Genomic DNA, 55,471 nt, shown 5'->3' on the forward strand with positions numbered 1-55,471 from the left:
GGAAAACCCCATAGCCCCTGATCGGGCGGGTTGCGCCGGCAGACCAGCAGCATGCGCCCATCGCGCACCACGATGGACAGAACAGCGCCAGCAATTGTCATGTTATCAGACATATGGGGAATATATCGGATCGCGGCCCGGCATCCATGCCTGTATCGGACCACTCCGTTCCCGATTGCGTGAACTGGGGCGGGTCGATACGAAAAAGCCTATCGTTTCAGCACGATATGCGCCCGGCAGCGCGGGGTGCCGTATGTGCCGACCATGGTGTCCCCTTCGGGGCGGGCTTCAAACACCATGGGAAAGGGGGCGCCCGATGGCTGCTTGACCAGGGCTTCGGCATGGTAATGCGTTGCAGCCTTCGTCGGTATGCCAACCAGCGCGAGGGACCCGTCGGCGGGGGTGAATGTCAGCTGTTTCGCCCCGATCTGCAGGGTGGAGGTATTGGCGGTTTCCGTGCTGCAGTTGCCCCTGTCGGTGACAAGCTGGCCCGTCCACAGGCCCTGCGGGTCATGCTGTGCATCGGCGCGTGCAGGGGCGGGGGAAAGGCAGGCAAGGCAGGCGCCCGCCAGCAGCAGGATTGAACGTGCAGTCATGAAACAGCCATTATGATCCGGTTTGTCCAGCCGACAGGCAAAGACAGGCCTGCCTGAACACGTATATATTGTGCTATCTGCGCGGGAAAGACTATCCCACCCTTGCAATATGTTGCCAGCTCATGCTGGAAGCCTAGTTTATCGATAATGCCGCGACCGAAAGACACAAGATGAACGAGACCGCGAAGACCGCCGCCCCAGAGGCAGGACTTGATGAAACCCTGCATGATGATCGTATCCTGATCCTGGATTTTGGCAGCCAGGTGACCCAGCTGATTGCCCGGCGCGTGCGTGAAAGCGGGGTGTACTGCGAAATCTGGCCGTATTCCAGTAGCGCCGAGCGGATTCGTGCCTTTGCGCCCAAGGGCATCATCCTGTCCGGTAGCCCGGCCAGCGTGCTGGACAAGGACGCGCCCACAATTCCGGATGTGGTGTTCAGCCTGAACGTGCCGGTGCTGGGGATCTGCTATGGTCAGCAGGCGATGTGCCGCCAGCTTGGGGGGACGGTGGAAACATCCGAACACCGTGAATTCGGGCGTGCGCATATCGATATCATAAAGGACTGCGCCCTGTTCCGTGGTACATGGGCGCGGGGCGGTCGTGAACAGGTGTGGATGAGCCATGGCGACCGCGTGACCAAGCTGCCGCCTGGATTCCAGGCCGTGGCCGTGAGCGAGGGCGCGCCGTTCGCCATCATCGCCGATGAAGGCCGCCGCCTGTATGGCGTGCAGTTCCACCCCGAGGTGGTGCACACCCCGCATGGCGCGGCGCTGCTGCGCAATTTCACGCATGACGTGGCGGGGTGCCGGGGCACGTGGACCATGGCGGGTTTCCGCGAAATGGAAATCGCCCGCATCCGCCAGCAGGTGGGCAAGGGGCGGGTGATCTGCGGCCTGTCGGGTGGTGTTGATTCGTCGGTTGCCGCCGTGCTGATCCACCAGGCCATTGGCGACCAGCTGACCTGCATTTTCGTCGATCCCGGCATCCTGCGCGCGGGGGAGGCGGATGAAGTCATTCGCACCTTCCGCGATCGCTTCAACATTCACCTGATCCACCGCGATGCATCCGACCTGTTCCTGAATGCGCTGGAAGGGGTGAGCGACCCCGAAATCAAGCGCAAGACCATTGGGCGCCTGTTTATCGAAGTGTTCGAGGAAGAGGCCGCCAAACTGGGTGGCGCCGAATTCCTGGCGCAGGGCACGCTGTACCCCGATGTGATCGAAAGCGTCAGCTTTACCGGCGGGCCGTCCGTGACCATCAAGTCGCACCACAATGTGGGCGGCCTGCCGGAACGGATGAAAATGCAGCTGGTTGAACCGCTGCGTGAACTGTTCAAGGACGAAGTGCGCGAACTGGGCCGGGAAATGGATATTCCCGAAGCAATCGTCGGTCGCCACCCGTTCCCCGGTCCGGGGCTGGCCATTCGCATTCCCGGTGCGATCACGCGTGAAAAGCTGGACCTGCTGCGGCGTGTTGATTCGATTTTCCTGGAGGAAATCCGTTCGGCCGGACTGTATGATGCCATCTGGCAGGCCTTTGCCGTTCTGCTGCCCGTGCGGACCGTGGGTGTGATGGGCGATGGCCGCACATATGATTACGCCTGCGCCCTGCGCGCCGTTACCAGCACTGATGGCATGACGGCGGATATCTATCCTTTCGACATGTCCTTCCTCAACCGCGTGGCCGGGCGTATCGTAAATGAGGTCCGTGGGGTCAACCGCGTCACTTATGATATTACATCCAAGCCGCCGGGTACGATTGAGTGGGAGTGAGTGGACGTTATTTTTTCTAAATAAAGCGTCTATATTATAAATCTGTTCTGTTTTTATTATCCTTCAGGAACCGTGTTCGTTTGAACATGCGTCCTGAAGGATTTTTTTATGGCTAGGTGCGAATGCCATGCCGGAGTCAATAAAGAGTTCTGATATCTGTTATGGCAATATATTTTCTATTTTAGTTATTATTCTAAATAATGATTCTGAATATTCGTTTCCAGATCAGCATACAGAACATACCCATATTCCCCCAAACCTGTTGGTTACTGCCTGCATCAATCGAAAGATATGAAACGGGCAGTAAATATCATGTTGTTCAGGGGAAAAGTGGTAACCGGCCGTTCAAGACCCGTCAGACTGTATTTCTGCCTGGGGTTTTGGTATTGAGCGCGTGATTTTCTTTATGAATTGCGATTAGGTATGGAAGATTTTCGATACCAAACTCCGTAAAAGCAAGGATTGGTTCCTCGTCTTCCCGGTTAGAGTTGAAGACATAGATACGCCCATCTTCCGGCGTCATGCCTTCGGCGATTTCATGCAGCAGATCCTCGTCTTCAGCAAGTTTTGCTGCGACGTATGCTGCGGTAAAGATGTAGCTGATGGCAGCCATGACTATGCAGCCTGTTGATGAGGTGTTTTCATGGGTTTCCAGTTCCATGGCAACAGTTCGTGGAGCTGGTTGATTTTGTGCTCGTTGATACGGGCCAGGACGTCGGCGAGGTAATCGTGCGGATTGAGGCCTGAGAGTTTTGCGCTTTCGATGAGGGTCATGGCATCAGCGATGTTGTCCCCACCGGCATCGGAACCGGCAAAGAGATAGTTTTTTCGGCCGACGCATACGGGCCGTATGGCCCGTTCGGCAGGATTGTTGTCAATGGCGACACGACCATCTTCCACAAACAGGGTAAAGGCGGCCCACCGGTTGAGCGCATAGCGGATCGCTTTTGCCAGTTCCCCCTTCCCGGGGATGCGGGCGAGCTGTGCTTCGCACCAGGCATGGAAGGCCGCAACGCGAGGGCGGCTTTTTTTCCTGTCGGACAGCCAGGCGGTGCCTGGCGGGATGCCCGGTGATCTGCCGCTCGATATCGTAGAGCTCTCCGATCTGCTCAAGCGCTTCCCTTGCAATTGTCGAGCCGCTGCCTTTCCAGACATCATGGAATGCCCGACGCAGGTGGGCCCAGCAGGCCGCTTCGCGCACGCGGACGGTTCCCGTTGCATCGGGTTTATACAGGTCCCTGAACCCGGCGTAGGCATCCGCCTGGAGAATACCCGAGAAGGTCGCCAGATGGGTCTGGGGATTGATCCCCTTGCGATCGGGAGAGAACCAGTAGGCAACGGCGGGTGGATCGCTGCCACCCCAGGGGCGGGGATCGCGCAGATAGGTCCAGATCCGTCCTTCCTTCACACCGCGTGGTTTACCAGCCTGGCGCAGGCAGGGATCAAGAACCTGGATGGGCGTATCATCGGCATGCAGCAGGTCTGCCCCAACGACATCCTGACGGATCAGTGCCGCCAGGGGACGCAGGACGGCAACGGCCTGACCACACCAGTCGATCAGGGTTGAACGGGGGATTTCGACACCCTGACGGGCAAAGATCTCGTTCTGACGATAAAGCGGGATATGGTCATCGAATTTCGAGACCAGAATATGGGCCAGGAGCCCGGGGCCAGCCATGCCCCGGGGAACAGGACGTGATGGCGCTTCAGGCTGCACCATTGTTTCGCAATGACGGCAGGATTTCTTCAGCCGTGCCGTTTCGACGACTTTCAGTTTTGCTGCGATGAATTCAAGGATTTCGGTGACATCTTCGCCGACGAGGCGCAAGGGACCGCCACAGGCGGAACAGGCCTCACCCGGGTCGAGCACAATGCGCTCGCGTGGTGTGGCGTCCGAGACCCTGGGCCTGCCACGCCGTCTTTGGGGAGAGACCCCGGCGTCGCCGTTATCGCGCCCCTCACTTTCGGAAGACGGATCTGCCGCTGCAATCGCGATTTCCACATCTTCGAGGAGCAGTTCGAGCTGTTCAGTCTCACGTTCGATCTTTTCTGAACTGACCCCGAATTTCTGTTTCTGCAGGCGAGCGATCCGGATCCTGAGCGACCGGACAAGGGCATCATAGGCCCGCGCCGACGCCGACAGCCGCACGATCTCGCCCTGCTGGGCCATGATGATGGCCTTGAGGCTTTCGAGATCATCAGGCAGGGGGCCAGGATATCGCTCCATCTCTGGATGATAGCGGAAAACTGCCAGAAAACAAAGAAATCTGCGGCAGCGATGGCGAAAAATCAGGCGACGCGAGAGGGAGGCGCAGACCAGGATGGCCGTCTCCAGTCAATGCCTTCCCAGAGCATGGCCATCTGTGCGGCTGTCAGGCGGGCAACGCCATCTGCTGGGGAGGGCCACGGAAAACGTCCGGTCTCGAGCACCTTGTAATAAAGGCAGAACCCCTGACCGTCCCACGTCAGAAGCTTGATCCTGTCCCCACGGCGACCGCGAAAGGCGAAGAGTGCTCCCGACGTCGGGTCCTGACGCAGCTTGTCCTGTGCAAGTGCAGCCAGCCCCGATATGCCCTTGCGCATATCCGTCACACCGCAGGCCAGATAGACACGCACACCATTGCCCACGCCAATCATGCCGTCTCCGCGATCCGGATGACCCGTGCCAGAAGCTCTTCTGCAGGATGTCCCGTCACCCTGATACAACGGCCATTGCGCAGCACAATGGCCAACTCGTCAGTATCATCGCCAGACGCCACAGCGGGTGCATTCACGGAAGCAACAGGAACAAACGCCACAGACTGATCTGGGGAAGACAGTCTTTGACGGAATGAAGTACGCCACTGGTAAAGATGTTGGCGGGTCAGGCCATGCTGACGTGCCACATCCGATACACTTGCCCCGTCCACACCAACTTCAGCCAGAATCTCCAGCTTCCGTTCGTCCGGCCAGCGGCGACGGCGTTCAACGCCAATCAGGATTTCCTGAGCCATATTTACCTCCCAAACGACGTCAATAACGACGTCGTTAACGACGGTAAGTTACCAGTCACAATCCTCAGGCATAAGGCGGCCTCAAGCGGCCGATTACGAAAAGTGCATGGCCATTCAGCCATCATCGGCAAACAGAAGCCCGTTTGATAAATGGAAGGATGGCATTGATGCTGCCGGGCGTTCCCCAGCCCAGTGGAATGCATGGGACAGCGAAATCCGCCGCACGGTCGATGAATGCAACCGGCATTTATCCAATACACCTGGCTATCATCCGCTGGACTGGCGCTGGATCAAGGCGATTATCTGGGTAGAGACGGGCGCACACAGCCCCGCATGGAACCGTCAGCCCATGCAGATTGGTAATCCGGGTGATCCAGGACTGACTTCGCTGCTGTCTGGAAAGGAAGGTGGTGACCGTATCATGCCACCTGCGTGGAAAGGACGCCTGACAGTTGGGTCTGCCCGGTCCAATCCCGTAGATAACATTCGTGCCGGAGTCGGATATCTGCTTATGAGGATGGCAAACTTCCGGATGGATACCGTTGTCGATCCTAATGCCAAGATCGAGAAAGTTACGGTTACGGCGTCGAACAACAATCTGTGGCATATCGCAAGGAATACAGGCACAACAGTTAAAAACCTGCAAAGCCTTAATCCGGGTATTACGCCAGCCCAGCTTAAACCAGGAATGGAACTGAAATATCAGAAAGCATCTGAGCAACGGGTGATTTTTGGATGGAAAACTATTTCCGCATCCACGGTGGCAGATTTGTATAATCATGCTAACATTTATGATTATACAAGGAAACTGAATTATGTATTCCCTCGTGTCGGTCGATAACAAATTTTTAATGCGCCGAAAGATAATTTCTTGTTTTTGTCTAATTCTCTGTATTCCAATGACAGCTATGGCAGAGACCACGTCTATAGTCCCGACAGAAGATGAATTATATGAAGAATGTAGTGAATTTTCGATGGCAGGAATACATGAATGCCTACAAAAAAAACGTGATGAAAGTCAAAAAGCGTTAACACAAGCTGAATCCCATGTGAATACCATGCTGTCCCGATGGGATGTGGAAGACCAATATATTGCTCAGGAAAAAAGTCATTTTGCAATAGATAATCAGGAATTTATTAATTATCGTGAGGCGCACTGTCTCTTTGTAAAATCTTTGGGTGCTAGTGGAATTGGTAATGCATTGGAAATAAGAGAATATGCGTGTATTGTCGAATTGAATTATAGGAGAATTGCACAATTGCGGGAAGCTGTTTCTCAGTTCCGGCTTAAATAACTCGCCTCTTTGGTGAAAATAAGATCCCCTTTCATGTTTTCTGCTACTGCTGAGAGAAAGGCGAAAATCGCCAGACGGAGTAAGGGAACTGGTTTGTCATTTAAGATTATGCTGTGACGGTGAGTATGCGAAGTGGTGGCAGTATCTAACGCAGGAATCGAGCCTCAAATAGCTTACTCACTATCCCGATAGTCTCTGAAATCTCAAAAATTTTTTCCCTTTAATTTCTGTTGGAAAACCAAAAGTGTAGCATTTTGGCAGGATTGTTAACGGCTCCGTGCGCTTTTTCTAAAAAACTCCATATTTAAATCAATAGGTTAGAGATTTTTTGAATGATTGAGTGGGAGTGAGTGGACGTTATTTTTTCTAAATAAAGCGTCTATATTATAAATATCGTCTGTTTTTATTATCCTTCAGGATTCATGTTTGTCAGAGCATGCGTCCTGAAGGATTTTTTTATGGCCAGGTGCGAATGCCATGCCGTAGTCAATAAAGAGTTCTGATATCTGTTATGGCAATATATTTTCTATTTTTGTTATTATTATAAATAATTATTCTGAGTATTCATTTCCAGATCGGCATACAGAACATACTCATCTCCCCCCAAATCTGTTGGTTACTGCCTGCATCAATCGAAAGATATGAAACGGGCAGTAAATATCATGTTGTTCAGGGGAAAAGCGCATGGCCATTCAGCCATCATCGGCAAACAGAAGCCCGTTTGATAAATGAAAGGATGGCCCCGACGTGATCGCCCGGCTCATCTTCTTCAACCCGGCAGCTTTTCATCCCCGGCATCCAGCGCCCTGTCCCGATCAAACTCACGGGGCCGTCCTGTCCGGGCCATGCAGTGTCTCCGTCCGTGTGGATAATGTCCTATACTCATCGGTCCGGAACTGGATTGCCTGCATCATGCGCTGAAGCCACCATCAATGGTCTGCATGGCCCCGGTAATGCCGCGCGCCGTGGGGCCGGCCAGAAATGATACATAAGCCGCAACATCGTCTGCGGACCCATGTTCCTTTATGGCCATGACGCTGTGCATGAGGCTGGCCTCGGGGCCATTGGCCGGATTCATATCCGTATCCGTCGGTCCCGGCTGGATGACATTGACCGTGATGCGACGTTCCCCAAAATCCCGTGCCAGCCCCCGTACCATGCTTTGCAGGGCGGATTTGGTCATGCTGTAGGCCGCCAGTCCCTTAAAAGGCACCCGATTGGCGTTCGTGGAGCCGATCAGGATAATCCGGCCGCCATCCGGCATGGCGCGGGCAGCTTCAACCGCGCAGTGATAGGCGGCGCGAATGTTGATATCGATCATGCGATCAATATCGTCAGGATCAAGCGCCAGCGGATCCCCGGCAATGCAGATCCCGGCGTTGAAGACGAAAATGTCGATGGGGCCGACATCGCGCGTGGCGGCAAGGATGGCTGAACGGTCGGTCGCATCCGCATGAACGGCTTCCGTCCCGCTTTCGCGGGCAAGGTCTTCGGCCTTTGCGCGCGAACCGGCCCATGTGAAGCGCACGGACGCGCCTTCGCTTGCCAGACGCCGTACGATTGCGGCGCCAATCCCCCGGCTGCCACCGATAACGACAGCCTTTTTGCCTGAAAAATCCGCCATGTCGCATTCCCCTATGTTCTGTATCGATCAATACAGAACATAGGGCGCCGGTATGCAAGTCAATTCCGTATCGACCGATCTGGAATTTATTCCACCCGATCGACTGTTCAGACCCAGCAGGACGTTCAGCACTCTGTAACCGGGTCAAACCTTGACAGAATCAACATGCGTCTTCGGTCCCATGGGCAGGGTGGGGAGCTGGCGGATGGACTGCGTGCGGCGTCCGGAATGGTGAAGCAGATGAGGACTGAAAAATACGTTCCGATATATCTTGACGTAAGATATATCGGAACGTATATCGATAGTCATGAAACACAGAAACAGACACGCAGGCGGTCGTAACCGCCAGACTTTCTCCCCCGAAGGCATGGCAGGTTCCGGGGAACCCCGTCGCCATCACGGCCGCGGTGGACATCACGGCGGTGGCCGCCGGGGCGGGCGTCACCGGCTGTTCGATTATGGTGAGATGCGGCTCCTGGTCCTCTCGCTGATCGCGGAAAAACCGACCTACGGTTACGAACTGATCCGCATGATCGAGGAAAAATTCGGTGGCAGCTACGCCCCCAGCCCCGGCGTGATCTACCCCACGCTGACCTGGCTGGATGAAGCGGGTTATGCCCGGATTGTCGAAGCCGACGGCCGCAAGAACTACCACATCACGCCGGAAGGCGAGGCGTTCCTGGCCGCCAGCCGTACGGCCCTTGATGAAATCCTGGCCCGCGCCGCGACAGGTGCGGCAGAGGGCAGGGGGGGCCGGAAGAATGTCCCGATGCCGGTCATGCGCGGCATGGAAAACCTGCGCACGGCACTCCGCCTGCGGCTGCGCAACGGCGGGCTTGATACGGAAGCCGAGGAAAAGATCGCAGCCCTGCTGGATGACGCCGCCCGGGCGATCGGACAGGTCTGAACCCCGAATTTCCCTGACCGGTCGGCCAACTGGTCGCCCGGTCAGGCAATGACCCCATAATCCCACCATGTATTGGTCTGTTTTTACGGAATATCATGGTGTGGTTTGTGAGTACCTGAATGCAGGTCACTCACGTTCCGGAATATTCGTTTAAGTTTCCGGAACATTCACCGGAATAATACCGGGCCATGCAGGATCGTGATTTCGTGCCCGGATATTCCCGATACTGTCTGTTACATCATTCGACCTTACATTCCCGTGCATGCGACACGATGTATTAAAGGTCGAATTAAAGGATATATCATGAAGCGTTCAATTCTGTTTGCACTTGCTCTTGGCGCCTCCCTTCCGCTGGCGGCCCAGGCTCAGTCACCTGATCAGAACCAGGGCAGCGGGCAGGGCGAACATCGTGGCCACGGTGGTCATGGCCATCACGGTGGCAGGCATGGCGGTCACGGCGGGAACGGTGGTCAGAATGGCCAGGGCGGTGAAAACCGGAACGGCGGCCCGGGCGAAAACGGGGATCGCGGTGGCGAGAACCGTGGCGACCGGAACAACGGTCCCGGGGATCGTGGCGGCGACAGCCAGAACGGCAACCGGGGCGAACACGACGGCGGTCGCGGCGGTGACCACAATGGCGGCTGGAACCAGAACAACAGCACCTCCAACTGATCCCATTACCCAAGCGGAAGGCCCGGCATATTGCCGGGCCTTTTTTGTTGCAGGAAAGAAAACCGGCAACCGTGACGCCGGGCAAACCGGTAGCGCCCTGACAGATTGTATGCACCCACGTCGCATGACGCAGGGATTGTGTGAAAAGCACTCATTTATAAAGAACATTAAACGTCTCCAGGAACTTTCTGAAAAAAGCTTCAGAAAAAACGTCCTGATGATGAGTGAATGTTTTGCAGACAGGCTGCTTCAGGCTGCCCTGCATGATGGTCCATGGTGTGGCTTGTCGTCGTCCCTGCGCGTGGTAGCATGCCGTTCTTGCCGCAGACGTCGGGGAAAACCGGAGAATGGAAAACAGGCAGGCACTTCCCCTGAAGGAAAAGGTGGCCTACGGCTGTGGTGATGCCGCCTCCAACATGATGTGGGGCATGACCTCATCCTACCTCATGTATTATTACACGGACATATATGGCCTGCCGCTGGTGGCGGTATCGTGGATATTGCTTGTGGCCCGAGTTGTGGATGCCTTCTGCGATCCGGCCATCGGCTATATCGTTGACCGTACGGGGGGGCTGATCGTGCCGCGTCTGATCCGGGCGCTTGCCATTCCCTTTGGCGTGACGGGTTTCGCGTGCTTTCTGGCCCTGCCACTTTCGTCCGCAGGGAAAATCCTGTGGGCAGGGCTGACCTATATCGTATTTGGTGCGGTCTATTCCTGCATCAACACGCCCTATGGCGCGCTGTCGGTCATGATCAGCCGGAGTGCGACGGCGCGCGTGGGCCTGAATGCATTCCGCATGATGGGCTGTCAGGCCGGGTCGCTGTTTGTGGCGCTTATGACCATTCCCGCCATCACATGGCTGGGCGGGGGCGACAGTGCGGCGCAGCACCGGTATGGCATGGCGGTCTATGTGCTGGCCCTGTCGGTTGTGGGCAGCGTCCTGTGGCTGTGCGTGGCGCGTGGCTGCATCGTGCGGCATCCACCAGCACCCGTCCGGCAGGGGCTGGTGATCACGCTGCGCCATCTTTTTGGTAACCGGCGGTGGGTGCTGAGCAATATGCTCGCATTCTTTTATTTCGTGGGGCAGGCGGCCCTGTTCGGGTTTGCCCTGTATTACGCCCGTATTGTCCTTGGCGGCACGGAGCAGCTGGGCGCCAATATCATTACATTCATTACCGTCCTGCTGTTTGCTGGCGTGCCCGCATGCGGGCCACTTGCGCGGCGTCTGGGCACTGTCCGCAGCGGGATCGTATGCCTGATCGTGCAGGGGGCAGCCTATCTGGCCATGGCTGTCGCGGGGGCGTCCATGGCGGGTTTTTTCCTGTCCGCAGGTCTTCTTGCGCTGGCGCAGGGTGTCATGTCGCCGCTGTATTACACCCTGCTGGCCCAGGCCGTGGATGACGGGGACCCGCGTTCCTCGACCGGATCGGCAGGGTTGGCATATTCGATCAATACATGGGTCACGAAACTGGCGATGGGCCTGACCGGTTTCATCCTGGCGCAGTTCCTGTCATGGGGGCATTACGCTGCGGATGGGGCGGCACAGCCACCAGAAGTATCATGGTGGATTACGACGGGATTTGTCTGGCTGCCGCTGTGGGCGGTGTGCATGCAGGCCCTGTGCCTTCTGGCATGGCGTGACAGGGCGTGAGACGTGTGCCGGTGCTGCCGCCTGCTGCGTGATTTTTCCCGCAGGCCCGTGATGGAAATAAAGGTTCATGGGTGTCGCCCTTCTTCATGAAGGCGACGTTTCACCAGACACGTTCATGCGCCTGCCCGATGGTTCCGGTCGCGGTTGTCCCGCGACCGGGAACGATGATGGCCGCGTTAATGGATCACGCCACAGGCCACGCGGTCTCCCGCGCCGCCAATGGGCTGGGTGCGGTAATCATCGGGATTGGCATGGATGACCAGCGCCGACCCGTCGGCATCCAGCAGGGCAGGGCGGCCATCCTTGCCATTCAGGGACACCAGGGTGGAATACAGTTCCACCGTTGCCGTCCCGTCCTGATTGACAAACACATTGGGCAGGTCGCCCGCATCATTGGCGTTCGGGTTCAGCAGGCCATGCACGACGGGGCTGGCCGCATGGACATGTGCGCCCGCGCTGCTGAACTTCGGCGGGCCGCAGTCGCCTTTTTCATGGAAGTGGATGCCATGCCAGCCGGGGATCAGTCCCTTCGCCTCGATATGCAGCAGCACGCCCTTTGGCGCATCCGTGACATGGAGGCTGCCGTGGTCGGTGCCGTCATTGCCGATCAGGCTGCCGGATGCCGTATCGGCGGCATGGGCCACGGCAGGCACGCAGGCCAGTCCGGCAAGAACGGTAAGCAGTTTCAGGCGGGATGTAAGCATGGGATATTCCTTATTCCGGATCGCACGGCAGCCGTAACGGCAGCGGGATGACAGGCCGGTATCCTGCCGGGAAACGCCCGCGCGCTGACACGGCGGGGCCTGTCCGGAACAGCGTGCCGGAATTAAGATACGCTCGCAATAACCACGAACCCGCGCCGTGCGCCCATCCGTCCCGCTACCGGGCCAATATCATGTGGAAACAGGGCGCGGTGCCGGTGGCACGCGTCCTTCACTTTCTGCGGAGGCCGCGCACACGATCTCCGGTCCGTGCCCGACACGACGCGCGGGTCCCGCCACCCGGCAGCACTGGCAGCCCACCGGGGCAGGGTGCGCGCGGCGCTCCGCCGGGAACGGGGCAGTTCCCCTACATGCATTCCCGTTGTATGACCCGACACTTCCCCCTCATGGCATGGCGGCACATGAAGATCGGTTTCCTGTTCAATCACGACTGCACCCATCAGGTCCCGCATACGGCGCCGATCATCAGTGAACTTGCGGCCATGGGGCAGGATGTGACGGTCATTACCTCCACCGCGGCGCAGGAAGCCCATGTCCGCAAAACCATCGCCGCCTGCGCGCAGCGCGTGACATATGCCCGGATTGATATCGGGCCGCTGTCCCGGGCCATAAATACGGTGGCGCGGGCGGTCGTACCGTTCCGCCGCATTGCCAATCTGCGCGAAAACATCGACCTGTTCGCGGGGTTTGACGCGCTGGTGGTGCCCGAGACGACATCGGCGCTGCTGAAAAGCCATTTCAATCTGGATGTACGGCTGATCTACCTGCCGCACGGGGCGGGGGACCGGTCCATCGGGTTTCGCGACGTGACCCGGTTTTTCGACCTTGTGCTGCTGCCCGGCGCCAAGACGCGTGACCGCATGCTGCACAAGAACCTGATCCGCCCCGGGCATCATGCCGTTGTCGGCTATCCCAAATTCGACACCGTGGACATGACGGCGCGCCCGCGCTTTTTTGACAATGACCGGCCTACCGTCCTGTACAACCCGCATTTTGACCCGGTCCTGTCATCATGGTGGGACATGGGGATCGAGGTGCTGGAATGGTTCGCGCGGCAGGATGACTACAACCTGATCTTTGCGCCCCACGTCATGCTGTTCCGCCGCAGGCTGCACACATCGGTCGAACACCGGCGCATCCGCCTGCGCCGCAGGATACCCGAACGGCTGCGCAACCTGTCGCACATACGCATTGATACCGGCAGCCAGAATTCGGTGGACATGTCCTATGTCCTTGCCGCTGATATCTACCTGGGGGATGCCAGCAGCCAGGTCTATGAATGGATCGCCCGGCCGCGCCCGTGCATCTTTATCAATTCCCACCATGCACGCTGGCGCGACAACCCCAACTATGCGCACTGGAACATGGGACAGGTGATCGAGGGCGTGGACGAACTGCCCCACGCCCTTGCTGTGGCATGTGACCGGCAGCGCCTGTTTGCCGCCCGCCAGCAGGCCGCATTCGACGCGACATTCCATACCGTCCCCGGTGAAACCGCCGCCCATCGCGCCGCGAAGGAAATTGTTACATTTTTATGTAAGGATAAACCATCTGCCCAATGACCCGCCGGAATACGTGGTGCTATCCTGCCCGACCGGTTCATGACACGGAGTGTGCAGGGCATGCGCATCGCCTACATTATCAATACGTTTGAAGGTGGTGGCGCTGCCCTTCCCATTCCCGCCATTGCGGACGTTTTCCGCCGGCATGGGCATGAGGTGCATGTCGCCGCCATATGCCGGCGCAACGGGCGCGCCCTGCCCGTGCTGCGCGCCGCCGGGGTGCCCGCCACCGTGCTGGGCGCGGATGACGCCCCCATTCCCCAGCAGCTTCACAGGCTGGATGCCTGGGTACGCAGCATCCGGCCCACCCACCTGTGGACATCGCTGACACGCGCGACCCTGCTGGGGGAACTGGTGGGGGCAAGGCAGCGCATTCCCGTGGTCAGCTGGCAGCATAATGCGTTCCTGCGTCCCGCCAACCTGATGCTGCTGCGCGCCATGAAAAACCTCAGTCAGGTATGGGTGGGGGATTCCGCCTATGTCACCGCGCTGACCCGCCAGAAGCTGGACCTGCCCGCCAGCCGCGTCATGTGCTGGCCCATCTTTCGCGCCTGGCCCGACACGGCTCCCGCGCCCGCATGGCGTGCGGGACAGGTGGTGCAGATCGGCTCGCTCGGGCGGCTGCATGGATCAAAGGGGTACGATGTGCTGTGCCGCGCGCTTGTGCACCTGCGTGACGTGCCGGGCCTGTCACCCTACCGCGTGGTCATTGGCGGCGAAGGGGCGGAGCATGACCGCCTGCAGGCATTCTGCCACCGCCATGGTCTGAGCAATGTGCAGTTTGCCGGTTATGTCGAGGATGTTCAGTCCTTCCTGCGGCAATGCCACATATATGTGCAGCCCTCGCGCTACGAAGGTTTCTGCATTGCGGCGCATGAAGCCATGAACATGGGCCTGCCGGTCGTGGGCAGCGCGGTGGGGGAAATGAACCAGTCCATCATGGACGGGGTCACCGGCTGGAAAGTCGCCCCGGATCGGCCACGGCAACTGGCTGACAGGCTGGAGGCCGCCCTGCGCAACCCTGCGCAACTGGCCGGTATGGGACATGTCGCGCGGGAGTGGGTAATGCGGACATTCAGCGCACGGGCCTTTGACGCCGCCGGGGCCGCGATCCTGCGCCGCATGGACACATAGGGGTACGGGCCGGGGCGGAGGGGTACGAAAAAATAGCGGGAAACCACGGTTTTATGGCCGGTGTTCCCACCGTGCCCCATCCCGTGCCAAACCCTTACCATTATATATTACCCATACATATAGTTTATTATACTATGGGGTACGGTGGGAACAGGGGCACGTCATGTCCCGCCCAATAACCGGGCAGGCGGGGAAAACCGCCACTGGCGGCGCCACACGGCCGGGCGGGCGGCGCGTGCCCCATCCCCGATCGGGGATGGGAACACAGGTCAGATGATCACGTCCGGCGGGGACTGCTTGGTCAGCCGGTCATACTGCTGCAGGGATGACAGCAGGTCCTCCATGCAGGCCAGTGGCAGCATGGTTGCGCCATCACTCGGCGCGGTATCGGGATCGGGATGGGTTTCGATGAACACGCCTGCAACGCCAATGGCCAGTGCCGCGCGCGCAAGGATGGGCGCGAACACCCGCTGCCCGCCCGAAGCCGAACCAAGGCCGCCGGGCTGCTGCACCGAATGGGTGGCGTCATAGATCACGGGATAGCCGGTTCCCGCCATGATCGGCAGGGCGCGCATATCATTGACCAGCGTGTTGTAGCCAAATGACGTGCCGCGTTCACACAGCATGATGCGTTCATTACCGGTGGAGGCAACCTTGGCCGCGACATTGGCCATGTCCCACGGGGCAAGGAACTGCCCCTTCTTGATATTGACCGCCGCCCCCGTCTGTCCCGCAGCCAGCAGAAGGTCGGTCTGGCGGCACAGGAAGGCCGGGATCTGCAGCACGTCGGCCACTTCCGCCACCGGGGCGCACTGGTCGGGCTGGTGCACGTCGGTCAGTACCGGCATGCCGAAACGCGCGCGGACCTGCGACAGGATATCCAGCCCCTGCGCCATGCCCACGCCACGCGCGCCGTTGATGGAGGTGCGGTTGGCCTTGTCGAACGAGCTTTTGTAGATCAGCCCGATACCCAGCTTCGTTGCAATCCCATGCAGCGCGTCGGCCACTTCACTGGCCTGCTGCTGGGATTCGATCTGGCACGGCCCTGCGATCAGCACGAAAGGGGCTTCGTTGCTGACATTCAGCCCGCCAATGGTAACGGCGCGATGGTCGGTCATCGTTTGCCGCCCGTCCGTTCCGCCGCCTTTGCGACCGCAGCCTTGATGAAGCCGGAGAACAGCGGATGCGGGTCAAACGGCTTGGACAGCAGTTCAGGGTGGTACTGCACCGCGATGAACCACGGATGGTCGGGATATTCCACCACTTCGGGCAGGATGCCGTCGGGCGACATGCCCGAAAAGCGCAGGCCGGTCTTTTCCAGCTGCTCGCGGTAGTGGTTGTTGACCTCGTACCGGTGGCGGTGGCGTTCGCGGATGTCGGTGGTGCCATAGGTTTCGGCAGCGCGCGAGCCTTCGGCCAGCTTGGCGGGATAGGCGCCAAGGCGCATGGTGCCGCCCATTTCGCCGCCTTCACGCCGGCGCAGCAGTTCGTTGCCCCGCGCCCATTCGGTCATCAGCCCCACCAGCGGCTGGTCGGTCGGCCCGAATTCGGTGGACGACGCATCCGTAATGCCCGCAAGGTTACGCGCGCATTCGATCACCGCCATCTGCATGCCAAAGCAGATGCCCATGAACGGGATGTTGTTTTCACGCGCATATTTCACGGCGCGGATCTTGCCTTCCGACCCGCGTTCGCCAAACCCGCCGGGCACCAGAATGGCGTCGCTGCGGGCCAGCGTGTTCACCGCGTCGTCCGATTTCTCGAAATCCTCGGCCTCGACCCAGTTCAGGCGCACGCGCGCACGGTTGGCGATGCCGCCATGCTGCAGCGCCTCGATCAGGGATTTGTAGCTGTCCAGCAGGGCGGTGTACTTGCCGACCACCGTCACCAGCACCTCGCGGTCGGGGTGGCGGACGGCATCCACGATCCTTTCCCACCGCGACAGGTCGGGGTCGGGGGTGGTGGGCAGGCCGAAATGGTGCAGCACCTCGGTATCCATGCCTTCGGCGTGGTACGAGATGGGGCAGGCATAAATGGTGTCCACATCGCGCGCCGCGATCACGGCCTGCGGGCGGACATTGCAGAAGCTGGCGATCTTGCGGCGTTCGTTTTCGGGAATTTCCCGGTCCGAACGGCAGACCAGCATCTGCGGCTGGATGCCAACATTCTGCAGTTCCTTGACGGAATGCTGCGTGGGCTTTGTCTTCAGCTCACCCGCCGCCGCGATCCACGGCAGCAGGGTGAGGTGGATGAACATCGTCTGGTCGGGGCCAAGGTCGTTGCGCAGCTGGCGTATGGATTCAAGGAAGGGCAGGCTTTCGATATCGCCCACCGTGCCACCGATCTCGACCAGGACGAAATCGAGGTCCTCGGTGTCCGCCACGATCGTTTCCTTGATCGAGTCGGTAATGTGGGGAATGACCTGCACGGTCGCACCCAGGTAATCGCCACGCCGTTCGCGCGCGATCACGCCGGAATAGATCTGCCCCGTCGTGGCATTGTCCGCCCGGGTGGCGTGCACACCGGTAAAGCGTTCATAATGGCCAAGGTCCAGATCCGTTTCCGCACCGTCGTCGGTCACGAAGACCTCGCCGTGCTGGTAGGGACTCATCGTCCCCGGATCGACATTCAGATAGGGGTCAAGCTTGCGCAACCGGACCCGATAGCCACGGGCCTGGAGCAGGGCAGCAAGGGCAGCCGAAGCAATGCCTTTGCCGAGGGAGGACACCACGCCGCCGGTGATGAATACAAACCGCGTCATGGATGGCCTTTCTACACAGCTTGCGCCCGCGCTGCAAAGGCTACGATGCGACACGGGCCGAAAAAATGAAAAATGCCCCGGCACGGAATGCCGGGGCAGTTCTGAAAGTCGCCATAAACCGCGAAAAAATCAGTGCGTGTCCGCGGGCGCGCCGGCTGCGGGCGGCTGGGCCAGGATGTCATGCCCGGCACCGGTCGATGCCCCGCGATTCATGACCGCAAGCGTCAGAGACAGCACCATGAACACCGTGCCCAGCACGGCGGTCGAACGCGTAAGCAGCGTTGCCGTCCCGCGCCCGGACATGAAGGAGCCCATGCCCTGCGACCCGCCGATTCCAAGGCCGCCGCCCTCGCTGCGCTGGATCAGGATGGTCCCGATCAGCGCGATGGTGACGAACAGGTGCAGTAGAAGAAGAACAGTGATCATGCGTCTTTCCAGTCAGGGCCCCGCCCGCCGCGCGGCAATCACGAAGCGCGGGCGGCGCGGACAAGCGGCACGAAGGCGTCGGCCTTCAGGCTGGCATTGCCCACCAGCGCCCCGTCCACGTGTTCGACAGGCAGGATATCGGTGACATTGCGTGCGTTAACGGACCCACCATAAAGGATTTGGATCGTTTTGCCAGCATCACCGAACTGCCGCACCAGTTCGGCGCGGATAAAGGCGGCCATGTCGGCAATATCCTGCTGGGACGCGGCCTGTCCCGTGCCAATGGCCCAGATGGGTTCGTAGGCGACAATTCCCTTGAACCCCTGCGGTAGCGAGCCCTCAAGCTGCCAGCCCACTGTGGCCTGCGAATCCCCGGCGGAGCGCTGGTCGTCGTTTTCGCCCACACATACGATGGGGGTCAGGCCCGCCTCCATGGCGGCGACCGTCTTTTCACGTACGGTTTCATCCAGTTCATGGTGTTCGGCGCGGCGTTCGGAATGGCCAAGGATGACGTATTCCACGCCAAGGTCCACCAGCATGGGGGCGGAAATGTCGCCGGTATGGGCACCCGACCTGTCCTTGTGGCAGTCCTGCGCGCCCAGACCGATCCCGGCCTGCTTCAGCTTCGGCGCAAGGCGGGCCAGCTGCGTGAAGGGCGGGCAGACCACCACGTCGGCCCGTGGGGTCAGTGTGGCCAGTTCCGCGACCAGTCCGTCCACCAGCGCGTCGGCATCCGCGCTCAGGCCATTCATTTTCCAGTTGCCGACAATTATCTGCTTCATGTTTCCACTCCTGCGCCCATGCCGCAGCATACCGCCTGCGCGGCGCGTGGCATGGTTGTCATGGGGGTGCAGCCTACACCATGGCGCGACCCCGGTTGCAACCCGCCTGCGCCGCATCACGGGCGTGCGTGCATCCTTGTGCTGGTCAAACCGCTGGCGTGACCGTATGGTGCCCGACCGGAAAACAGGGCGCCCGCATGGGGGCGCATGGTGTGCACGCCCTGTTCCATCCGGCTTTGTCTTGGTCCTGGCGCAGGGTTTTTCATGCTATCTTTTCTGTATCGCGTGTTTGTCGATTCATGGGTGGGACGCATCGTCGCCGGGCTGTTTTTCCTTGCCTTCATCGGGTTCGGGGTGGGCGACGTGCTGATGAACATCGGCACCGAACGCGCCGATGTCGTGGCGCGCGTGGGCGATCGCCCCATTCTGGTGCAGTCGTACCAGAACGCGCTGCAGTCCGAGATGCCGCAGGTGGCGCAGTCCATGCACCTGTCCGATCCGTCCCAGATTCCGGCGGCCACGCGTGAACAGATCGCCCGGCAGGTCCTGACCCGCCTGGTGCTGCAGGCCGAAATAGCCGAGGCCGCCGACCGCCACGGCCTGATCGTGCCCGATTCCGTGGTGCGGGATGAAATTTTCTCCATTCCCGCCTTCAGGGGGCGCGACGGGCAGTTCGATCGCGCGCTGTTCAACGACCGCCTGCGCCGTACCGGCATGTCCGAAGGGCGGCTGGTGGACCTGGTGCGTCAGGAGCAGGCGTCGCGCGTGCTGCTGCAGCCGATTCGCGATGGCGCCACCGTGCCCGACGTCATGACCCGCCGCCTGTTTGATTTCGAGGCCCAGACCCGCACCATTGACCTTGTGCGCGTGCCGTTCGACAGCCAGCAGGTTACGGCCAGCCCCACGCCGGCCCAGCTTGCGCGCTACCATGCCAACCACCCGTGGGAATTCACCGCGCCGGAATTCCGTCATGCCCGCATTGTCGTGCTGTCTGCGGACACGATCGGTCGCCAGCTGGACATATCGGATGACGAACTGCACAAGGCGTACGAGGCGCAGGCCCAGACCTTCAATTCGCCCGAACGCCGCACCGTGCAGATCGTGACCGTGCCGACCGAAGCGCGCGCCACCGCCCTGCGCGCACAGTGGGTGGATGCAGGTGCATGGGCGCAGGTGCAGAAGGATGCAGGCAAGGATGCGGCGGCGGTGGAACTGCCGGGCATCAAGGTTACGGACGTGCCTTCCGCCGATCTTGGCAAGCAGATCTTCGCCGCCCCCGCCGATGCAACGCAGGGACCGATCAAGAGCGAGGGCGGCTGGGTCGTCTTCCGCGTGACCGCCGTCACCCCCGCGCATGCAACGCCTTTTGCCGATGTGCGTCAGGCGCTGCATGACCAGGTCGCCCATTCCCGCGCGCAGGCGCTGCTGGCCGACCGGGTACAGAAGCTGCAGGACACCATTGCCGGTGGCGGGCTGGAGTCCATTCCTGCCGATATCGGGGCCGCTGCCGTCTCGGGCGATGTGGATGCATCTGGCCTGACGCATGATGGCAACCCCGCCCCGATCCCGGGTAGCGACGCGGCGCGGCAGGCGATCGTGGCGCGTATCTTCGCGCAGGCGAAGGGGGCGAACCCCGAACTGCTGCAGGGGCCCGACGGGGTGTGGTACGCGGTATCGGTTGACGGCGTGACCCCGGGCCATGCCCTGAGCCTGCAGGAAGCCGGCCCGCGCGTAACCGCCGCGTGGCTGGCCGATATCCGCCGCCACATGGCCGACCAGCAGGCCACCGCATATTATACGCAGGCACAGGGGCAGGGCGGTCTGGGCCATGTCAGCCCCGCCATCGCCGGGCTGGAACACAGCCAGCCGATTTCCCCCATGCAGCCCGCGCCGGAAATCCCGCGTGAGGTCGCGGCCCTGATCTTCCGCCTGTCCCAGCCGGGGCAGAGCGTGATGACGCAGGCGGACGACGCCTACGTGGTCGCGACGCTGACGGCCATCAACCACCCCGACCCGGCCGCGCAGAAAAACCTGTATGACCGCGTGCGCGCGGGCCTGACGCAGTCGATGGGCGATGATATCGAAATGACCTATGGCAGCGCGCTGGAAGGCGTGGTCAAGCCCAAGCCGAATGATTCCGCCATCAAGGCGGTGATGTCGGACGTAACAGGTAGCCAGAATACGGGAACAGCACAGTGACAGCAGACGCCCCGCGCATCCGCCCCTCCTTCCGGCAGGCTGACGCCGCCCAGCGTGAAGCGGCGCTGGCCGACCTGCGTGCAGGCAGGAGCACCGTGGCATGGCGGGTGGAGCCTGCGGACCTGCTGACCCCGGTGGCCGCCTTCCTGCGGCTGTCGCGCCTTGCGCGCAGCCATGGGGGCGGCAATGGCGGGCATAACGCCTTCCTGCTGGAAAGTGTCGAGGGCGGGACCTCACGCGGGCGGTATTCCGTCATCGGCCTGCTGCCCGACCTGATCTGGCGCTGCCATGACGGCCGGGCCAGCGTGTGTCATGATCCCGCCGCCGCCACCCACGAATTCGTGCCCGAAACCGATGCGCCGCTGGTGTCCCTGCGCCGCATCCTGCACGAAAGCCGCATGGACCTGCCCGAAGGGCTGCCGCCCATGACCGGCGGCGTGTTCGGCTACCTTGGCTATGACATGATCCGCCAGGTCGAGCACCTGCCCGACATGCCGGCCGATGATCTTGGCCTGCCCGAAGGCATCATGATCCGTCCGGGCCTGTTCGCGATATTCGACACGGTGCGCGACGAACTGCTGCTGGCCGCCCCCCTGCGTCCCACGGCGGGACAGGCGCCCGAAGCCATATGGGATGCGGCACAGGACCGGCTGCAGCAGGCGCGCGCCGCCCTGTCCACCCCCGTCGAACTGCCTGACGGGCCGGTGGGCGACATGCCGGCCCCCGTGCCGCAGTCCACCATGACGCGCGAGGAATTCTGCGCCGTCGTGCGCAGGCTGCAGGACTACATCGCGGCGGGCGACGCCTTCCAGATCGTGCCCAGCCAGCGGTTCAGCGCGCCGTTCAGCCTGCCGCCATTCGCGCTGTACCGCGCGCTGCGGCGGATCAATCCGGCACCCTTCCTGTTCTATCTTGACCTGGACGGGTTCAGTCTTGTTGGCTCCTCACCAGAAATCCTGGTGCGCCTGCGTGAAGGCACCATGACCGTGCGCCCGCTGGCGGGAACCCGCCCGCGTGGCCGCACGACAGCCGAGGACATGGCGCTGGAGGCAGAACTGCTGGCCGATCCCAAGGAACGCGCCGAGCACCTGATGCTGATCGATCTTGGCCGCAACGACGTGGGCCGGGTGTGCGAGCTGGGTTCGGTGAAGGTGACGGAGCAGTTCGTGATCGAACGCTTCAGCCATGTCATGCATATCTCTTCCAACGTGGAGGGGACACTGCGCCCTGATCTGGAGGCGCTGGACGCGCTGATGTCGGGCTTCCCCGCAGGCACGCTGACGGGGGCCCCGAAAATCCGCGCCATGCAGATCATTGACGAGGTGGAGCCGACCCGCCGCGCCACCTATGCCGGGTGCATTGGCTATTTCGGCCCCGATGGCGACATGGATACCTGCATCGGCCTGCGCATGGCAGTGGTCAAGGACGGGCGGATGTACGTGCAGGCGGGCTGTGGCGTGGTGGCCGACAGCGTGCCCGACGCGGAATACGAGGAAACCCGCCAGAAGGCCCGCGCCCTGTTCCGCGCGGCGGAGGAGGCGGTCCGCTTCGCCAGTGGCGACGGCGCATAAGGCATTTTGTTGACGTGTGCGCACATGATACAGAAGAGGAAGACACGCCGGGCCGGACCTGAGGGTTTGACCCGGCCCAGCGGAAAAGCCATGATACGCCCATGATCCTCCTGATCGATAATTATGACAGCTTCACGTTCAACCTCGTCCACTATCTGGGGGACCTGGGGGAGACGTGCGCGGTCTATCGCAATGACGCGATCAGCGTGGAGGACGCGCTGGCGCTGAAGCCGGAGGCGATCGTCATTTCACCCGGCCCCTGTTCCCCCAACGAGGCCGGGATCTGCTGCGACCTGATTGCGGCGGCGGCGGGGAAGGTGCCGGTCTTTGGCGTCTGCCTTGGCCATCAGGCGATCGGTCAGGTCTTTGGCGGGAAAGTCGTGCGCGCGCCCGTGCCGATGCATGGCAAGGTCTCGCCCGTGTATCATGACGGGACCGATATCTTCACCGGCCTGCCGGACCCGTTCAACGCCACCCGCTACCACAGCCTGACGGTCGACCCCGACAGCCTGCCCGCCACCCTTGTGGCGACGGCGCATACGGATGACGGCGTGATCATGGGCCTGCGCCATGCGACGCTGCCGGTCTTTGGCGTACAGTTCCACCCCGAAAGCATTGCATCGGAATATGGCCACAGGATCATGGCCAATTTCCTGTCCATCGCACGCGGCACCAGCACACCGCGCAAGGCCGCCTGACCGGCGATGGCCAGCAGCAGGGACAGCGCCTCGGTCGCCAGCACCACGTTCCGCGATAGTCTGGGACGTGTCGCGGGCGGCGAAGCCGTGGCGCCTGAGATGGCGCAGACTGCAATAAGGTATATCGAAAGCGGCGATGCAGGGGAGGTGCCTGCTGTCGCCTTTCTGACCGCGTTATATATGCAGGGAAAATTACGATCTGATCCGGTGGAACTGGAATCTGTCCTGCTTAATCGTGCTCCTGATCTCACAGGCATGACGCCGGAATTCCGCGACATACTGGACCAGACGCTGGATGGTCACGCCCTGAACGCGGACATGGCGCAGGTCGCCTTTGACCAGATCATGGATGGCCGGGTCAGCGCAGGGGGGCTTGCCGCCTTCCTGACCGCGCTGCACATGCGCGGCGAGACCGTGACCGAACTGGCGGCCGCCGTCCGCGCCATGCGCGCGCGCATGGTGGCGGTGCCCGACATGCCGGCGGGGGCGATTGACGTATGCGGCACCGGCGGCGACGGGCTGGGCACGCTGAATGTCTCCACCGCCGTGGCGTTCGTGCTGGCCGCCCTTGGCGTGCAGGTGGTCAAGCATGGCAACCGGGCACTGTCCTCGCGCTCGGGGGCGACGGATGTGCTGCTGGAACTGGGCGTGCCGCTGCCGGTGGACCACGGGCATATCGGTGCCATGGTGGCGGAGCATAAGCTGACCTTCCTTGCCGCCACAAATCACCATCCCGCCATGCGGCATGTGGGCGCGGTGCGTCGGGCGCTGGGCTTTCGCACCATTTTCAACCTGCTGGGCCCGCTGTGTAACCCCGCGGGTGTCACGCGCCAGATGGTGGGCGTGTTCTCCCCCGACTGGCTGGACCCCATGGTGCGCACGTTGCAGGCGACCGGGTCCACGCGCGTGTGGGCCATAAGCGGGGATTGCGGCGAAGGGCGGTTCATTGACGAACTGACCCTGGCCGGCCCCAACCATGCCGTCATCCTTGAGGACGGGCAGATCCGTCCGCTGGTTGTGGATGCGGCGCGCGCCGGGCTTGCGCCCGCGCCGATTTCGGCCATTGCCGGTGGTACGCCCGCGCACAACGCATGCGCCCTGCGGGATCTGGCACATGGCGCGCGCGGCGCGTACCGTGACACCGTGCTGCTGAACGCGGCGGTGGCGTTGCATGTGGCGGGCGAGGGGAACAATATTATCCGGGGTGGCGACGCGATCGACTATGCTGCCCTGCAGGGGAACATCGACCGCGCGGCCGGTGCCCTTGATAATGGTGCGGTCGCGGCCGTGCTGGAGGCTGTCCGGAATTTCCGGGCGGACATGCCAAACAGAGTAACAGGGTAGAAAATGAACGACACGCCAATGACCCCCCCCCAGACAGGTAGTGTCCAGCCCGCGGATGTGGACAGCATTCCCGATGTTCTGGAACGTATCTGTGCACGGACCCGGGTGGACGTGGCGCAGCGCGCGAAGGTCATGCCGCTGAAGGAAATCACGGCCCGTGCGCGGGAAGTGACCACGCCGCCGCGTGGCTTCGGGCAGGCGCTGAAGCAGAAAACCGCTGACCACCAGATCGGGCTGATCGCGGAAATCAAGAAGGCGTCGCCGTCCGCCGGTATCCTGCGCCCCGATTACGAACCCACCGTAATCGCGCAGGAATACGAAAAGGCGGGCGCGGCCTGCATTTCGGTCCTGACGGAAGGGTCGTGCTTCCACGGCAGCGCGGAAGACCTGACGCGCGTGCGGGAGGCGTGCAAGCTGCCGCTGCTGCGCAAGGACTTCATCATCGATCCGTGGCAGGTGCATGAAAGCCGCCTGATCGGGGCGGACTGCATCCTGCTGATCATGGCCATCCTGACCGATGCGGAAGCGGCCGAACTGCTGGACATCGCGCGCGGGCTGGACATGGACGTGCTGGTGGAAGTGCATGACGAGGGCGAACTGAACCGCGCACTGGCACTTGATACCTCGCTGATCGGCATCAACAACCGCAACCTGAAGACGCTGCAGACCGATATCGAGACCACCTGCCGCCTGGCCCCCCTGGTGCCGCCCGACCGGATCATCGTGTCCGAAAGCGGCATCCGCACCCATGCGGATGTCATGAAGCTGAACGCCGTGGGCGCATCTGGCTTCCTGGTGGGGGAAAGCCTGCTGCGGTACGAAGATGTCGGCCCCGCCGTCCATGCCCTGCTGGGCACCACGCCGGACGCGCCTGCCGCCGCACCGGGTGACGCCGCACCATGACAGGGCCGCGGCTGTCACATCTTGATGCGGCGGGGAATGCGGTCATGGTCGATGTCTCGGCCAAGCCGGATACGCGACGCGAAGCCGTGGCGCACGGACATATCAGCATGCGGCCTGCGACACTGGCCATGATCCTGTCGGGTGAGATGCCCAAGGGCGACGTGCTGGCTACGGCGCGCATCGCGGGCATCATGGCGGCCAAGAAGACGTCGGACCTGATCCCGCTGTGCCACCCGCTGGCCATTTCATCGGTGAAGGTCGATCTTGTGCCGGATGCGGCAGGGGACGGGATCGGGATTACGGCGCGCGTGCGTACCACCGGGCCGACAGGGGTGGAGATGGAGGCCCTGACCGCCGTCTCCGTCGCGGCGCTGACGCTGTATGACATGTGCAAGGCCGTGGAACGCGGCATGGAAATCGGTCAGATACACGTGATCCATAAATCTGGCGGCGCGTCTGGCGATTATGATCGTGCCATGACGCCGTAACGCCATGACGGTTGTGTTGGCACCCCCTCCAATTGCGGTGCGCCAGAACAGTAGCGCAGCAAGCATGAACCTGAGGACGTTTGATGAGTAACGAGACAGATCGCGGCCTGTCCGGTGGGCATAACAGCCGGGCCATGACCGAGGCCGACCTGAAGGAAGCCTATTACCAGATGGTGCTGATCCGCCGGTTCGAGGAACGCGCGGGCCAGTTGTATGGCATGGGGCTGATCGGCGGTTTCTGCCACCTGTATATCGGGCAGGAAGCGGTCGTGGTCGGGATACAGATGGAACTGAAGCAGGGGGACAAGATCATCACCTCCTACCGTGATCATGGGCAGATGCTGGCCGCCGGCATGGACCCGCGCGGGGTGATGGCCGAACTGACCGGGCGCGAGGGGGGGTACTCCCACGGCAAGGGCGGGTCGATGCACATGTTCTCCAGTGAAAAGCACTTCTATGGCGGGCACGGCATTGTCGGTGCGCAGGTCTCGCTGGGGATCGGGCTGGCGTTCGCCAACAAATACCGGGGCACGGACGAAGTCTCGGTCACGTATTATGGCGAAGGGGCGTCAAACCAGGGACAGGTTTACGAAAGCTTCAACCTTGCCGCCCTGCACAAGCTGCCCTGTCTGTTCGTGCTGGAAAACAATCGCTACGGCATGGGCACCAGTGTCGAGCGCGCTTCCGCATCGAAGGAACTGTGGCGCAATGGGGAGCCGTGGGGCATTCCGGGCATGCATGTCGATGGCATGGATGTCGAAGCCGTGCGCGCCGCAGCAGCCGAGGCCGTGGCCCACTGCCGCGCGGGCAGGGGGCCGGTGCTGCTTGAGGTCGATACATACCGTTACCGTGGCCATTCCATGTCCGATCCGGCGAAATACCGCCAGCGTTCGGAAGTTGATGAGGTGCGCAGGAACCACGACCCCATCGACCGCGTGCGCCGCGAACTGCTGGAACGCGGCGTGGCCGAAAGCGAACTGAAATCGATGGATGACAAGGTAAAGGCAGTCGTGCTGGACGCGGCGGAGTTTGCCCAGACCAGTCCCGAGCCCGATCCCTCGGAACTGTGGACGGACATACTGGTGGAAAGCTGAATTAGAGATGGCAACAGAAATACTCATGCCCGCCCTGTCCCCCACGATGAAGGAGGGCAAGGTCGCGCGCTGGCTGCGCAAGCCGGGCGAGGCGATTGCCGCGGGCGACGTGATCGCGGAAATCGAAACCGACAAGGCCACGATGGAAGTCGAGGCCGTGGATGAAGGCGTGATGGGCCGTATCCTGATCCCCGAGGGGACGGAAAACGTGGCCGTCAACACGCCCATCGCCATCCTGCTGGCGGATGGTGAGGACGCGGATGCGCAGCCCGCAGCCGCCGCCCCCACTGCCGACGCCGCCCCTGCGGCCGCTCCGCCGTCCTGTGGCCCGACGCCGTCTGCCCCGAGTACGCCGTCCGTGTCGGCCCAGCCGGAAAAGGACTGGGGCGAAACCGCCGAGATTACCGTGCGTGAAGCCCTGCGCGATGCGATGGCGGCCGAGCTTGCGCGCGACGAGGACGTGTTCCTGATCGGTGAGGAAGTGGCCCAGTACCAGGGTGCGTACAAGGTTTCGCAGGGGCTGCTGGACGAATTCGGCGAAAAGCGGGTGATTGACACCCCCATTACCGAACAGGGCTTCACCGGCATGGCCATCGGGGCCGCCCTGACGGGGCTGAAGCCGATTGTGGAGTTCATGACCATGAACTTCGCCATGCAGGCCATTGACCAGATCATCAATTCCGCCGCCAAGACACGCTACATGTCGGGCGGGCAGATGTCGTGCCCCATCGTGTTCCGTGGCCCCAACGGGGCGGCCGCCCGCGTGGGCGCGCAGCATTCGCAGTGCTATGCCAGCTGGTACGGTCACGTGCCGGGGCTGAAGGTCGTCGCCCCCTGGTCGGCTGCGGACGCCAAGGGCCTGCTGCGCGCTGCCATCCGCGATCCCAACCCGGTCATCTTCCTTGAAAACGAAATCCTGTACGGACAGCGTTTTCCCTGCCCGGTGGATGAGGACTTCATCCTGCCCATCGGCAAGGCGAAGGTCGAGCGCGAAGGGCGCGACGTGACCATCGTCACCTTCTCCATCATGGTGGGGGTTGCGCTGGAGGCGGCAGCAAAACTGGCGGAGCAGGGGATCGAGGCCGAGGTCATCAACCTGCGTACCATCCGCCCGCTGGATACCCGGACCGTGGTGGACAGCGTGAAGAAGACCAGCCGGCTGGTCACGGTGGAAGAAGGCTGGCCGTTCGCGGGTATTGGCGCTGAAATCGCCATGCAGGTGATCGAACATGCTTTCGACTACCTTGACGCGCCGCCGGTGCGCGTGGCCGGGGCCGACGTGCCCATGCCATTTGCCGCCAACCTTGAAAAACTCGCGCTGCCCAACCCGGACTGGATCATCAATGCCGTCCGGCAGGTTGTGTGAAGGGGGATCGCACGATGTCCATCAACATCCTGATGCCCGCCCTGTCGCCGACCATGAAGGAAGGCAAGCTGGCCCGCTGGGTCAAGGCGGAAGGCGAGGCGATTGCCGCGGGCGACGTGATCGCGGAAATCGAAACCGACAAGGCCACGATGGAAGTCGAAGCCGTGGATGAAGGCGTGCTGGGCCGTATCCTGATCCCCGAGGGGACGGAAGGCATTGCCGTCAACACCCCCATCGGCATTCTGGTGGCCGAAGGGGAAAGCGTGCCGGACGCGCCGGCAGCCCTGGCTGCGGCACAGGCGGCGACCCCGGCATCGGCGGCAGCCCCCGCAGCGCCAGCTACAAGCACGGCCGCCGCGCCACAGGCCGCACCGGCGGGTCGGGGCGGGCGGGTCTTTGCCTCCCCGCTGGCGCGCCGGATTGCGGCACAGAAGGGTATCGACCTGTCCACGCTGAAGGGCAGCGGCCCCAACGGGCGGATCGTGCGCCGGGATGTGGAACAGGCCGCCACCGCACCGGCACCGGCACCCGCGCCGAAACTGGCAGTGCCCGCGGCCGCCCCCGTGGCGGCGGCAGCCGGGTACGAAAGCGTGCCGCATTCCACCATGCGCAAGGTCATCGCGCGCAGGCTGACGGAGGCGAAGAGCACCGTTCCGCATTTCTACGTGGAAATGGATGTGGAACTCGACGCGCTGCTGGCCCTGCGCAGCCAGCTCAATACCGCGGCCCCCAGCGAGGGACCGGGCGCGTACAAGATTTCCGTCAACGACATGCTGGTGAAGGCTGCCGCCATCACGCTGCGCCGCGTGCCGAAGGTCAACGTGGCCTACAGCGATGAGGCAATGCTGGTATATGATGACGTGGATATTTCCGTTGCCGTCTCCATTCCCGACGGGCTGATCACGCCCATCGTCCGCAATGCCGATACCAAGGGCCTGCGCCAGATCAGTCTGGAGACACGCGACCTTGTGGCCCGTGCCCGCGCGGGCAAGCTGAAGCCGGAAGAATTCCAGGGTGGCACGTTCTCCATTTCCAACATGGGGATGTACGGGGTGAAGGCATTTTCCGCCATTCTCAACCCGCCACAGGCCGCGATCCTTGCCATTGCGGCGGGGGAACGCAGGCCGGTGGTCAAGGGCAATGATATCACCATCGCCACGGTCATGACCGTTACCCTGTCGGTTGACCACCGCGTGGTGGATGGCGCGCTGGCGGCGGAATGGGTGTCGGCCTTCCGCACCGTGGTCGAAAACCCCATGAGCCTTGTGGTCTGAGGAAACGGTCTTATGAGCACCACGCAATTTGATGTCATTGTCATCGGAGGCGGGCCGGGCGGCTATGTCGCGGCCATCCGCGCGGGCCAGCTTGGCCTGAAGGTCGCGGTGGTCGAGGCGGCGCAGCTTGGGGGCATCTGCCTCAACTGGGGCTGTATCCCGACCAAGGCCTTGCTGCGCGCATCCGAAATCAACCACATGCTGCACAATCTGGGTGAATTCGGGTTTGCCGCCGACAACGTGCGCTTTGACTTCGCCAAGGTGGTCAAGCGGTCGCGTAATGTCTCGGCCCAGCTTTCGGCAGGTGTTGCCCACCTGCTGAAAAAGCACAAGGTCACCGTCATCAACGGGTTCGGCAGGCTGGCGGGCACCGCAGGCGGGCAGCGCAAGGTGTCGGTCAGTGTCGATGGCAGGGAAACCGCCACCCTGACCGCGCCCAGCGTGGTCGTGGCCACGGGCGCGCGCGCCCGCGTGCTGCCGGGACTGGAACCTGATGGCAAGCTGGTCTGGTCCTATCGTGAGGCCATGGTGCCGACCGAACTGCCGCGCAGCCTGCTGGTGATCGGGTCCGGGGCGATCGGGGTGGAATTCGCCTCCTTCTACCGCAACATGGGGGCGGAGGTGACGATTGTGGAAGTTGCCGACCGCATCCTGCCGGTGGAAGACGCTGAAATCAGCGCCTTTGCCCGCAAGGCGCTGGAAAAGCAGGGGATGAAGATCCTGACCGGGGCGAAGCTGGGTGCGATCAGGAAGGGCGACAACGCCGTCACCATAGACGTGACCGTGGGCGGCAAGACCCAACAGGTCACGGTGGAGCGTGTGATCTCGGCAGTTGGTATTGTCGGCAATGTCGAGAATATCGGCCTGGAAGGCACCGCGATCGAGGTGGACCGCACCCATATCAAGGTCGATCCCTACTGCCGCACGGGGGAGAAGGGGGTCTACGCCATTGGTGACATCGCCGGTGCCCCATGGCTTGCGCACAAGGCCAGCCATGAAGGCGTGATGGTGGCCGAACAGATCGCGGGCCGCAGCGTCCACCCGATCAACCCGCTGAACATTCCCGGCTGCACTTACTGCCGCCCGCAGGTGGCGTCCGTCGGCATGACGGAAGAAAAGGCAAAGGCGGCAGGCCATAAGCTGCGTGTCGGGCGTTTCCCCTTCATCGGCAATGGCAAGGCGATTGCGATGGGTGAGCCAGAAGGCATGGTCAAGACCATATTCGATGACGCAACCGGCGAACTGCTGGGCGCGCACATGATTGGTCCCGAAGTGACCGAGATGATCCAGGGTTACGTCATTGCCCGCACCGGGGAACTGACGGATGCGGAACTGAAGGAAACCATCTTCCCGCATCCCACCATATCGGAAACCATGCATGAAGCGGTGCTGGCGGCCTATGACGGGGCGCTGCATATCTGATTGATAAAAAAGGAGAAGTTTCTGGGTGTCGCCTTTTTTCAAAAAGGCGGCGTTCCTTGAAGCGTTTTGCAAAAAGCTTCGCCAGAAACTTCTGGCTATCTGGCAGGCAGAGGATAACCGCCCTGATCGTGCGGTTGTGATCCCCTGCCGGGACGAAGGCGGCAAGAACGCTTGACGTGGTGGGGCAGGCGTTACACTTCTGATTATCTGCCTGTTTACGGGAATTTTTGCGTCATGTCCGTGCGTTTGATGATCGATCACCGGAAGAAAGGGGAGGCCGCACAGCGGCACCCGGAAAAGGCACACCGGCCCGACAACCCCATCGCGCGCAAGCCCGACTGGATCCGCGTGCGTGCGCCCAACCATCCCACCTATCACGAAACGCGCAAGCTCATGCGCGACAACAAGCTGGTGACGGTGTGCGAGGAAGCGGCATGCCCCAACATTGGTGAATGCTGGTCCCAGCGTCACGCCACCATGATGATCATGGGTGAAATCTGCACCCGCGCCTGTGCATTCTGCAATGTCACCACGGGCCTGCCCCATGCGCTGGATGCTGACGAACCCGAACGCGTGGCAGACGCTGTGGCGAAGCTGGGCCTGCGTCATGTTGTCATAACATCGGTGGACCGTGACGACCTGCCCGATGGCGGGGCCCACCACTTCGCGCGCGTGATCGGGGCCATACGGGCGGCGGCGCCTGACACCACCATCGAAATCCTGACCCCAGATTTCCTGCGCAAGCCGGGTAGCCTGGAGGTCGTGGTCCGTGCCCGGCCTGATGTGTTCAACCATAATCTGGAAACCGTGCCCCGGCTGTATCCCTCCATCCGGCCCGGCGCGCGGTATTACCAGTCGATGCGCCTGCTGGATGACGTGAAACGGATGGACCCGTCCATCTTCACAAAATCGGGACTGATGCTGGGACTGGGGGAAGAACGGCCCGAAATACTTCAGGTCATGGATGATCTGCGGATTGCGGACGTTGATTTCATCACACTGGGGCAATATCTCCAACCAACAGTGAAGCATGCTGCGGTGGCCCGGTTTGTCACGCCCGAGGAATTCGCCGATTATGCGGGCATGGCCCGTGTGAAGGGGTTCCTGCAGGTCAGTTCCTCGCCACTGACCCGGTCGTCGTACCATGCGGACTCTGATTTTGCGGAATTGCGCGCCGCACGTGAACAACGCCTGCGGACAGAACGTGGCGCAACGGAGATGAAGTGATGCCCACCCATGCCGAACGTCGGCTTATTGCCTATTCCCCCAGCCAGCTTTTTGACCTGGTGGCCGACGTCGGGAAATACCCCCAGTTCCTGCCGTGGTGCACGGGTGCGCGGGTGCGCACCCGCACGGCGACCGAACTGGTGGCCGACCTGACCATTGGCTTTGGTCCCTTCCGGGAAACCTTTACCAGCCGCGTGCTGCTGGAAGCGCCCGATACCATTCGCGTCAGTTATGAAAAAGGTCCGTTCCGTTACCTGAACAACGTATGGACCTTCACGCCGGAACCGCGCGGCTGCCTGGTCGATTTCTTCGTGGACTTCGAATTCCGTTCCCGCCTGCTGCAGGCGGCCATTGGCGTGGTGTTCAACGAGGCCGTGCGGCTTATGGTGTCCGCCTTCATCCGCCGGGCGCGTGACATTTACGGGCCGCCACCCGCGGTTGCCGCGCCGGGGCAGCCCGTTGGCCCGGCCAAGGCCGGCAATGCCTGACGCCCCTCCTTCGTAAAACCGGACAGGGAAAGACCGATTATGAAAACCATTCTGACCGCCATGGCGGGGGGTGTGCTGCTGTGCATGGTGCAGCCTGCGTCTGCAGCACCCGCATCGCATCACCACGCACACAGCGACTCCGTCGCCGCCAGTGACGCGGAAACCGCCGACCTGAACAACCAGAGCCTGCAGAAGGCCCGGGCTTCGCTCAAGCAGCCTGCAGCCCCGGAAACGGCAGCCGCTCCCGGACAGCCGGTGCAGGCAGCCGGAACCGGCCAGACCGCGCCCACCATCCGCGTGCCCGAAACCGGCAGCACGGTTGCCGGGTACTAGGGGGCGATTTCACAACCCCACCCGCACGGCAGATTGGACATAAACAGAAGGTTCTGGTGACGCTTTTTTCACAAAGCGTCAGGGAGCCCTGCCTTTTTTGAAAAACGGCGGCTCCGGAAGCTTTTATGTCTACCAGGGTATTGTTCTAAAAAATTCCGGCAGGCGGCTTATTCCGCCGCCAGCCGCCCTGCATGATCCAGCAGCAGGGCCAGCGCCGTACGGACGGCCTGCGTGCGTACGTCCCACCGTTCGCCCGAGAAGATGTGCGATACCATGTCTACCGTACCGCTGGTGGCCACCGCGAACCAGACCAGCCCGACCGGCTTGTCGCGGGTTGCCCCCCCTGGGCCTGCAATGCCGGTAATGGCGACGGACAGATTGGCATCGGGCGCATGGGCCAGCGCGCCCTGCGCCATGGCGGCGGCAACTTCGCGGCTGACGGCGCCGTACTGCTCCAGCAGTTTCGCAGGCACTCCCAGCGCATGGGTCTTCATGCTGTTGGAATAGGTGACAAACCCGCCCGCCACGACATCCGACGACCCGGCTGCTTCGGTCAGGGCCGCAGCCAGCAGGCCGCCGGTGCAGCTTTCCGCCGTGACGATCCGGCACCCGGCCGAACGGAAGCGGGCCAGCGCGTCGGGCATGTGGGCAAGGAATGTATCAGGTAGCATCGGGTATGGTCTCCTTTCCCGTCCTAACGCATCAGGCGAGGAAACGGATGCCTGTCAGGATGACGCCCGCCATGATCCCGGCCACGATGTCGTCGCCCATGATTCCGATGGCGTCGTGCCTGCGGTCGAACCAGCCCACCGGGCCGGGCTTGGTAATGTCAAACAGGCGGAACAGGGCGAAGGCCAGCAGAAGCCACAGCACATCCGCCCAGCGCAGGGCCGAAAGCGGCAGGGGGGCCAGCGGGAACATGGCCAGCCACATGCCCGCGACCTCATCAATCACGATCCAGCCATGGTCCTCCCCGCCGGAGGCCAGCTCCGTCGCGCGGTAGCCCACCGCCGTGCACACCAGCACCGCCAGCGCCATCCATATCCAGTGTCCCAGCAGCGGTACCCCCACGATCAGGGCTGCGAACGACCCCACGGTGCCCGGCGCACGCGGGGCGAAGCCCGTGCCGCCAAAACTGGCGATCAGGTGGGACAGGGGACGCGCCATCAACCGTGACCCGCCGCCGGGTCGGTTGCCTGGTAAATGGCCATGTTCTCCTCCACCCGTTCAACGTAGTTGCGTGTCTCCCCGAAGGGGATGCTCTCGATCCAGTCCAGCATGGCGTCCGGCTGTGGCGTGTCGCGCGCGGGATTGCCCAGTGTCACAAGCCAGCCATCCGTGCGGTGCGGTCCGGCGTTGTAGGCGGCGGCCACGTACGGCACCGCGCCCCCCATGCGCTGCGCGATGTCAGACAGATAGGCCGCCCCCAGCCGCATGTTCAGTTGTGGGTCGGTCAGGCTGGCTGCGCTGACATTCACGTTCAGCCCGGCCTTGCGCGCCACCTCGCGCGCGGTGGGTACCAGAAGCTGCATCAGCCCCACCGCATGGGCGGGGCTGACCACGCCCGCGTCAAACCCGCTTTCCTGCCGCGCCACCGCCAGTTCCACATCGGCAGGCAGGGTGGATGTCGGCGGGCTGTAGACGCGCGGCCAGCCTTCATGAACCAGCGTCAGACCGTCCTTTCCGGCCAGTCGGGCCACCATCACGGCGGCATCGGGAATGCCAAGGCGGGTCGCCATGCGCGCGGCCAGAACGTGTTTCATCGGGCCGGTATCCTGTGCATCCAGCGCCAGGATGAAGTCACGGGCATGGTGCCGGTCGCCCCACGCGACCAGTATTTCGGCGGCGCGCGCCAGGTCGCTCGTGTCGAAATGCACCGAATCGGATACGCTGGGTGCAGGTTCGCGTTCGCGCAGCAGGAATCTGCGGATCTGCTGGCCCGCCTGGTTGGGCGCCACCAACTGGTTCATGCGGTCGCCCGCCAGCCGTTCAATGGCCATCTGCCCATAAAACGTGTTGGCCAGTGCCGCGGCCTGCTGCCACTGCGCCTTCGCCGCCCCGTGCCGCCCCTGCGCCCACAGGGCGCGCCCCGTCCAGTACAGGCCGCGACTGCGGGTAATGACGGGCACGGCCTGCGTCAGCGGCGTGAAATCGGCCAGTGCGTGGTCCGCGTCATGCAGGTATTCCAGCCGGATCCATCCGGTCAGGAACAGCGCGTCATAATGGGTGGCCGACCCGATATCGGCACTGTCATTGGCCATGAACAGTGCATCATCCGTGCGGTGCGCCAGCAGCAGGTCGCGGGCCATGGCGTCGCGTTCGCGCCAGAATACGGCAGCGACCGCCGGGGTCTGCTGCTTTTCCGTTTCCACCCCCCGTTCGTGCCACAGGGCCAGTGCCTCATCCAGCCGCTGGGCATGGTGCAGCCAGCGCAGGCGGTCCAGCACCAGCGCGCCATCGGCCTGCTGTTCTGGCGGCAGGGCGGCCAGCGTGTCCTCGGCATGAGGGTCATTGCGGCGGAAGGCAAGGCGGGCGCGGGCGACAGGCTGCTGTATGGTGTCCAGCATGACGACCTGCCGTGTCGCCGCATCGATCCGGCCCGCGCGTTCCTGCCGGTCGAATCGCAGCCAGTGGTCCTGTGGTGTCAGCACGGGGCCGAAGGTGGACAGCATGGCCTGCGTTTCGCCCTGCGTGTCGGCGCGGTTGACCCATGCGACGCGGGCCCAGCTGTCGAGTGCGGCGGGAGGCGGGGCCGCATGCGCGCAGCGCTGGAGGGCGTGCACGTCCGTCAGTTGCAGGCGGCTGCATAATGCGCCGGCAACCGCGTCATCGGGTTCGGCCGCCAGTGCCTGCTGGAACTGCGCCAGCATGAGCGGCCGCAGCGGCCATGACGGGTTTTCGGTCAGGAAGGTGGCGTATTCCTCCGCCGTGCCACTGGCCGACAGCAGGCGCAGGTACACCAGCAGCTTTGCGGCGACGGGATCATCATCGGCATTGCCGGTCGCGGCCTGTCCCGGCGTGGGCCAGCCGCCCTGCGGCCCGGCGGGCGCCGGGGCTGCATGCAGCGGGGCAGGGGCCAGCAGCGTCAGCCCCGCTGTAAGGCCCAGCCCCGCCAGGGGGGCGCGACTGGCGCCGCGCGGCATTACGCGGCTCCCCCCACATGGGTCCAGACCTCGCCCCCGCCCTTGACGATCAGTTCGATCGCCACCGCCAGCACCACCAGCAGCCCGACCCACGAAATCCAGCGGTAGCGTTCCAGCAGGCGGGCGATCAGCGATGCCGCCACCGCCATCAGCACCACAGAGATGACCAGCCCCGCCACCAGCACGCCCATGTGCTCGCCCGCGGCACCCGCCACCGCCAGCACGTTATCAAGACTCATGGACAGGTCGGCCACGATGATGCGGATGATGGCGTTGCGCAGCGACGCGGGGGCAGGGGTGCCACCCTCCACATGGGCGTCGCCGCGCATTTCACGGTACATGCGCCAGCACACCCACAGCAGCAGCAGCCCCCCCGCCAGCGTCAGCCCGATGATGGCCAGCAGCCTGACCGCCACCAGCGCCAGGCAGATCCGTATGACCGCCGCCCCCAGCACGCCACACAGTATGGCGATTCGGCGCGAGGCATGCGGCAGGTTGCGCACCGCCATGCCCACCACGATGGCGTTGTCGCCCGCCAGGGTCACGTCGATCAGGACAACCTGCGCCAGCGCATAAAGGGATGAAGGGGAAAAAATGGCAGACATGGGCAAGATACGTTCCTGGGGGAGAGGGCCGCGGCAGACAGGTCCCGGGTTTCACAATCGCTTTATGCCGTTCGCTGCCCGCATCATGCAAACACACCCGCTCCGGCGCGTAATATATGCCACGTTATGAATCGCACGTGAATATACCGGGCGGTTCAGGAAACAGGCCGGGCGGCCCGGTCGGACCCCACGGAATGGAATCCGGTGGATATGACGGGGCCGGGGCGCGGCGGATGGGGCAAAAAATCCCCCGGACCGGCCCGTCTCGCGTTTTCGCCTGCCTTTGAGGGAGACGCACGCGGCAGAATTGGTTAGGAAGACCGCCTGATCGTGTCCTGTCCGTATGCAGCAAAGGAAGCCCGAGAACATGGTACCGCGCTATACCCGACCCGTAATGGCCGCCATCTGGTCGCCCGAAAACCGTTACCGCATCTGGTTCGAGATCGAGGCCCTGGCCTGTGAGGCAATGGCGGAATATGGCGCGATCCCGAAGGATGCCGCCCGGACCATCCGCACGAAGGGCGACGCCGCCATGGCCGCCTTTTCGCAGGCGGACCTTGACCGCATTGATGAAATCGAGGCCGAAACCCGCCACGACGTGATCGCGTTCCTGACGTGGCTGGCGGAAAAGGTCGGTCCCGACAGCCGCTTCGTGCATCTGGGCATGACGTCGTCCGACGTGCTGGATACCTGCCTGTCGGTGCAGATGGTGCAGGCCACCGACCTGCTGCTGCAGGACATGGACGCCGTGCTGGCGGCGCTGAAGAAGCAGGCGTTCGACCACAAATACACCCTGACCATCGGGCGCAGCCACGCAATCCACGCCGAACCGACATCGTTCGGCCTGAAGATCGCGGGACATTATGCCGAGTTTGCCCGCAACCGTGAGCGCCTGCTGCGCGCACGCGCGGAAATTGCGGTCTGCGCCATTTCCGGTGCGGTGGGTACCTACGCCCATATCGACCCGCGCGTTGAGGAATACGTGGCCGACAGGCTGGGGCTTACGCCCGAAGACGTGTCCACGCAGGTCATCCCGCGCGACCGGCATGCGGCATATTTCTGCGCGCTGGCGGTGATCGCCAGCGGGATCGAGCGTCTGGCCACCGAAGTGCGCCACCTGCAGCGTTCCGAAGTGCGCGAGGCGGAGGAATTCTTCCACAAGGGGCAGAAAGGCTCGTCGGCCATGCCGCACAAGCGCAACCCGGTGCTGTCGGAAAACCTGACCGGGCTGGCCCGCCTCGTGCGGTCGCACGTCATTCCGGCGCTGGAAAACGTGGCGCTGTGGCATGAACGCGACATCAGCCATTCCTCGGTCGAGCGCAACATCTGCCCCGATGGCACGGTCGGGCTGGACTTCGCGCTCATGCGGCTTGCGGGCATGATGGAAAAGCTGGTGGTCTATCCTGACCAGATGCAGGCCAATATCGACAGCCTTGGCGGCGTGGTGCATTCGGGCGAGGTGCTGCTGGCACTGGCGCGCGCGGGCATACTGCGCGAGGATGCGTACCGGATCGTCCAGCGCAACGCCATGGAGACATGGACAAAGCTGGGCCGCAAGGACGCAAGGACCTTCCGTGAGAACCTGGACGCCGACCCCGAGGTCGCGGGCCGGGTGCCGCCGGAGGTGCTGGACGCGGCAATGGACAGCAATGCCCACCTGCGCCAGATCGACCATACCTACAACCGCGTGTTTGGTGAGTCCGGCCCCACGCGGACCTGACGGAAACAACAGCAGGATATCAAGGCGTGTGCACTGTCGTCATTTCCCACGACCCGACCCGGGACTGGCCGCTGCTGCTGGCGGCCAACCGTGATGAACGCCTTGACCGGCCCTGGCTGCCGCCGGGACGGCACTGGGCGGACCAGCCCGATGTCGTCGGCGGTCAGGACCAGGTGGCGGGCGGGTCGTGGCTGACGCTGAATGACGCGGGCGTTGTCGCGGGCATCATGAACCGCGTGGGCAGCCTTGGTCCCATGCCGGGCAAGAACTCACGCGGGGCGCTGCCGCTGCTGGCCGGGCGCTTTCCAACCGCGCGCGACGCCGTGGCGCATATCGCCACGATCGACGCGGGGGCGTGGCGGTCGTTCAACATGATCGTGGCCGATGGGGATGACGCCTTCTTCATCCGCGGCCCCGGTTACGGGCAGCCGCAGGTCGAACCCCTGCCGCCCGGCGTGCACATGGTCGCCACCACCGACCCCGATGACATGGCCATGCCGCGCATAGCCCGGCACCTGCCGCGTTTCCGGGCTGCAGCCCGCCCGGTCCCGCCGCAGTGGACGGGGTGGACCACGCTGCTGGCCGACCGGTCGCTGCCTGCAGGCAGTGAACTGAACATTCCGCCGCGTTCGGGCTTCGGCACGTGCAGTTCGTCCGCCATCGGCGTGGCGCGGGACGGGCGGCGGTCATGGTTTTTCGCCGCCGGCGCCCCGGACCGCGTGGGCTACCAGCCCATCAATCTGTCCGCACCGGGCACGGGGGCAGGGTAAATATGGTATCTTCCCGCCCGGATCGCTGCTATGGCATGCGGACCATTTGGGATCATGCCAGACAACAGATCCTGCAGATCAGGGGAGGGGCCGCTCCCGGCCCGTCCCCACAGCGTTATGTGAAGGACGAGTATGGGCCGCCGCCGTCAGCTTTACGAAGGAAAAGCCAAGATCCTTTTCGAGGGGCCCGAGCCGGGCACCCTCGTGCAGTATTTCAAGGATGACGCCAGCGCCGGGAACGGCGCGAAAAAGGGCATCATTACCGGCAAGGGAGTGCTGAACAACCGTATCAGCGAACACCTCATGCTGCGGCTGCACGATATCGGGATCCCCACCCATTTCATCCGCCGCCTGAACATGCGCGAGCAGCTGATCCGTGAAGTGGAGATCATTCCGCTGGAAGTCGTGGTGCGCAACGTTGCCGCGGGATCCCTGACCAAGCGGCTGGGCATTCAGGAAGGCACGCGCCTGCCGCGCCCGATCATCGAATTCTATTACAAGAACGACGCCCTGGGCGATCCGATGGTGAGTGAGGAACACATCACTGCCTTCGGCTGGGCCTGCCCGCATGACATGGAAGACATCGTGTCGCTGAGCATGCGCGTGAACGACTTCCTGTGCGGCCTGTTCATGGGCATCGGCATCATACTGGTGGATTTCAAGCTGGAATTCGGCCGCCTGTTCGAAGGCGATAACATGCGCATCGTGCTGGCGGATGAAATCTCGCCCGATAACTGCCGCCTGTGGGATGCCAAGACCAGCGAGAAGCTGGATAAGGACCGTTTCCGCAAGGACATGGGCAGGGTTGAGGAAGCATATCAGGAAGTCGCGATGCGCCTGGGTATCCTGCCCGAGGCCACGAATTCCGACATGAAGGGACCGGAGGTAATGCAATGAAGGTGCGTGTGACCGTCATGCTGAAGGAAGGCGTGCTCGACCCGCAGGGCAAGGCGGTGGAACACGCCCTGCACGTGCTGGATTTTTCGAATGTGGGTGAAGTCCGCATCGGACGTGTCATCGAACTGGACATTGACGAAACCGACCGCGAACGCGCCCGCGCGCAGGCCGATGCCATGGCGCGCGCGCTGCTGGCCAATCTTGTGATCGAGGACTTCACGACGGAGGTTGTCGGATGAAGATCGCCCGCCTTCTTGCCCTTGGCTGCGTCATGGCCGTGGCCCTGCCGGCAGCCCATGCGTCCGCCCAGCGTGTCTCGCGCCTGACGGGAGAGCAGCTTGGTTCGCTGTGCACCAAGCCCACGGGGACCGGCATCTGTGACGCCTACATCTCAGGCGTGGCCGATGCGGGCGCGCTTGACCACCTGTTCGAGCGTAATGCCGAAAAGGATACCAAGGACGTCGCGGCCTTCTGCATCGCCCCGGCCGCTGCCACGGCGGACATACGTGGCAAGGTTGTTGGCTGGATGAAGGATCACCGCGACGGGCTGTCCCGCCCGGCGGGGGAGGTCGTGTTCACCGCGCTGCATGAAACCTATCCCTGCGGCGGCAGCAAATGAAGGCGGCGATCGTAGTCTTCCCCGGCACCAACCGCGAACGTGACATGGCCATCGCCCTGCGTGGCGTGACGGGACACGCACCGGCCATGGTGTGGCACCGCGAGGACGCGCTGCCCGCGGGCACCGACCTTGTGGTGCTGCCCGGTGGCTTCAGCTATGGCGATTACCTGCGCTGTGGCGCGATGGCGGCGCATGCGCCGGTCATGGCGGCCATCCGTGAATTCGCGGCGAAAGGCGGCCATGTCCTGGGCGTGTGCAACGGGTTCCAGATCCTGACCGAAGCGCAGCTCCTGCCCGGTGCGCTGCTGCGCAACGCGGCACTGCGCTTCCTGTCGCAGGACTGTTTCCTGCGTGTTGAGCGCAATGATACACCGTTTACCCGCCACTGGGCGAAGGGCGACGTGTTCCGCACCCCCATGGCGCATGGGGACGGCAATTACATCGCCAGCGCCGACACCATCCGCATGCTGGAAGACACGAACCGCGTGGCCTTCCGTTACGTGGCCGAAGATGGCCGCATGGACGAAGGCGACCCGCAGATCAACCCCAACGGGTCGATGCACGCCATTGCCGGTGTGTTCAGCGAAAACCTGCGCGTATGCGGCATGATGCCCCACCCGGAGGATCTGGTTGATCCGCTGATGGGTGGCGAGGATGGTAAACCCCTGTTTACGGGACTTGTGGAGGCTCTGGTCGGATGAGTGCAAAGGTATCCCGCCCCGTTGATGAGGCACTGGCGCGCGAATTCGGCCTGACGGCGGAAGAATACGGCAATGTCCTGTCCATCATGGGCCGCACGCCCACATTCACGGAACTGGGCATCTTTTCGGTCATGTGGTCGGAACACTGCTCGTACAAATCGTCGCGCGCGTTCCTGAAGACCCTGCCGACGAAGGCCCCCTGGGTCATCCATGGCCCCGGCGAGAACGCGGGCGTGGTCGATATCGGGCAGGGGCTGGCCGCCATCTTCAAGATGGAAAGCCACAACCACCCTTCCTTCATTGAACCCTATCAGGGCGCGGCCACTGGCGTGGGCGGCATCCTGCGCGATGTGTTCACCATGGGCGCGCGTCCTGTCGCCAACCTCAATGCCCTGCGTTTTGGCGACCCGAACAACCCGCAGACCCGCCGCATCGTGGATGGCGTGGTGCGCGGCGTGGGCGGTTACGGCAACTGCGTGGGCGTGCCCACGGTGGGCGGCGAGATCAATTTTCACCCCGCATATGACGGCAACCCGCTGGTCAACGCCATGACGGTTGGCGTGGCGCGGCAGGACCGCATCTTCCTGTCGGCTGCCGCAGGTGTTGGCAATCCGGTCATCTATGTCGGGTCCAAAACCGGGCGCGACGGCATCCATGGGGCCACCATGTCGTCGTCGGAGTTTGACGAGGATGCGCTGGCCAAGCGCCCGACCGTGCAGGTGGGGGATCCGTTTGTTGAAAAGCTGCTGATCGAGGCCTGTCTGGAACTGATGGCGACGGATGCCATCGTGGCCATTCAGGACATGGGGGCGGCGGGGCTTACGTCATCGTCCGTTGAAATGGCGGGCAAGGGCGGCGTTGGCATCGACCTCGACCTTGACCACGTGCCGCAGCGCGAACGTGGCATGACGGCGTATGAAATGATGCTGTCCGAAAGTCAGGAACGCATGCTGATCGTGCTGCGCCCCGACCGCACGGAACAGGCCCGTGCCATTTTTGACAAGTGGGAACTGGATTTTGCCGTCATCGGGCATCTGACCGATACCGGCAACATCGTGATCCGCCACAACGGGGAGGTCGAGGCCGACATTCCGCTGGCCCCGCTGGCGGATCAGGCCCCGGTCTATCACCGCCCGACCGCGCCCGCGCTGAAGCCGCAGCCGATGGAGCAGATCATCGACCCCGTTGGCGTGGAACAGGCACTGATCCGGCTGATCGGCTGCCCCGACCTGGCGTCGCGCGCATGGGTGTACAACCAGTATGACAGCACGGTGGGCGGCCAGACGGTCCGCAGGCCGGGTGCGGCCGATGCCGCGATCGTCAAGGTTGAGGATACGCAAATCGGTCTTGCCCTGACCACCGACTGCACGCCACGCTACTGCCGCGCGAATGCGAAGCTGGGCGGCGCGCAGGCCGTGGCCGAAGCCTGGCGCAACATTACCGCGACCGGCGCACGCCCGCTGGCGGTGACGGATAACCTGAACTTCGGCTCGCCTGAAAAGCCGGAGGTGATGGGCCAGTTCGTCGATGCCATCGCGGGCATGGGGGAGGCCTGCCGCGCGCTGGACTTCCCGGTCGTCAGTGGCAATGTCTCGCTGTACAATGAAACCCGCGCGCCGGATGGCACGTCGCAGTCCATCCTGCCTACGCCCGCCATTGGTGGCCTTGGCGTGCTGGAGGACGTGCGCACGGCGGTCGGGCTGGAAATGCCCGATGAGTGCGACATCATGCTGCTGGGCGAGACGAAGGGCCAGCTTGGCCAGTCGATCTGGCTGCGTGAAATTCTTGGCGCGCAGGATGGTGAGCCGCCGGAACTCGACCTGGCCGCCGAACGGCGCAATGGCGATTTCGTACGCGGCCTGATCCAGAACGGCATCGTCATCGCCTGCCACGACGTGGCCGATGGCGGCGTGCTGGTGGCGGTGGCCGAAATGGTCATGGCGGGGCAGGCGGGATGCGTTCTGGGCGCGCCGCAGTCGGGCATGCGGCCCGAAGCCTTCTGGTTCGGCGAGGACCAGTCACGCTATGTCGTGGCCGTACGTGACGGGCAGGCGCTGGCGACCCTTGCGGAACAGGCGGGGGTGCCATGTCGCAAACTTGGCCGTTCTGGCGGGCAGGGTTTGACATTGCCCAGTGGTTCCACAATATCCAAGGCACGTCTGCTCGCGGTGCATTCCGAATTCTTTCCGCGACTGATGGACCGATAGGGCAGGAGTTTTAAGCCAGATGGCAATGACGGCACAGGAAATCGAAACCTATATCCGCGAAGCCCTGCCTGACGCGAAGATTACGATTGATGATCTGGCAGGCGATGGCGACCACTATGCCTGCCGTGTCGTGAGCGAGGCCTTCCGTGGCCTTCCGCGCGTGCGGCAGCACCAGTTGGTCTATAACGCGCTGCAGGGGCATATGGGCGGCAAGCTGCACGCCCTGGCGCTGCAGACACAGACGCCCGACTGACCTTACGCGATATCCTTACCCCCAAAGCAGGAAACGAAAACATGGCTGAAACAATCGCACAGCGCATCCAGGCGCAGATCGACGCCAATCCCGTCATGCTGTACATGAAGGGTGACGCCAATTTCCCGCAGTGCGGCTTCTCCGCGCGCGTGGTGCAGGTGCTCAAGCACCTTGGCGTGCCGTTCAAGACCGAAAACGTGCTGGCCGATCCCGAACTGCGTCAGGGGATCAAGGACTTCTCCAACTGGCCCACGGTGCCGCAGCTCTACATCAAGGGCGAATTCATCGGTGGCTGTGACATCGTGACGGAAATGTACCAGACCGGTGAGCTGCAGAAGCTGCTGACGGAAAAGGGCATCGTCACGGCCGCGGCCTGATTGCGCCACGCGCCCATGGTGCGCCGATCGGGACGGGCGGGACAGAAATGTTCCGCCCGTTCTTTTTATACCCAATTTTATACCGAACATCACTTGCGTCATGCCCGTGCTTTCGCCTAGCTTCATCCAGGTTTGAAAAACAAGGGGGCCTGATGCGCTACAGTGACTTGCGTTTTGCTACAATGCTACTGCTTGGCGCAGGTCTTGTTGGCAGCATCGTGACACCCGCCCACGCCCGCACCCACGCCGTGACGGACAGTGAAGCGGACCGCCTGACACTTGGCGCACTTATCGCGCCGCCGCCGCCCGTCCGGCATGTGACCTATCACCGTCGCGCGGGTGGTCATGCCGCCCCGGTGGTGATGGCGGCAAACCACAGTTCCGCTGCGCATACGCGGCATACGATGGTCCACACCATCGTCTATCATCCGCATGGCACTGTTACCCACCACATTCACCCCACGGCCGCCCGGCACCGTACCTGATATCCTGCCGTGCCGTCAGTACTGCCTGAAGGCATCGGGTATCCATTCCACGACATTGCCCGGCAGCACCGCGCCGACATCGAAGCGGATGCTGTCATAGGCCCAGTCCGGGTTGGCCGCGCATAAGAACTGCGCTGCGTTCATGATCCGCGCCACCTGTGACGGGCGAATGGCTTCCCCTGCCGCCAGCAGGGAGGGCCGGGCCTTGATCTCCGCGAACATCAGGCATCCTGCGCGCAGCGCCACGATATCCACCTCGCCCCACCGGGTGCGCGCACGGTGCAGCAGGACCTGCCAGCCACGGGCCTGCAGGTCCGCAATTGCCAGCCGTTCCGCCGCCATGCCATCGCTAAAAGCGCGCCTGCCGCGCCGCTGCCGGCCCGTTTGTGCGGGGCGGGCGTCCTGCTGTGTCATGCTTTGTTTTTCCTGTGGCGTCATGGGTATGTAAAACGCGATGGGTAGGATATAGCAGGCGGCCTGACCGGGCGGTCCGGGCATGGACCGGTACCGTGCGCCGGAACGGGATGCGCGACATGATTTTTCATTTCCTGACCATATGGGATATTTGCCTGCTGCTGGTGCGCGTGTCCATTATCGTGGTGGTGGTGGTGCATGTGCTGCTGACCAAGCGGGATGTCGGGGCGTCCATCGGCTGGATCGGGGTGACCGTGCTCATGCCGCTGACGGGCGGCGTGCTGTATTCCATGTTCGGCATCAACCGTGTGCACCGGCGGGCGCGGCGCATGGCGGGGCAGCACCCGTGGCGCAGCCGCACCACGTCATCGCAATGGCGCAGGGAGGAAACCGGGACGTTCGCGCCGCTTGCCTCCATGGCCGGGAAACTGACCGGGCGGCCGCTGCTGGGGGGCAATGCGGTAACCCCCATGCATGATGGCGACAGCGTCTATCCCCGCATGCTGGCGGCCATAAATAATGCGCGGCACAGCGTGCTGATGTGTTCCTACATCTTTCGCGATGACCGCATTGGGCGGCAGTTCTGCGATGCGCTGATCGCGGCCCATAAGCGGGGCGCGCAGGTGCGCGTGCTGGTTGATGGCGTCGGGTCGGGATATTTCAATTGTGGCGTGGGGCGGATCCTGCACCATGCGGGTGTGCCGGTGGGGCGGTTCATGCATTCCATGCTGCCGTGGCGCATGCCGTTCATCAACATGCGTGACCACAAGAAAATACTGGTGGTGGACGGGCTGACCGGGTTCATGGGCGGCCTGAACATTGGTGAGGAAAACATCGCCGCCTCCCGCCCCCGGCACCCGGTATCGGATACGCATTTCGAACTGAATGGCCCGGTCGTCCATCAGTTGAGCGAGGCGTTCGCGCGTGATTGGGCCTTTACCTGTGGCGAGGAACTGACGGCGGACATCTACTTTCCCCGGCAGGACAGCCACGGCCCCAGCCTGAGCCGCATCGTCACCGCCGGGCCGGATATGGATCTGGAAAAGATCGAATACACCATGCTGCAGGCCTTTACGCTGGCGCAGCGCAGCATCCGGATCATGACGCCGTATTTCCTGCCCGATGACCGGTTTCTGACCGCGCTGGCCCTTGCGTCCATGCGGGGGATCGAGGTGGATATCGTCGTGCCGTGGCACAGCAACCATACCCTGCTGGACTGGGCGCGGGCAGCCAACCTGCCGCGTTTTCTGGATTCCGGGTGCCGGATCTGGCTGGCGCGGCCGCCGTTCAACCATTCCAAGCTGATGGTGGTGGACCGGCACTGGTCATTCGTGGGCAGTTCCAACCTGGATGTGCGCAGCCTGCGGCTGAACTTTGAAATCAACCTCGAAATCTATGACGACGCGCTGGCGACCATGATTGATGGGTTCATTGCCACCCACCGCCATGTGCGCATGACGCATCATGACCTTGATCGCCGGTCCTTTCCGCGCAAGATGCGTGACGCGGCGGCACGGCTGCTCCTGCCCTATCTGTAGGAAACCACTGATGAAACAGAGGTTTCTGGGGGCCGCCGTTTTTCAAGAGGCGGCGTTTCCCGAATATCCCTGAACCAAGCGTCACCAGACCCCTCTGTCTGTCCGGACAATGGGTAACGGGACTAGCGCGTGGGCTTCAGCAGGACCGAGATGGGTCGGTGGTCGGATGCGTAATTCTCGATTACATGGCGTTCGACACAGGTCAGGCCGCGGACAAGGCAGCGGTCCAGCCGGATGGGCAGCATGTCGGCCATGCGGTGCGTCGGCGCGCGTGGCCCCACGTCATGGAAATGGCGGATCAGGGCGGGACCGACCTGATTGAAATCCCCCAGGATGGCGGCCTGATGCGGCAGGATCTGCACCACCCGGCGCAACTGCCGGCGGTTGAGCAGCTGCCCGTGCGACAGGTGGACGTTGGCCACCGTTACCGTCCCGCAATCCACGATCTGCGCCACGCGGCGGATCAGTGTGCCGGCGGGCAGGGTGCAGGTCAGCGGTTCGCGGCGATAGGGCCATGGGCTCCAGCACGCCAGCCCGTGTATGCGGCCGGGCAGGGGGGAACGCGCGTAATGCCCGCCGATCAGGGTGGGCAGGGTGTCGATTTCCACCGTTGCTTCCTGCATCAGCATAAGGTCCGGCCGTTCGGTGCGGATCAGGTCGATTACGTCGCGGACCGTCGCCCCGATGCGGCGCAGCAGGTTCCAGCTGACGATCTTGATCGCCTCGCCCTCGCGGTCGGGCGGGGTCAGGTCCATCTGCGGTGGCGAGCCATGGCGTGGCTGGATGGAGGGCAGGCGAAGATAGGGGCGGGCTAGGGTCATGGTTCGATAAACGGCTCGCGTATTTCGTCAGGGATGGGGTCCTTCGACCGGGGATCGCCCGCGGCGAATTCGGCAGTCAGGGTATAGCCCACGCCAATCAGGACGGGGCCAAGGAAAATTCCCAGCCCCCCGAATGTCAGGACACCCCCCAGCACGCCCAGCACCGTCAGCAGGTAGGGCATCTGCGCGCCACGCGCAATGAACATGGGACGGATGATGTGGTCTGCCCCGGATACGATGATCGTGCCATACAGCAGCAGGAAAATGCCCCAGCCGGGATGGTGGGTCAGCAGCAGGAACACGGCGGCGGGAATCCAGATCAGCGGCGCGCCGATGGGCAGCACCGCGACAAAGGCGGTGACCGCGCCCAGCAGCACGGGGCTGGAAATACCCGCAATGGCAAAGCCGATGCACGTCAGGATGCCCTGTATGATGGCAGTGCCAAGGATGCCGTACACCGTGCCCCGGATGGTCCGGCCCACGATGCGCAGGATCCGTTCGGCATACACGCCCGCGATCCGCCGCACCACGGCCACGAAGGTGTTGCCCAGCGCGTCCCCCCCCAGCCAGAAGAAGAAGGAGATGAACAGCGCCATGGCCAGATGCGCCAGCCCGCTGGCCAGCTGCATCATGGCGCTGAGGATCGATTGCCCGATCCGTCCGGCATAGGGGCGCACGATCTGGTCTATGCTGCCGACATCAACCGACCATTTCTGCCATTTTTCAACAATTTCGGGGCCAAAATGCGGGATATGCGCAATGCGCGCTGGCAGTTGCGGCAGGTGCAGCGTGCCCACGGTGTCCACCACGTACTGCAGGGTGGCCGGAACGTCGGCAATGCTGCTGGATACCACCACCGCCAGCGGCACCACCAGCACCAGCGCGCACAGCACCGTCATGATCAGGGCCGCGGGCAGCAGCGACATGTGCCGCCGCAGCCGCATGAATACCGGCCATGTGGAAAAGGTCAGGATCGCAGCCCACAGCAGGGCGGTAAGGAACGGATACAGGATCAGGACGCAGCCGAATGCGATCCCCCCCAGCATCAGTCCCATCATGATACGTTCGACCATAGCGGTGGCGTATCCCCTCCTGCCATTAAACGAAAGACAAATGTTCAGGACTTTCGTTCCCGTGCCGTATGCTGCACCTTATTGTGCGACACGCAATTCCTAAAGACCGGGAGAAGGTATGCATCCGCTGATCTCAGCCAGTGATCTGGCACAGGCCATCCAACAGGGCGACATCCTTGTGCTTGATGCCTCCATGGCACTGCCGGGGCAGGCCTTTGACCCGCAGCAGCGTTTTGCCAATGCCCATATCGCCGGCGCCGTGCGCTTTGACATCGATACCTTCTCCGATCCGGATTCCCCCCTGCCGCACACCATTCCCGGTCAGGCCCGCTTTGCCCGGCTGGCGACGGAACGGGGCATGGCCAATACGAAACGCATCGTGTTCTATGATCAGGACGGCATGGCCTGTGCCGCGCGGGCATGGTGGCTGACACGCCTGTTCGGTCATGAACGGGTGCAGGTGCTCGAAGGGGGGCTGGCGGCATGGAAAAGTGCTGGCCTGCCACTGGAAAGCGGGCCGGATCTTGCCGCCCCCGCGCCGTTTGTCAGCCGTCCGCGCTATGACCGCCTGCATGGCACGGGGGACGTGCTGGACATCGTGCACGGCCGCCTGCCGGGACTGATTCTTGACGCGCGCAGCCGGGGCCGGTTCGAAGGGCGCGATCCCGAACCGCGCGCCGGGATTGAATCGGGCCACATGCCCGGAGCCCGCAGCCTGCCCTATACCGAACTGCTGGACGATAATGGCCGCTTCCTGCCCGCTGCTACGCTGAAAGAGAAATTTGCGGGACTTGGCGTGACCGACACTACCGCCGTCACCTGTTCATGCGGCAGTGGCATGACCGCGTGCATGATTGCGCTGGCGCTGGTCAGCATCGGGGCGGGTGCGGGGGAACCCGCGGTCTATGACGGGTCATGGGCGGAATGGGCGTCCACGCCTGACTCGCCCATCGTGTGTGGCGCATAAGGGGCGGACGACATGACCGATCCCATGGCGCTGGTGCCGCCCGACCTGCTTGAACGCGTCACACGCGGCTGGCGCGACATGTCCACGCGGCTTGTCCAGCTTGGGCGCGACCGGCCGGAGGGGGACAGGGGCGTATTCGTCAATCCCGCCGCCGAGCGCGGTTCCACCGTGCTGTTTTCCAGCCTTGAAGCCATGGACCGCGCGGGGCATGGCCGCTATGGGCCGGAACTGATCTACGGCGCCATGGGATCGCCCATCCAGCACCGGCTGGAAGCGGTCATTGCCGAAATCGAAGGCGGCACGCAGGCGCAGGTCGTGCCATCGGGGCTGGCGGCGTGCACGCTGCCGCTGCTGGCCTATCTGGGGGCGGGGGATCACTGCCTGCTGTCGGATTCCGTCTATGGTCCCACCCGGCGTTTTGCCGACAGGGTGCTGCGCCGATTTGGGGTGGAGGTCACCTATTTCCCCCCCATGGCGACCGAGGGCGACCTTCAGGCCCTGGTGCAGCCCAATACCCGTCTGATCTTTGCCGAAAGTCCCGGCAGCCATTCGTTCGAGGTGCAGGATATTCCCATGATGGGCCGCCTGGCCGCGCGCGCGGGGGCACGGCTGGTGGTGGACAACACGTGGGGGATCGGCCTGTTCAACCCGTTCGCGCACGGGGCGCATGTGTCGGTGCAGGCGCTGACCAAATATGCCGCGGGCCATTCCGACACCATTATCGGCGCGGTGACCGTGGCATCCGATGCGGACTGGCGGCCATTGCGCGATACCGCGATACAGGCAGGGCAGACGGCTGGGCCGGATGACTGCTGGCTGACGCTGCGCGGCCTGCGCACCATGGGCGCGCGCCAGGAACGTCAGGCGGCCACCGCGCTGGGGGTGGCAATGTGGTTGCAGTCCCGGCCGGAAGTCAGTCGCGTGCTGCATCCCGCCCTGCCGTCATGCCCGGGGCATGAATACTGGGCGCGTGATTTCAGTGGCGCGTCGTCGCTGTTTGGCGTGGTGTTCGATCCCGCCTTCACGCAGGCGGACATGACCGCCATGATCGATGGCCTGTCGCATTTTGGCATTGGTGCGTCATGGGGCGGTTATGAAAGCCTTGTGCTGCCCACCTCGGGCGGGATTTCGCGCTCATGCCCGTCGGTTACGGCCGAAGGGCCGGCCTGTCGGCTGCATATCGGGCTGGAAGATGGCGCAGCGCTGGCGGCCGATCTGGCGCGGGGGCTGGATGGCATGTCTGCCGCCCGCGCAGTGCGGGGGACAGGCTGACGTAGATCAAGGCTGCAACGGGGCAGGGGTGAAACACTCCCCCCATTCATGCCCCCGTCCGGCCATGCCGGCCGGGCGGGTGGCGCAGGTAACGGTGGCTCCCTTGCCGGGGTCATGACATCGGAACGGAAGGTGCAAGATGGCTGGAAAGATGAAGGCTGCGGTTGTGCGGGAATTCGGCAAGCCGCTGACGATCGAGGAACTGGACATTCCGCAGATCAACTCCAACCAGATCCTGGTCAAGGTCGATGCCTGCGGTGTCTGCCACACCGACCTGCACGCCGCCCGCGGTGACTGGCCCACCAAGCCCAATCCCCCCTTCATTCCGGGGCATGAGGGGATCGGCCACGTGGTTGAGGTCGGCAGCAACGTCAACTGGATCAAGACCGGGGACGTGGTGGGCGTGCCCTGGCTGTATTCGGCCTGCGGGCATTGCGAACACTGTCTGGGCGGGTGGGAAACCCTGTGTGAAAAACAGGAAGACACCGGCTATTCCGTTAATGGCTGCTTTGCCGAATACGTGGTGGCCGACCCCAATTACGTCGCCCACCTGCCGAAAGACATCGACCCGATCAAGACCGCACCCGTACTGTGCGCGGGACTGACGGTGTACAAGGGCCTGAAGATGACTGACACGCGCGCGGGGGAATGGGTTGCCATTTCCGGCGCGGGCGGCCTTGGGCAGATGGCCATCCAGTATGCCGTGGCCATGGGCCTGAACGTGGCGGCGGTCGATATCAGCGATGAAAAGCTGGCAGAAGCCCGCAAGCTGGGCGCGCGCGTGACCGTCAATGCGCTGAAGCAGGACCCGGTCGCCTATATCCGTGAACAGACCGGGGGCACCCATGGCGTGCTGGTTACCGCCGTGTCGGACAAGGCGTTCAGCCAGGCGGTGGGTTACGCGCGGCGCGGGGGCACGGTGGTGCTGAACGGCCTGCCGCCCGGTGACTTCCCGCTGTCCATCTTTGACATGGTGATGAACGGCACGACCGTGCGCGGGTCCATTGTCGGCACGCGTCTGGACATGATCGAAGCCATGTCCTTCTTTACTGATGGCAAGGTGACAACGGTGGTCACGCCCGACAGGCTGGAAAACATCAACACCATTTTCGACAACCTTCAGCATGGCCGCGTCGAAGGGCGCATCGTGCTGGATTTCCGCAACGGGGCCTGAAACGGCGACGGCCGTCACCCTGATGTCCTGTCAGGGTGAGGCATCGTGCGGGGCATGAACGGGGACGTATCCCGTCACGTTCTGTCGCGGCGGGGGCGTGCATATGCCGCCCTGTCGTGCTTGCGCGATTGCCGTGCTGGGCAGGGACCTGTCTGGCGTATAATGGAAAGCTGTTGTGTATTGAGGTAAAAGAGTGCCGAGGCGGGACAGTAATGTTTTGGGCAGATTGATTATTTTACTGTCGGGTTCCGGCTTCAGGTCGAAAATTTTATTTTTGGTGGATTGAATTCCGTTATCCCGGCCATTTCTGGTTCAGACATTTCCGTAAATTCGAGTAGATTGCGCCCGTCGGGCATGTTCAGGTCCCGGTACGCATAATCCTGTCACCTGAACCGCATTCTTATTATTCTGGCCAGGTTCCTATTGAGTATGACGTAGGCGAAAACGTCTTTCGCCACGATGCTCCCCACCACGACCACCGCGGCATCGTGAAGTACGACGTTCCTTTTGACCAGGACTTCCGCGCCGCTTCAGCAGTCATTCCCGATGACAGTTCTGCCACGGTCAGGATCGTACGGCAGGCTATTCCGGTCTTTTTCATGGGGATGTGCCAGATCGTGGCCAAAACCATCGGTAACAACCGGACCGGACGTGACAAAATTCAGGGGATGGGATCGGTTGAAAACGCCAGATTTATGGACGATGGATGAATACCTGCCCACGGCGATATCTGCGTAAATTTTTAAAAAGAAAGAAGGAAAGGCATCGCGCTGGAAAGTGTGTCGTGCCTGAATCGGGAATGGATTTCTATCCCGGCGGCTTTATTCAGGAAACGCAGATATATCCATTTATTTTCAGCGTTTGGGTGGTTGTGATCAGGTGTATTTATTAAATTTATATTTATAATATTCCCACAGTTACCAATATATATTTTCAATATAACTTCTTAAAATTTAATATATGAAAAATATTTCATCATTATCTATCATGGCCGAATGAAATGACCTGAAGAAACTTCGGCTTCGCGGTCGCGTTATTTATGCTGGATAGGGCATGCGCGGCCACGTCGGCATGTCGATAATGCAGAAACTGAAAGACAGGTAAGGGTATCATGAAAAAAACGGTGATTCTGGCAGGGCTGTGCGCAACCGGGCTGAACGTGGCAATGCTGGCGCCCGCGCTGGCGGATTCCTGCGACGGTGTGACGGATCATGCGGAATGTGAAGTGCGCCTGAAATCCCATGAAACCAGCAGCGAGACCCGTGAAAAGGCCCATGAAGCCCATGAAAAGGCAGCCGAGAAAACCGACAGCGCCAAGGACTGGGGCGACCGGACCGGCAAGAAACTGGATAACTGGGGCCATAAGACCAAGGGCGACATGAGCCAGTTCTTCACCGGGCATCGCTAAAAGGCTGTTTCGGGCGACCGGATGACTGAAAAGGAACGGAGGGTTCTGGCTGCAGCCTTTCTGCGGGAAGGCTGCATCCGCTGAAACCCGTCGGAGAAAGCGTCTTCCGAACCGCCTGCATTCGGGTGCCGGGACGCCCTGTCGGACCGGCCCGGTCGTTGTCCACACCCGCATCGGGGGCGAACGGGATACAATATCCCTACAGGACAAAAGGGGCGACACCTGATGGTGCCGCCCCCTTTTCGCGTTATGACGCCATGCGATCAGGAATGGTGGTGATCGCCCGCCTCATGCTCGCGCCAGCCTGCTTCCAGCGTGTGCAGGAAGGTCTTGAAATGCTTCTTCACTTCATCAGGGGAAGCTTTTTCCATCACTTCCTTTTTCGCGGCCGTCAGGGTGGCGGCTGCGTGGATCAGGGCGGCGTGGATGATGTCTGTCGGTTCTTTGGCCATGGTGGCACTCTCCCATCGGGTTGATGGGCAAAGGATGGAAGATGCCATCGCGACTGGCAACCGGCGCACCTGCATGACTGCCGCCGCGTTTCCCCCCTTGAAACCGCGCCGGAACGAAACGGGGGGAACCCCGGGCGGAATCCGCCGTTGAAAGGCTTCAACATGAACGTGATGGGATAAGATATGTTTTTCAGGCGTACCGCTCTGGCCCTTGCCACCACAACCGTCCTGGCCCTGCCGTTTGCAGCACATGCGGAACCGGGTGGCTGCGTGAAGGGAGCCGTCGCCGGTGGCGTGGCAGGGCATTTTATTGGCAGTGGCCATGGCAAGGGCGGGGCAGCGGCAGGATGTGCCGCCGGCATGGCGCGTCGCCACCATGCGCGCAAGGAAGCGCGTGAAAACCAGCAGCAGGACAGCGCCCCGCCCGAAGGGGGCACGCAGCCTTCGCCGCCGCCCGCGCCCAACGGCAACGTGCAGTAATCACCTATGCCGCCACCGTCAGGGCTCGGACCTGACGGTGGACGCGCCCATGGCGCGTGCGAAGCACATGGTCAGCATGTTGTGCGGATCGGGATTTATGCCCACGAAAATGATGTCCTTGCGCACATAAAGCAGCTTATGTCGTGGCCCCATCGTGACGCGGGGCAGGATAACCGGCTGGTCACGCGCCACCTGTTCGCGCGTGCTGGCCACCCAGTCATGGCTTATGCGCGCCAGCCGCGTCAGGTCGGGCACCACGATCGCCATGTGCATGACCACCAGCCCGGCACAGCCCGACGCCATGACCATGCTGAAGGACCGTCCGATGGGGCAGGTGAACAGCAGGCAGGCCAGATAGCACACCAGCAGCACGCTGGCGGGAAACGACACCCGCGCGGCCAGCGCCTCACGCGGGAACATGAGCAGCAGCGCCATATAGGCCAGCGCCAGCCCCGCAAACCATATCCCGCGTCCTGCACGCAGGCACGCGGGACAGGAAACCTGTCGCCGCCCCAGAAACAGGCCGATGCCGATCAATGCCACAAATGGTAGCCAGAACAGGTCAAACAGGCTGCCCAGATTGCCCAGCAACCCGTCCAGCCGGTCCACAGGCGGGCTGGGCACCATGGTGCGTTGACGGACATAGTTACCCGGCGCGATACCCAGCACCAGCGTGCCCATGGCATGACTGCACACCAGCGGCCATGGTACCCGCTGTCCCCGCTGCCATGCGCGTACCGCCGCGCCCGCCAGTACCAGTGTCAGCAGCAGTGAAAGCGGTTCAAGGAAC

At 62.6% G+C, this 55,471-nt stretch carries 59 protein-coding genes and 1 pseudogene (2 of these 60 running past the window's edge); 38 read left to right on the forward strand and 22 right to left on the reverse strand.

Features of this window, described 5'->3' with window-relative positions:
- Positions 1 to 113, reverse strand: partial view of an NUDIX hydrolase gene (locus tag HNO79_RS09860; RefSeq protein ID WP_010513049.1) — the 5' end (the start) only. Its footprint begins 394 nt before the window's first position; only the first 113 of its 507 coding nucleotides appear in the window; it begins with the start codon at positions 111 to 113; the stop codon falls past the left edge of the window.
- Between the two features lie 96 nt (positions 114 to 209).
- Positions 210 to 596 carry a hypothetical protein gene (locus HNO79_RS09865; RefSeq protein ID WP_010513050.1) on the reverse strand — a complete coding sequence of 129 codons (387 nt, stop codon included), beginning with the start codon at positions 594 to 596 and terminating at the stop codon, positions 210 to 212.
- A 170-nt stretch (positions 597 to 766) separates the two neighbouring features.
- On the opposite strand from HNO79_RS09865, the gene guaA reads away from it, so the two are divergent.
- Positions 767 to 2,368 (forward strand): glutamine-hydrolyzing GMP synthase, encoded by a 1,602-nt coding sequence (gene guaA, locus HNO79_RS09870; RefSeq protein WP_010513051.1) that lies wholly within the window; start codon positions 767 to 769, stop codon positions 2,366 to 2,368.
- A gap of 355 nt (positions 2,369 to 2,723) precedes the next feature.
- On the opposite strand, the gene HNO79_RS09875 is transcribed toward guaA, so the two are convergent.
- The 4 genes and pseudogenes from HNO79_RS09875 to tnpA form a co-directional block, all read right to left on the reverse strand.
- Positions 2,724 to 2,981, reverse strand: a complete 258-nt coding sequence (locus tag HNO79_RS09875) for a hypothetical protein (protein WP_214164820.1) — start codon at positions 2,979 to 2,981, stop codon at positions 2,724 to 2,726.
- 2 nt (positions 2,982 to 2,983) lie between these two features.
- Positions 2,984 to 4,595 (reverse strand): annotated as a pseudogene (gene tnpC / locus HNO79_RS09880) (IS66 family transposase).
- Between the two features lie 62 nt (positions 4,596 to 4,657).
- Positions 4,658 to 5,005 (reverse strand): IS66 family insertion sequence element accessory protein TnpB, encoded by a 348-nt coding sequence (gene tnpB / locus HNO79_RS09885; protein WP_214164819.1) that lies wholly within the window; start codon positions 5,003 to 5,005, stop codon positions 4,658 to 4,660.
- Positions 5,002 to 5,361: an IS66-like element accessory protein TnpA gene (gene tnpA / locus HNO79_RS09890; protein WP_214164818.1), complete on the reverse strand. Its 360-nt coding sequence runs from the start codon at positions 5,359 to 5,361 to the stop codon at positions 5,002 to 5,004. The genes tnpB and tnpA overlap by 4 nt, the downstream gene beginning before the upstream one ends.
- A 106-nt stretch (positions 5,362 to 5,467) precedes the next feature.
- Here tnpA and HNO79_RS09895 point away from each other — a divergent pair, with 106 nt between their 5' ends.
- Both HNO79_RS09895 and HNO79_RS09900 read left to right on the forward strand, forming a co-directional pair.
- Complete coding sequence (locus HNO79_RS09895) at positions 5,468 to 6,202, forward strand: LysM peptidoglycan-binding domain-containing protein (RefSeq protein WP_214164817.1); 735 nt, start codon at positions 5,468 to 5,470, stop codon at positions 6,200 to 6,202.
- 67 nt (positions 6,203 to 6,269) lie between these two features.
- Positions 6,270 to 6,656, forward strand: a complete 387-nt coding sequence (locus tag HNO79_RS09900; protein WP_244987497.1) for a lysozyme inhibitor LprI family protein — start codon at positions 6,270 to 6,272, stop codon at positions 6,654 to 6,656.
- 910 nt (positions 6,657 to 7,566) lie between these two features.
- On the opposite strand, the gene bdcA is transcribed toward HNO79_RS09900, so the two are convergent.
- Positions 7,567 to 8,280, reverse strand: a complete 714-nt coding sequence (bdcA, locus tag HNO79_RS09905; protein WP_214164816.1) for an SDR family oxidoreductase — start codon at positions 8,278 to 8,280, stop codon at positions 7,567 to 7,569.
- 307 nt (positions 8,281 to 8,587) lie between these two features.
- Between bdcA and HNO79_RS09910 the strand changes: the two genes are divergently transcribed.
- Complete coding sequence (locus HNO79_RS09910) at positions 8,588 to 9,187, forward strand: PadR family transcriptional regulator (RefSeq protein ID WP_029329435.1); 600 nt, start codon at positions 8,588 to 8,590, stop codon at positions 9,185 to 9,187.
- A gap of 369 nt (positions 9,188 to 9,556) precedes the next feature.
- Here HNO79_RS09910 and HNO79_RS09915 read toward each other — a convergent pair whose 3' ends face one another.
- Positions 9,557 to 9,865: a hypothetical protein gene (locus tag HNO79_RS09915; RefSeq protein WP_010514230.1), complete on the reverse strand. Its 309-nt coding sequence runs from the start codon at positions 9,863 to 9,865 to the stop codon at positions 9,557 to 9,559.
- 341 nt (positions 9,866 to 10,206) lie between these two features.
- Between HNO79_RS09915 and HNO79_RS09920 the strand changes: the two genes are divergently transcribed.
- Positions 10,207 to 11,511: an MFS transporter gene (locus HNO79_RS09920; RefSeq protein WP_214164815.1), complete on the forward strand. Its 1,305-nt coding sequence runs from the start codon at positions 10,207 to 10,209 to the stop codon at positions 11,509 to 11,511.
- 176 nt (positions 11,512 to 11,687) lie between these two features.
- Here HNO79_RS09920 and sodC read toward each other — a convergent pair whose 3' ends face one another.
- Positions 11,688 to 12,215, reverse strand: a complete 528-nt coding sequence (sodC, locus tag HNO79_RS09925; RefSeq protein ID WP_214164814.1) for a superoxide dismutase[Cu-Zn] — start codon at positions 12,213 to 12,215, stop codon at positions 11,688 to 11,690.
- A gap of 383 nt (positions 12,216 to 12,598) precedes the next feature.
- Here sodC and HNO79_RS09930 point away from each other — a divergent pair, with 383 nt between their 5' ends.
- Together HNO79_RS09930 and HNO79_RS09935 are read left to right on the forward strand one after the other, a co-directional pair.
- Positions 12,599 to 13,795 carry a hypothetical protein gene (locus HNO79_RS09930; protein WP_244987498.1) on the forward strand — a complete coding sequence of 399 codons (1,197 nt, stop codon included), beginning with the start codon at positions 12,599 to 12,601 and terminating at the stop codon, positions 13,793 to 13,795.
- 60 nt (positions 13,796 to 13,855) lie between these two features.
- The gene (locus HNO79_RS09935; protein WP_214164813.1) at positions 13,856 to 14,929 is read left to right on the forward strand and encodes a glycosyltransferase family 4 protein; all 1,074 of its coding nucleotides are present in this window, start codon (positions 13,856 to 13,858) and stop codon (positions 14,927 to 14,929) included.
- A 269-nt stretch (positions 14,930 to 15,198) separates the two neighbouring features.
- On the opposite strand, the gene kdsA is transcribed toward HNO79_RS09935, so the two are convergent.
- The 4 genes from kdsA to tpiA all read right to left on the reverse strand — a co-directional run bounded on the left by kdsA (position 15,199) and on the right by tpiA (position 18,898).
- Positions 15,199 to 16,047 carry a 3-deoxy-8-phosphooctulonate synthase gene (gene kdsA / locus HNO79_RS09940; protein ID WP_214164812.1) on the reverse strand — a complete coding sequence of 283 codons (849 nt, stop codon included), beginning with the start codon at positions 16,045 to 16,047 and terminating at the stop codon, positions 15,199 to 15,201.
- Positions 16,044 to 17,690 (reverse strand): CTP synthase, encoded by a 1,647-nt coding sequence (locus HNO79_RS09945; protein WP_214164811.1) that lies wholly within the window; start codon positions 17,688 to 17,690, stop codon positions 16,044 to 16,046. The genes kdsA and HNO79_RS09945 overlap by 4 nt, the downstream gene beginning before the upstream one ends.
- A 129-nt stretch (positions 17,691 to 17,819) precedes the next feature.
- On the reverse strand, positions 17,820 to 18,116 hold the full coding sequence (gene secG / locus HNO79_RS09950; protein WP_010514237.1) for a preprotein translocase subunit SecG: 297 nt from the start codon (positions 18,114 to 18,116) through the stop codon (positions 17,820 to 17,822).
- A gap of 38 nt (positions 18,117 to 18,154) precedes the next feature.
- Positions 18,155 to 18,898: a triose-phosphate isomerase gene (gene tpiA, locus HNO79_RS09955; protein WP_200409500.1), complete on the reverse strand. Its 744-nt coding sequence runs from the start codon at positions 18,896 to 18,898 to the stop codon at positions 18,155 to 18,157.
- A gap of 18 nt (positions 18,899 to 18,916) precedes the next feature.
- Between tpiA and HNO79_RS09960 the strand changes: the two genes are divergently transcribed.
- From HNO79_RS09960 to HNO79_RS10030, 15 genes are all read left to right on the forward strand, one after another.
- Positions 18,917 to 19,060: a hypothetical protein gene (locus tag HNO79_RS09960; protein ID WP_187294150.1), complete on the forward strand. Its 144-nt coding sequence runs from the start codon at positions 18,917 to 18,919 to the stop codon at positions 19,058 to 19,060.
- 45 nt (positions 19,061 to 19,105) lie between these two features.
- Positions 19,106 to 21,097 (forward strand): peptidylprolyl isomerase, encoded by a 1,992-nt coding sequence (locus HNO79_RS09965; protein WP_214164810.1) that lies wholly within the window; start codon positions 19,106 to 19,108, stop codon positions 21,095 to 21,097.
- Complete coding sequence (gene trpE, locus HNO79_RS09970) at positions 21,094 to 22,668, forward strand: anthranilate synthase component I (protein WP_110507236.1); 1,575 nt, start codon at positions 21,094 to 21,096, stop codon at positions 22,666 to 22,668. The genes HNO79_RS09965 and trpE overlap by 4 nt, the downstream gene beginning before the upstream one ends.
- Positions 22,669 to 22,769: 101 nt before the next feature.
- Entirely contained in the window at positions 22,770 to 23,366 is a 597-nt protein-coding gene (locus HNO79_RS09975) for an anthranilate synthase component II (RefSeq protein WP_010514241.1), read from the forward strand.
- A gap of 6 nt (positions 23,367 to 23,372) precedes the next feature.
- Complete coding sequence (gene trpD / locus HNO79_RS09980; RefSeq protein ID WP_214164809.1) at positions 23,373 to 24,710, forward strand: anthranilate phosphoribosyltransferase; 1,338 nt, start codon at positions 23,373 to 23,375, stop codon at positions 24,708 to 24,710.
- A gap of 18 nt (positions 24,711 to 24,728) precedes the next feature.
- Positions 24,729 to 25,613 carry an indole-3-glycerol phosphate synthase TrpC gene (gene trpC / locus HNO79_RS09985; RefSeq protein WP_200409551.1) on the forward strand — a complete coding sequence of 295 codons (885 nt, stop codon included), beginning with the start codon at positions 24,729 to 24,731 and terminating at the stop codon, positions 25,611 to 25,613.
- Entirely contained in the window at positions 25,610 to 26,101 is a 492-nt protein-coding gene (gene moaC / locus HNO79_RS09990; protein WP_010514245.1) for a cyclic pyranopterin monophosphate synthase MoaC, read from the forward strand. The genes trpC and moaC overlap by 4 nt, the downstream gene beginning before the upstream one ends.
- A 134-nt stretch (positions 26,102 to 26,235) precedes the next feature.
- The gene (gene pdhA / locus HNO79_RS09995; protein ID WP_234448266.1) at positions 26,236 to 27,195 is read left to right on the forward strand and encodes a pyruvate dehydrogenase (acetyl-transferring) E1 component subunit alpha; all 960 of its coding nucleotides are present in this window, start codon (positions 26,236 to 26,238) and stop codon (positions 27,193 to 27,195) included.
- A gap of 7 nt (positions 27,196 to 27,202) precedes the next feature.
- Positions 27,203 to 28,561, forward strand: a complete 1,359-nt coding sequence (locus HNO79_RS10000) for a pyruvate dehydrogenase complex E1 component subunit beta (RefSeq protein WP_214164808.1) — start codon at positions 27,203 to 27,205, stop codon at positions 28,559 to 28,561.
- Between the two features lie 14 nt (positions 28,562 to 28,575).
- Positions 28,576 to 29,835, forward strand: coding sequence for a pyruvate dehydrogenase complex dihydrolipoamide acetyltransferase (locus HNO79_RS10005; protein ID WP_214164807.1), 1,260 nt, complete (start codon positions 28,576 to 28,578; stop codon positions 29,833 to 29,835).
- 12 nt (positions 29,836 to 29,847) lie between these two features.
- On the forward strand, positions 29,848 to 31,257 hold the full coding sequence (gene lpdA, locus HNO79_RS10010; RefSeq protein WP_010514248.1) for a dihydrolipoyl dehydrogenase: 1,410 nt from the start codon (positions 29,848 to 29,850) through the stop codon (positions 31,255 to 31,257).
- Positions 31,258 to 31,282: 25 nt separating this feature from the next.
- The gene (locus tag HNO79_RS10015) at positions 31,283 to 31,432 is read left to right on the forward strand and encodes a hypothetical protein (RefSeq protein ID WP_214164806.1); all 150 of its coding nucleotides are present in this window, start codon (positions 31,283 to 31,285) and stop codon (positions 31,430 to 31,432) included.
- A 59-nt stretch (positions 31,433 to 31,491) separates the two neighbouring features.
- On the forward strand, positions 31,492 to 32,484 hold the full coding sequence (gene lipA / locus HNO79_RS10020; RefSeq protein WP_010514249.1) for a lipoyl synthase: 993 nt from the start codon (positions 31,492 to 31,494) through the stop codon (positions 32,482 to 32,484).
- Complete coding sequence (locus HNO79_RS10025) at positions 32,484 to 32,972, forward strand: type II toxin-antitoxin system RatA family toxin (protein WP_010514251.1); 489 nt, start codon at positions 32,484 to 32,486, stop codon at positions 32,970 to 32,972. Before lipA ends, HNO79_RS10025 begins: the two co-directional genes overlap by 1 nt.
- Before the next feature lie 39 nt (positions 32,973 to 33,011).
- Complete coding sequence (locus tag HNO79_RS10030; RefSeq protein WP_187294201.1) at positions 33,012 to 33,305, forward strand: hypothetical protein; 294 nt, start codon at positions 33,012 to 33,014, stop codon at positions 33,303 to 33,305.
- A 167-nt stretch (positions 33,306 to 33,472) separates the two neighbouring features.
- Here the strand turns inward: HNO79_RS10030 and HNO79_RS10035 are convergent, their stop codons facing one another.
- The 4 genes from HNO79_RS10035 to HNO79_RS10050 are packed head-to-tail and all read right to left on the reverse strand — an operon-like array spanning position 33,473 to position 37,053.
- Positions 33,473 to 33,976: a CinA family protein gene (locus tag HNO79_RS10035; protein ID WP_010514253.1), complete on the reverse strand. Its 504-nt coding sequence runs from the start codon at positions 33,974 to 33,976 to the stop codon at positions 33,473 to 33,475.
- Positions 33,977 to 34,007: 31 nt separating this feature from the next.
- Positions 34,008 to 34,472: a phosphatidylglycerophosphatase A family protein gene (locus tag HNO79_RS10040; RefSeq protein ID WP_010514254.1), complete on the reverse strand. Its 465-nt coding sequence runs from the start codon at positions 34,470 to 34,472 to the stop codon at positions 34,008 to 34,010.
- Complete coding sequence (locus HNO79_RS17410) at positions 34,472 to 36,448, reverse strand: lytic transglycosylase domain-containing protein (protein WP_214164805.1); 1,977 nt, start codon at positions 36,446 to 36,448, stop codon at positions 34,472 to 34,474. Before HNO79_RS17410 ends, HNO79_RS10040 begins: the two co-directional genes overlap by 1 nt.
- On the reverse strand, positions 36,448 to 37,053 hold the full coding sequence (locus HNO79_RS10050) for a YjbE family putative metal transport protein (RefSeq protein WP_010514256.1): 606 nt from the start codon (positions 37,051 to 37,053) through the stop codon (positions 36,448 to 36,450). Before HNO79_RS10050 ends, HNO79_RS17410 begins: the two co-directional genes overlap by 1 nt.
- Positions 37,054 to 37,420: 367 nt before the next feature.
- On the opposite strand from HNO79_RS10050, the gene purB reads away from it, so the two are divergent.
- The 10 genes from purB (at position 37,421) to HNO79_RS10100 (ending at position 45,082) form a co-directional block, all read left to right on the forward strand.
- On the forward strand, positions 37,421 to 38,773 hold the full coding sequence (gene purB / locus HNO79_RS10055; RefSeq protein WP_010514257.1) for an adenylosuccinate lyase: 1,353 nt from the start codon (positions 37,421 to 37,423) through the stop codon (positions 38,771 to 38,773).
- A gap of 26 nt (positions 38,774 to 38,799) precedes the next feature.
- A complete protein-coding gene (locus HNO79_RS10060) occupies positions 38,800 to 39,543 on the forward strand; it encodes an NRDE family protein (RefSeq protein ID WP_048856696.1) in 744 nt (247 codons plus the stop codon).
- Between the two features lie 132 nt (positions 39,544 to 39,675).
- Positions 39,676 to 40,440, forward strand: coding sequence for a phosphoribosylaminoimidazolesuccinocarboxamide synthase (gene purC, locus HNO79_RS10065; protein WP_010514260.1), 765 nt, complete (start codon positions 39,676 to 39,678; stop codon positions 40,438 to 40,440).
- Positions 40,437 to 40,679 carry a phosphoribosylformylglycinamidine synthase subunit PurS gene (purS, locus tag HNO79_RS10070; protein WP_010514261.1) on the forward strand — a complete coding sequence of 81 codons (243 nt, stop codon included), beginning with the start codon at positions 40,437 to 40,439 and terminating at the stop codon, positions 40,677 to 40,679. The genes purC and purS overlap by 4 nt, the downstream gene beginning before the upstream one ends.
- Positions 40,676 to 41,059 (forward strand): Rap1a/Tai family immunity protein, encoded by a 384-nt coding sequence (locus HNO79_RS10075; RefSeq protein ID WP_010514262.1) that lies wholly within the window; start codon positions 40,676 to 40,678, stop codon positions 41,057 to 41,059. Before purS ends, HNO79_RS10075 begins: the two co-directional genes overlap by 4 nt.
- The gene (gene purQ, locus HNO79_RS10080) at positions 41,056 to 41,760 is read left to right on the forward strand and encodes a phosphoribosylformylglycinamidine synthase subunit PurQ (protein ID WP_010514263.1); all 705 of its coding nucleotides are present in this window, start codon (positions 41,056 to 41,058) and stop codon (positions 41,758 to 41,760) included. The genes HNO79_RS10075 and purQ overlap by 4 nt, the downstream gene beginning before the upstream one ends.
- Positions 41,757 to 43,967, forward strand: a complete 2,211-nt coding sequence (purL, locus tag HNO79_RS10085) for a phosphoribosylformylglycinamidine synthase subunit PurL (protein WP_214164804.1) — start codon at positions 41,757 to 41,759, stop codon at positions 43,965 to 43,967. The genes purQ and purL overlap by 4 nt, the downstream gene beginning before the upstream one ends.
- 19 nt (positions 43,968 to 43,986) lie before the next feature.
- Entirely contained in the window at positions 43,987 to 44,220 is a 234-nt protein-coding gene (locus HNO79_RS10090) for a BolA family protein (protein ID WP_010514265.1), read from the forward strand.
- 41 nt (positions 44,221 to 44,261) lie between these two features.
- A complete protein-coding gene (grxD, locus tag HNO79_RS10095) occupies positions 44,262 to 44,597 on the forward strand; it encodes a Grx4 family monothiol glutaredoxin (protein ID WP_010514266.1) in 336 nt (111 codons plus the stop codon).
- 152 nt (positions 44,598 to 44,749) lie between these two features.
- Positions 44,750 to 45,082: a hypothetical protein gene (locus tag HNO79_RS10100; protein WP_181418181.1), complete on the forward strand. Its 333-nt coding sequence runs from the start codon at positions 44,750 to 44,752 to the stop codon at positions 45,080 to 45,082.
- Between the two features lie 15 nt (positions 45,083 to 45,097).
- Here the strand turns inward: HNO79_RS10100 and HNO79_RS10105 are convergent, their stop codons facing one another.
- On the reverse strand, positions 45,098 to 45,496 hold the full coding sequence (locus tag HNO79_RS10105; RefSeq protein WP_374699963.1) for a YraN family protein: 399 nt from the start codon (positions 45,494 to 45,496) through the stop codon (positions 45,098 to 45,100).
- A gap of 119 nt (positions 45,497 to 45,615) precedes the next feature.
- On the opposite strand from HNO79_RS10105, the gene cls reads away from it, so the two are divergent.
- Complete coding sequence (cls, locus tag HNO79_RS10110; protein WP_029329440.1) at positions 45,616 to 47,034, forward strand: cardiolipin synthase; 1,419 nt, start codon at positions 45,616 to 45,618, stop codon at positions 47,032 to 47,034.
- A 122-nt stretch (positions 47,035 to 47,156) separates the two neighbouring features.
- On the opposite strand, the gene HNO79_RS10115 is transcribed toward cls, so the two are convergent.
- Both HNO79_RS10115 and HNO79_RS10120 read right to left on the reverse strand, forming a co-directional pair.
- The gene (locus HNO79_RS10115) at positions 47,157 to 47,855 is read right to left on the reverse strand and encodes an endonuclease/exonuclease/phosphatase family protein (RefSeq protein WP_010514271.1); all 699 of its coding nucleotides are present in this window, start codon (positions 47,853 to 47,855) and stop codon (positions 47,157 to 47,159) included.
- Complete coding sequence (locus HNO79_RS10120; RefSeq protein WP_010514272.1) at positions 47,852 to 48,928, reverse strand: AI-2E family transporter; 1,077 nt, start codon at positions 48,926 to 48,928, stop codon at positions 47,852 to 47,854. Before HNO79_RS10120 ends, HNO79_RS10115 begins: the two co-directional genes overlap by 4 nt.
- 118 nt (positions 48,929 to 49,046) lie before the next feature.
- On the opposite strand from HNO79_RS10120, the gene HNO79_RS10125 reads away from it, so the two are divergent.
- The 4 genes from HNO79_RS10125 to HNO79_RS10140 all read left to right on the forward strand — a co-directional run bounded on the left by HNO79_RS10125 (position 49,047) and on the right by HNO79_RS10140 (position 53,749).
- Positions 49,047 to 49,895, forward strand: a complete 849-nt coding sequence (locus HNO79_RS10125; RefSeq protein ID WP_214164803.1) for a sulfurtransferase — start codon at positions 49,047 to 49,049, stop codon at positions 49,893 to 49,895.
- Positions 49,896 to 49,907: 12 nt separating this feature from the next.
- A complete protein-coding gene (metC, locus tag HNO79_RS10130; RefSeq protein WP_214164802.1) occupies positions 49,908 to 51,167 on the forward strand; it encodes a cystathionine beta-lyase in 1,260 nt (419 codons plus the stop codon).
- A gap of 139 nt (positions 51,168 to 51,306) precedes the next feature.
- Positions 51,307 to 52,341: an alcohol dehydrogenase AdhP gene (gene adhP, locus HNO79_RS10135; protein WP_214164801.1), complete on the forward strand. Its 1,035-nt coding sequence runs from the start codon at positions 51,307 to 51,309 to the stop codon at positions 52,339 to 52,341.
- 1,111 nt (positions 52,342 to 53,452) lie between these two features.
- Positions 53,453 to 53,749, forward strand: coding sequence for a hypothetical protein (locus HNO79_RS10140; protein WP_010514278.1), 297 nt, complete (start codon positions 53,453 to 53,455; stop codon positions 53,747 to 53,749).
- 263 nt (positions 53,750 to 54,012) lie between these two features.
- Here HNO79_RS10140 and HNO79_RS10145 read toward each other — a convergent pair whose 3' ends face one another.
- Positions 54,013 to 54,201: a hypothetical protein gene (locus HNO79_RS10145; protein ID WP_010514280.1), complete on the reverse strand. Its 189-nt coding sequence runs from the start codon at positions 54,199 to 54,201 to the stop codon at positions 54,013 to 54,015.
- Between the two features lie 183 nt (positions 54,202 to 54,384).
- Between HNO79_RS10145 and HNO79_RS10150 the strand changes: the two genes are divergently transcribed.
- Positions 54,385 to 54,681, forward strand: coding sequence for a hypothetical protein (locus HNO79_RS10150; RefSeq protein ID WP_010514281.1), 297 nt, complete (start codon positions 54,385 to 54,387; stop codon positions 54,679 to 54,681).
- Between the two features lie 18 nt (positions 54,682 to 54,699).
- On the opposite strand, the gene HNO79_RS10155 is transcribed toward HNO79_RS10150, so the two are convergent.
- Positions 54,700 to 55,471, reverse strand: the 3' portion of a protein-coding gene (locus HNO79_RS10155; protein ID WP_244987499.1) for a DUF6056 family protein. 545 nt of this gene lie beyond the right edge of the window; only the last 772 of its 1,317 coding nucleotides appear in the window; the start codon falls outside the window, past its right edge; the stop codon is at positions 54,700 to 54,702.

The organism is Komagataeibacter oboediens, assembly GCF_018491655.1.
Classification (GTDB): Bacteria; Pseudomonadota; Alphaproteobacteria; order Acetobacterales; family Acetobacteraceae; genus Komagataeibacter; species Komagataeibacter oboediens.

Coding starts and splice junctions, on each gene's coding strand:
- kdsA (WP_214164812.1), bottom strand. CDS start 16,047: ATGACCGACCATCGCGCCGTTACCATTGGCGGGCTGAATGTCAGCAAC.
- HNO79_RS09975 (WP_010514241.1), top strand. CDS start 22,770: ATGATCCTCCTGATCGATAATTATGACAGCTTCACGTTCAACCTCGTC.
- HNO79_RS10140 (WP_010514278.1), top strand. CDS start 53,453: ATGAAAAAAACGGTGATTCTGGCAGGGCTGTGCGCAACCGGGCTGAAC.
- purS (WP_010514261.1), top strand. CDS start 40,437: ATGAAGGTGCGTGTGACCGTCATGCTGAAGGAAGGCGTGCTCGACCCG.
- cls (WP_029329440.1), top strand. CDS start 45,616: ATGATTTTTCATTTCCTGACCATATGGGATATTTGCCTGCTGCTGGTG.
- purB (WP_010514257.1), top strand. CDS start 37,421: ATGGTACCGCGCTATACCCGACCCGTAATGGCCGCCATCTGGTCGCCC.
- HNO79_RS09875 (WP_214164820.1), bottom strand. CDS start 2,981: ATGGCTGCCATCAGCTACATCTTTACCGCAGCATACGTCGCAGCAAAA.
- HNO79_RS10145 (WP_010514280.1), bottom strand. CDS start 54,201: ATGGCCAAAGAACCGACAGACATCATCCACGCCGCCCTGATCCACGCA.
- bdcA (WP_214164816.1), bottom strand. CDS start 8,280: ATGGCGGATTTTTCAGGCAAAAAGGCTGTCGTTATCGGTGGCAGCCGG.
- HNO79_RS09895 (WP_214164817.1), top strand. CDS start 5,468: ATGGCCATTCAGCCATCATCGGCAAACAGAAGCCCGTTTGATAAATGG.
- HNO79_RS09920 (WP_214164815.1), top strand. CDS start 10,207: ATGGAAAACAGGCAGGCACTTCCCCTGAAGGAAAAGGTGGCCTACGGC.
- purL (WP_214164804.1), top strand. CDS start 41,757: ATGAGTGCAAAGGTATCCCGCCCCGTTGATGAGGCACTGGCGCGCGAA.
- purC (WP_010514260.1), top strand. CDS start 39,676: ATGGGCCGCCGCCGTCAGCTTTACGAAGGAAAAGCCAAGATCCTTTTC.
- HNO79_RS10150 (WP_010514281.1), top strand. CDS start 54,385: ATGTTTTTCAGGCGTACCGCTCTGGCCCTTGCCACCACAACCGTCCTG.
- HNO79_RS09900 (WP_244987497.1), top strand. CDS start 6,270: ATGGCAGAGACCACGTCTATAGTCCCGACAGAAGATGAATTATATGAA.
- guaA (WP_010513051.1), top strand. CDS start 767: ATGAACGAGACCGCGAAGACCGCCGCCCCAGAGGCAGGACTTGATGAA.
- lpdA (WP_010514248.1), top strand. CDS start 29,848: ATGAGCACCACGCAATTTGATGTCATTGTCATCGGAGGCGGGCCGGGC.
- HNO79_RS10090 (WP_010514265.1), top strand. CDS start 43,987: ATGGCAATGACGGCACAGGAAATCGAAACCTATATCCGCGAAGCCCTG.
- tnpA (WP_214164818.1), bottom strand. CDS start 5,361: ATGGCTCAGGAAATCCTGATTGGCGTTGAACGCCGTCGCCGCTGGCCG.
- HNO79_RS10000 (WP_214164808.1), top strand. CDS start 27,203: ATGGCAACAGAAATACTCATGCCCGCCCTGTCCCCCACGATGAAGGAG.
- HNO79_RS09965 (WP_214164810.1), top strand. CDS start 19,106: ATGGTGTGCACGCCCTGTTCCATCCGGCTTTGTCTTGGTCCTGGCGCA.
- HNO79_RS10005 (WP_214164807.1), top strand. CDS start 28,576: ATGTCCATCAACATCCTGATGCCCGCCCTGTCGCCGACCATGAAGGAA.
- HNO79_RS10105 (WP_374699963.1), bottom strand. CDS start 45,496: ATGACACAGCAGGACGCCCGCCCCGCACAAACGGGCCGGCAGCGGCGC.
- lipA (WP_010514249.1), top strand. CDS start 31,492: ATGTCCGTGCGTTTGATGATCGATCACCGGAAGAAAGGGGAGGCCGCA.
- tpiA (WP_200409500.1), bottom strand. CDS start 18,898: ATGAAGCAGATAATTGTCGGCAACTGGAAAATGAATGGCCTGAGCGCG.
- HNO79_RS09945 (WP_214164811.1), bottom strand. CDS start 17,690: ATGACGCGGTTTGTATTCATCACCGGCGGCGTGGTGTCCTCCCTCGGC.
- trpC (WP_200409551.1), top strand. CDS start 24,729: ATGACCCCCCCCCAGACAGGTAGTGTCCAGCCCGCGGATGTGGACAGC.
- HNO79_RS09960 (WP_187294150.1), top strand. CDS start 18,917: ATGCCGCAGCATACCGCCTGCGCGGCGCGTGGCATGGTTGTCATGGGG.
- grxD (WP_010514266.1), top strand. CDS start 44,262: ATGGCTGAAACAATCGCACAGCGCATCCAGGCGCAGATCGACGCCAAT.
- purQ (WP_010514263.1), top strand. CDS start 41,056: ATGAAGGCGGCGATCGTAGTCTTCCCCGGCACCAACCGCGAACGTGAC.
- HNO79_RS10125 (WP_214164803.1), top strand. CDS start 49,047: ATGCATCCGCTGATCTCAGCCAGTGATCTGGCACAGGCCATCCAACAG.
- HNO79_RS10075 (WP_010514262.1), top strand. CDS start 40,676: ATGAAGATCGCCCGCCTTCTTGCCCTTGGCTGCGTCATGGCCGTGGCC.
- HNO79_RS09910 (WP_029329435.1), top strand. CDS start 8,588: ATGAAACACAGAAACAGACACGCAGGCGGTCGTAACCGCCAGACTTTC.
- HNO79_RS09865 (WP_010513050.1), bottom strand. CDS start 596: ATGACTGCACGTTCAATCCTGCTGCTGGCGGGCGCCTGCCTTGCCTGC.
- tnpB (WP_214164819.1), bottom strand. CDS start 5,005: ATGATTGGCGTGGGCAATGGTGTGCGTGTCTATCTGGCCTGCGGTGTG.
- HNO79_RS10120 (WP_010514272.1), bottom strand. CDS start 48,928: ATGGTCGAACGTATCATGATGGGACTGATGCTGGGGGGGATCGCATTC.
- secG (WP_010514237.1), bottom strand. CDS start 18,116: ATGATCACTGTTCTTCTTCTACTGCACCTGTTCGTCACCATCGCGCTG.
- HNO79_RS10100 (WP_181418181.1), top strand. CDS start 44,750: ATGCGCTACAGTGACTTGCGTTTTGCTACAATGCTACTGCTTGGCGCA.
- HNO79_RS10040 (WP_010514254.1), bottom strand. CDS start 34,472: ATGGCGCGTCCCCTGTCCCACCTGATCGCCAGTTTTGGCGGCACGGGC.
- HNO79_RS09915 (WP_010514230.1), bottom strand. CDS start 9,865: ATGGGATCAGTTGGAGGTGCTGTTGTTCTGGTTCCAGCCGCCATTGTG.
- HNO79_RS10025 (WP_010514251.1), top strand. CDS start 32,484: ATGCCCACCCATGCCGAACGTCGGCTTATTGCCTATTCCCCCAGCCAG.
- HNO79_RS10050 (WP_010514256.1), bottom strand. CDS start 37,053: ATGTCTGCCATTTTTTCCCCTTCATCCCTTTATGCGCTGGCGCAGGTT.
- HNO79_RS10115 (WP_010514271.1), bottom strand. CDS start 47,855: ATGACCCTAGCCCGCCCCTATCTTCGCCTGCCCTCCATCCAGCCACGC.
- pdhA (WP_234448266.1), top strand. CDS start 26,236: ATGACCGAGGCCGACCTGAAGGAAGCCTATTACCAGATGGTGCTGATC.
- HNO79_RS10030 (WP_187294201.1), top strand. CDS start 33,012: ATGAAAACCATTCTGACCGCCATGGCGGGGGGTGTGCTGCTGTGCATG.
- adhP (WP_214164801.1), top strand. CDS start 51,307: ATGGCTGGAAAGATGAAGGCTGCGGTTGTGCGGGAATTCGGCAAGCCG.
- moaC (WP_010514245.1), top strand. CDS start 25,610: ATGACAGGGCCGCGGCTGTCACATCTTGATGCGGCGGGGAATGCGGTC.
- metC (WP_214164802.1), top strand. CDS start 49,908: ATGACCGATCCCATGGCGCTGGTGCCGCCCGACCTGCTTGAACGCGTC.
- sodC (WP_214164814.1), bottom strand. CDS start 12,215: ATGCTTACATCCCGCCTGAAACTGCTTACCGTTCTTGCCGGACTGGCC.
- HNO79_RS17410 (WP_214164805.1), bottom strand. CDS start 36,448: ATGCCGCGCGGCGCCAGTCGCGCCCCCCTGGCGGGGCTGGGCCTTACA.
- HNO79_RS09930 (WP_244987498.1), top strand. CDS start 12,599: ATGACCCGACACTTCCCCCTCATGGCATGGCGGCACATGAAGATCGGT.
- HNO79_RS09935 (WP_214164813.1), top strand. CDS start 13,856: ATGCGCATCGCCTACATTATCAATACGTTTGAAGGTGGTGGCGCTGCC.
- trpD (WP_214164809.1), top strand. CDS start 23,373: ATGGCCAGCAGCAGGGACAGCGCCTCGGTCGCCAGCACCACGTTCCGC.
- HNO79_RS10035 (WP_010514253.1), bottom strand. CDS start 33,976: ATGCTACCTGATACATTCCTTGCCCACATGCCCGACGCGCTGGCCCGC.